The organism is Parabacteroides sp. AF14-59 (assembly GCF_003479515.1).
GTDB classification, from domain to species: Bacteria; Bacteroidota; Bacteroidia; order Bacteroidales; family Tannerellaceae; genus Parabacteroides; species Parabacteroides faecis.
Genome location: NZ_QUHH01000002.1, coordinates 173015 through 230685, shown reverse-complemented (window position 1 = coordinate 230685; position 57671 = coordinate 173015). Strand labels below are relative to the sequence as shown.

General features: G+C 42.7%; 57 protein-coding genes and 1 tRNA gene (2 of these 58 running past the window's edge). 22 read left to right on the top strand and 36 right to left on the bottom strand.

Going from position 1 to position 57671, the window contains the following annotated elements; translation table 11 throughout:
* Nucleotides 1–615 carry the 5' portion of a M48 family metallopeptidase gene (locus DWW23_RS03200; protein ID WP_122351838.1) on the bottom strand. Its footprint begins 84 nt before the window's first position, so only the first 615 of its 699 coding nucleotides appear in the window; the start codon lies at nt 613–615; its stop codon lies off the left edge, out of view.
* 193 nt (nt 616–808) lie between these two features.
* On the opposite strand from DWW23_RS03200, the gene gpmI reads away from it, so the two are divergent.
* Both gpmI and DWW23_RS03190 read left to right on the top strand, forming a co-directional pair.
* Nucleotides 809–2332, top strand: a complete 1524-nt coding sequence (gpmI, locus tag DWW23_RS03195) for a 2,3-bisphosphoglycerate-independent phosphoglycerate mutase (protein WP_122351837.1) — start codon at nt 809–811, stop codon at nt 2330–2332.
* Between the two features lie 149 nt (nt 2333–2481).
* Entirely contained in the window at nt 2482–3069 is a 588-nt protein-coding gene (locus tag DWW23_RS03190; RefSeq protein WP_122351836.1) for a DUF3109 family protein, read from the top strand.
* Nucleotides 3070–3150: 81 nt separating this feature from the next.
* Here DWW23_RS03190 and DWW23_RS03185 read toward each other — a convergent pair whose 3' ends face one another.
* Together DWW23_RS03185 and DWW23_RS03180 are read right to left on the bottom strand one after the other, a co-directional pair.
* Nucleotides 3151–4116: a GNAT family N-acetyltransferase gene (locus tag DWW23_RS03185; RefSeq protein WP_122351835.1), complete on the bottom strand. Its 966-nt coding sequence runs from the start codon at nt 4114–4116 to the stop codon at nt 3151–3153.
* 17 nt (nt 4117–4133) lie between these two features.
* Nucleotides 4134–4955: a 1-acyl-sn-glycerol-3-phosphate acyltransferase gene (locus tag DWW23_RS03180; RefSeq protein WP_122351834.1), complete on the bottom strand. Its 822-nt coding sequence runs from the start codon at nt 4953–4955 to the stop codon at nt 4134–4136.
* A 453-nt stretch (nt 4956–5408) separates the two neighbouring features.
* On the opposite strand from DWW23_RS03180, the gene DWW23_RS03175 reads away from it, so the two are divergent.
* From DWW23_RS03175 to DWW23_RS03155, 5 genes are all read left to right on the top strand, one after another.
* Complete coding sequence (locus DWW23_RS03175) at nt 5409–6965, top strand: sensor histidine kinase KdpD (RefSeq protein WP_122351833.1); 1557 nt, start codon at nt 5409–5411, stop codon at nt 6963–6965.
* 2 nt (nt 6966–6967) lie between these two features.
* Nucleotides 6968–7699, top strand: a complete 732-nt coding sequence (locus DWW23_RS03170; protein WP_005861388.1) for a response regulator transcription factor — start codon at nt 6968–6970, stop codon at nt 7697–7699.
* A 204-nt stretch (nt 7700–7903) separates the two neighbouring features.
* Nucleotides 7904–8209, top strand: coding sequence for a hypothetical protein (locus tag DWW23_RS03165; protein ID WP_122351832.1), 306 nt, complete (start codon nt 7904–7906; stop codon nt 8207–8209).
* A 1147-nt stretch (nt 8210–9356) separates the two neighbouring features.
* Complete coding sequence (locus DWW23_RS03160) at nt 9357–9686, top strand: hypothetical protein (RefSeq protein ID WP_122351831.1); 330 nt, start codon at nt 9357–9359, stop codon at nt 9684–9686.
* Between the two features lie 89 nt (nt 9687–9775).
* Nucleotides 9776–11926, top strand: a complete 2151-nt coding sequence (locus DWW23_RS03155) for a VapE domain-containing protein (protein WP_122351830.1) — start codon at nt 9776–9778, stop codon at nt 11924–11926.
* 259 nt (nt 11927–12185) lie between these two features.
* On the opposite strand, the gene DWW23_RS03150 is transcribed toward DWW23_RS03155, so the two are convergent.
* The gene (locus tag DWW23_RS03150) at nt 12186–12410 is read right to left on the bottom strand and encodes a DUF4248 domain-containing protein (RefSeq protein WP_122351829.1); all 225 of its coding nucleotides are present in this window, start codon (nt 12408–12410) and stop codon (nt 12186–12188) included.
* 192 nt (nt 12411–12602) lie between these two features.
* Between DWW23_RS03150 and DWW23_RS03145 the strand changes: the two genes are divergently transcribed.
* From DWW23_RS03145 to DWW23_RS03130, 4 genes are all read left to right on the top strand, one after another.
* Nucleotides 12603–13055: an HU family DNA-binding protein gene (locus DWW23_RS03145; protein ID WP_122351828.1), complete on the top strand. Its 453-nt coding sequence runs from the start codon at nt 12603–12605 to the stop codon at nt 13053–13055.
* Nucleotides 13056–13078: 23 nt separating this feature from the next.
* A complete protein-coding gene (locus tag DWW23_RS03140) occupies nt 13079–13594 on the top strand; it encodes a glucosaminidase domain-containing protein (RefSeq protein ID WP_122351827.1) in 516 nt (171 codons plus the stop codon).
* Nucleotides 13595–14289: 695 nt separating this feature from the next.
* Entirely contained in the window at nt 14290–15177 is an 888-nt protein-coding gene (locus tag DWW23_RS03135) for a Dam family site-specific DNA-(adenine-N6)-methyltransferase (protein ID WP_233564253.1), read from the top strand.
* A complete protein-coding gene (locus DWW23_RS03130; RefSeq protein ID WP_122351825.1) occupies nt 15174–17468 on the top strand; it encodes a DGQHR domain-containing protein in 2295 nt (764 codons plus the stop codon). The genes DWW23_RS03135 and DWW23_RS03130 overlap by 4 nt, the downstream gene beginning before the upstream one ends.
* Nucleotides 17469–17621: 153 nt before the next feature.
* Here DWW23_RS03130 and DWW23_RS03120 read toward each other — a convergent pair whose 3' ends face one another.
* The 8 genes from DWW23_RS03120 to DWW23_RS03085 all read right to left on the bottom strand — a co-directional run bounded on the left by DWW23_RS03120 (nt 17622) and on the right by DWW23_RS03085 (nt 23272).
* Nucleotides 17622–18515: a DUF5712 family protein gene (locus DWW23_RS03120; protein ID WP_122351824.1), complete on the bottom strand. Its 894-nt coding sequence runs from the start codon at nt 18513–18515 to the stop codon at nt 17622–17624.
* 4 nt (nt 18516–18519) lie between these two features.
* Complete coding sequence (locus DWW23_RS03115; protein WP_122351823.1) at nt 18520–19104, bottom strand: BfmA/BtgA family mobilization protein; 585 nt, start codon at nt 19102–19104, stop codon at nt 18520–18522.
* A 284-nt stretch (nt 19105–19388) separates the two neighbouring features.
* The gene (locus DWW23_RS03110) at nt 19389–19721 is read right to left on the bottom strand and encodes a helix-turn-helix domain-containing protein (RefSeq protein ID WP_122351822.1); all 333 of its coding nucleotides are present in this window, start codon (nt 19719–19721) and stop codon (nt 19389–19391) included.
* 162 nt (nt 19722–19883) lie between these two features.
* A complete protein-coding gene (locus DWW23_RS27010) occupies nt 19884–20312 on the bottom strand; it encodes a hypothetical protein (RefSeq protein ID WP_122351821.1) in 429 nt (142 codons plus the stop codon).
* Nucleotides 20281–20514, bottom strand: coding sequence for a hypothetical protein (locus DWW23_RS26635; RefSeq protein ID WP_122351820.1), 234 nt, complete (start codon nt 20512–20514; stop codon nt 20281–20283). Before DWW23_RS26635 ends, DWW23_RS27010 begins: the two co-directional genes overlap by 32 nt.
* Before the next feature lie 105 nt (nt 20515–20619).
* Entirely contained in the window at nt 20620–21294 is a 675-nt protein-coding gene (locus DWW23_RS03095) for a DUF2461 domain-containing protein (RefSeq protein WP_122351819.1), read from the bottom strand.
* A 3-nt stretch (nt 21295–21297) separates the two neighbouring features.
* Nucleotides 21298–22125, bottom strand: coding sequence for an endonuclease VIII (locus DWW23_RS03090; RefSeq protein WP_122351818.1), 828 nt, complete (start codon nt 22123–22125; stop codon nt 21298–21300).
* 4 nt (nt 22126–22129) lie between these two features.
* Entirely contained in the window at nt 22130–23272 is a 1143-nt protein-coding gene (locus DWW23_RS03085) for a GyrI-like domain-containing protein (RefSeq protein ID WP_122351817.1), read from the bottom strand.
* Between the two features lie 228 nt (nt 23273–23500).
* On the opposite strand from DWW23_RS03085, the gene DWW23_RS03080 reads away from it, so the two are divergent.
* The 3 genes from DWW23_RS03080 to DWW23_RS03070 all read left to right on the top strand — a co-directional run bounded on the left by DWW23_RS03080 (nt 23501) and on the right by DWW23_RS03070 (nt 24466).
* Complete coding sequence (locus DWW23_RS03080) at nt 23501–23815, top strand: helix-turn-helix domain-containing protein (RefSeq protein ID WP_122351816.1); 315 nt, start codon at nt 23501–23503, stop codon at nt 23813–23815.
* Nucleotides 23802–24095: a DUF3876 domain-containing protein gene (locus tag DWW23_RS03075; RefSeq protein ID WP_122351815.1), complete on the top strand. Its 294-nt coding sequence runs from the start codon at nt 23802–23804 to the stop codon at nt 24093–24095. The genes DWW23_RS03080 and DWW23_RS03075 overlap by 14 nt, the downstream gene beginning before the upstream one ends.
* Nucleotides 24096–24172: 77 nt before the next feature.
* Nucleotides 24173–24466, top strand: coding sequence for a helix-turn-helix domain-containing protein (locus DWW23_RS03070; protein WP_122351814.1), 294 nt, complete (start codon nt 24173–24175; stop codon nt 24464–24466).
* Nucleotides 24467–24753: 287 nt separating this feature from the next.
* Here the strand turns inward: DWW23_RS03070 and DWW23_RS03065 are convergent, their stop codons facing one another.
* From DWW23_RS03065 to DWW23_RS03055, 3 genes are all read right to left on the bottom strand, one after another.
* A complete protein-coding gene (locus DWW23_RS03065; protein ID WP_122351813.1) occupies nt 24754–25974 on the bottom strand; it encodes a site-specific integrase in 1221 nt (406 codons plus the stop codon).
* A 242-nt stretch (nt 25975–26216) separates the two neighbouring features.
* Nucleotides 26217–26289: transfer RNA gene (locus DWW23_RS03060), tRNA-Lys, on the bottom strand.
* A 109-nt stretch (nt 26290–26398) separates the two neighbouring features.
* Nucleotides 26399–27535: an AI-2E family transporter gene (locus tag DWW23_RS03055; protein ID WP_122351812.1), complete on the bottom strand. Its 1137-nt coding sequence runs from the start codon at nt 27533–27535 to the stop codon at nt 26399–26401.
* A gap of 59 nt (nt 27536–27594) precedes the next feature.
* Here DWW23_RS03055 and dacB point away from each other — a divergent pair, with 59 nt between their 5' ends.
* The gene (gene dacB, locus DWW23_RS03050; protein ID WP_122351811.1) at nt 27595–29064 is read left to right on the top strand and encodes a D-alanyl-D-alanine carboxypeptidase/D-alanyl-D-alanine-endopeptidase; all 1470 of its coding nucleotides are present in this window, start codon (nt 27595–27597) and stop codon (nt 29062–29064) included.
* Between the two features lie 114 nt (nt 29065–29178).
* On the opposite strand, the gene DWW23_RS03045 is transcribed toward dacB, so the two are convergent.
* The 10 genes from DWW23_RS03045 to queC all read right to left on the bottom strand — a co-directional run bounded on the left by DWW23_RS03045 (nt 29179) and on the right by queC (nt 38902).
* On the bottom strand, nt 29179–29949 hold the full coding sequence (locus tag DWW23_RS03045; protein WP_122351810.1) for a LytTR family DNA-binding domain-containing protein: 771 nt from the start codon (nt 29947–29949) through the stop codon (nt 29179–29181).
* Between the two features lie 113 nt (nt 29950–30062).
* Nucleotides 30063–31136 carry a sensor histidine kinase gene (locus DWW23_RS03040; RefSeq protein ID WP_122351809.1) on the bottom strand — a complete coding sequence of 358 codons (1074 nt, stop codon included), beginning with the start codon at nt 31134–31136 and terminating at the stop codon, nt 30063–30065.
* Between the two features lie 26 nt (nt 31137–31162).
* On the bottom strand, nt 31163–32383 hold the full coding sequence (locus tag DWW23_RS03035) for an ABC transporter permease (protein ID WP_122351808.1): 1221 nt from the start codon (nt 32381–32383) through the stop codon (nt 31163–31165).
* Between the two features lie 158 nt (nt 32384–32541).
* Nucleotides 32542–33282 (bottom strand): ABC transporter ATP-binding protein, encoded by a 741-nt coding sequence (locus tag DWW23_RS03030; protein WP_122351807.1) that lies wholly within the window; start codon nt 33280–33282, stop codon nt 32542–32544.
* A 49-nt stretch (nt 33283–33331) separates the two neighbouring features.
* A complete protein-coding gene (locus DWW23_RS03025; protein ID WP_122351806.1) occupies nt 33332–34552 on the bottom strand; it encodes an efflux RND transporter periplasmic adaptor subunit in 1221 nt (406 codons plus the stop codon).
* Nucleotides 34553–34578: 26 nt separating this feature from the next.
* A complete protein-coding gene (locus DWW23_RS03020) occupies nt 34579–35934 on the bottom strand; it encodes a TolC family protein (protein ID WP_122351805.1) in 1356 nt (451 codons plus the stop codon).
* A 309-nt stretch (nt 35935–36243) separates the two neighbouring features.
* Entirely contained in the window at nt 36244–36867 is a 624-nt protein-coding gene (locus DWW23_RS03015; protein ID WP_122351804.1) for a hypothetical protein, read from the bottom strand.
* A gap of 28 nt (nt 36868–36895) precedes the next feature.
* The gene (locus DWW23_RS03010; protein ID WP_122351803.1) at nt 36896–37681 is read right to left on the bottom strand and encodes a DUF1080 domain-containing protein; all 786 of its coding nucleotides are present in this window, start codon (nt 37679–37681) and stop codon (nt 36896–36898) included.
* Nucleotides 37682–37770: 89 nt separating this feature from the next.
* Nucleotides 37771–38235, bottom strand: coding sequence for a preQ(1) synthase (queF, locus tag DWW23_RS03005; RefSeq protein ID WP_122351802.1), 465 nt, complete (start codon nt 38233–38235; stop codon nt 37771–37773).
* 4 nt (nt 38236–38239) lie between these two features.
* The gene (queC, locus tag DWW23_RS03000) at nt 38240–38902 is read right to left on the bottom strand and encodes a 7-cyano-7-deazaguanine synthase QueC (RefSeq protein WP_122351801.1); all 663 of its coding nucleotides are present in this window, start codon (nt 38900–38902) and stop codon (nt 38240–38242) included.
* A gap of 261 nt (nt 38903–39163) precedes the next feature.
* On the opposite strand from queC, the gene DWW23_RS02995 reads away from it, so the two are divergent.
* Nucleotides 39164–40621 (top strand): OmpP1/FadL family transporter, encoded by a 1458-nt coding sequence (locus DWW23_RS02995; RefSeq protein ID WP_122351800.1) that lies wholly within the window; start codon nt 39164–39166, stop codon nt 40619–40621.
* Between the two features lie 218 nt (nt 40622–40839).
* Here DWW23_RS02995 and DWW23_RS02990 read toward each other — a convergent pair whose 3' ends face one another.
* From DWW23_RS02990 to DWW23_RS02970, 5 genes are all read right to left on the bottom strand, one after another.
* Entirely contained in the window at nt 40840–41169 is a 330-nt protein-coding gene (locus tag DWW23_RS02990; protein ID WP_122351799.1) for a hypothetical protein, read from the bottom strand.
* Nucleotides 41170–41255: 86 nt separating this feature from the next.
* Nucleotides 41256–42170, bottom strand: a complete 915-nt coding sequence (locus DWW23_RS02985; RefSeq protein ID WP_122351798.1) for a ribonuclease Z — start codon at nt 42168–42170, stop codon at nt 41256–41258.
* 309 nt (nt 42171–42479) lie between these two features.
* On the bottom strand, nt 42480–43634 hold the full coding sequence (locus DWW23_RS02980) for a cytochrome d ubiquinol oxidase subunit II (RefSeq protein WP_122351797.1): 1155 nt from the start codon (nt 43632–43634) through the stop codon (nt 42480–42482).
* Nucleotides 43635–43645: 11 nt separating this feature from the next.
* Nucleotides 43646–45211, bottom strand: coding sequence for a cytochrome ubiquinol oxidase subunit I (locus tag DWW23_RS02975; protein ID WP_122351796.1), 1566 nt, complete (start codon nt 45209–45211; stop codon nt 43646–43648).
* A gap of 11 nt (nt 45212–45222) precedes the next feature.
* Nucleotides 45223–45450 carry a DUF4492 domain-containing protein gene (locus tag DWW23_RS02970; RefSeq protein WP_122352010.1) on the bottom strand — a complete coding sequence of 76 codons (228 nt, stop codon included), beginning with the start codon at nt 45448–45450 and terminating at the stop codon, nt 45223–45225.
* 288 nt (nt 45451–45738) lie between these two features.
* Between DWW23_RS02970 and DWW23_RS02965 the strand changes: the two genes are divergently transcribed.
* The 5 genes from DWW23_RS02965 (at nt 45739) to DWW23_RS02945 (ending at nt 49577) form a co-directional block, all read left to right on the top strand.
* On the top strand, nt 45739–47211 hold the full coding sequence (locus DWW23_RS02965; protein WP_122351795.1) for a Gfo/Idh/MocA family protein: 1473 nt from the start codon (nt 45739–45741) through the stop codon (nt 47209–47211).
* 21 nt (nt 47212–47232) lie between these two features.
* Nucleotides 47233–48087, top strand: a complete 855-nt coding sequence (locus DWW23_RS02960; protein WP_122351794.1) for a DUF1080 domain-containing protein — start codon at nt 47233–47235, stop codon at nt 48085–48087.
* A 164-nt stretch (nt 48088–48251) separates the two neighbouring features.
* Nucleotides 48252–48623: a DUF6249 domain-containing protein gene (locus DWW23_RS02955; RefSeq protein WP_187576585.1), complete on the top strand. Its 372-nt coding sequence runs from the start codon at nt 48252–48254 to the stop codon at nt 48621–48623.
* Between the two features lie 10 nt (nt 48624–48633).
* A complete protein-coding gene (locus DWW23_RS02950) occupies nt 48634–49197 on the top strand; it encodes an RNA polymerase sigma factor (RefSeq protein WP_122351793.1) in 564 nt (187 codons plus the stop codon).
* The gene (locus DWW23_RS02945; RefSeq protein WP_122351792.1) at nt 49194–49577 is read left to right on the top strand and encodes a hypothetical protein; all 384 of its coding nucleotides are present in this window, start codon (nt 49194–49196) and stop codon (nt 49575–49577) included. The genes DWW23_RS02950 and DWW23_RS02945 overlap by 4 nt, the downstream gene beginning before the upstream one ends.
* 129 nt (nt 49578–49706) lie before the next feature.
* On the opposite strand, the gene DWW23_RS02940 is transcribed toward DWW23_RS02945, so the two are convergent.
* The 6 genes from DWW23_RS02940 to surE form a co-directional block, all read right to left on the bottom strand.
* Nucleotides 49707–50783 (bottom strand): hypothetical protein, encoded by a 1077-nt coding sequence (locus DWW23_RS02940; protein WP_122351791.1) that lies wholly within the window; start codon nt 50781–50783, stop codon nt 49707–49709.
* Nucleotides 50784–50795: 12 nt separating this feature from the next.
* Nucleotides 50796–51344 (bottom strand): hypothetical protein, encoded by a 549-nt coding sequence (locus tag DWW23_RS02935; protein ID WP_122351790.1) that lies wholly within the window; start codon nt 51342–51344, stop codon nt 50796–50798.
* A 1-nt stretch (nt 51345) separates the two neighbouring features.
* Nucleotides 51346–51915 carry an RNA polymerase sigma factor gene (locus tag DWW23_RS02930; protein ID WP_370449234.1) on the bottom strand — a complete coding sequence of 190 codons (570 nt, stop codon included), beginning with the start codon at nt 51913–51915 and terminating at the stop codon, nt 51346–51348.
* Nucleotides 51916–52009: 94 nt separating this feature from the next.
* Nucleotides 52010–52753 carry a NigD-like protein gene (locus DWW23_RS02925; protein WP_122351788.1) on the bottom strand — a complete coding sequence of 248 codons (744 nt, stop codon included), beginning with the start codon at nt 52751–52753 and terminating at the stop codon, nt 52010–52012.
* An 85-nt stretch (nt 52754–52838) separates the two neighbouring features.
* Nucleotides 52839–53972 (bottom strand): lipid-A-disaccharide synthase, encoded by a 1134-nt coding sequence (lpxB, locus tag DWW23_RS02920; RefSeq protein ID WP_122351787.1) that lies wholly within the window; start codon nt 53970–53972, stop codon nt 52839–52841.
* Between the two features lie 10 nt (nt 53973–53982).
* Nucleotides 53983–54750, bottom strand: a complete 768-nt coding sequence (surE, locus tag DWW23_RS02915) for a 5'/3'-nucleotidase SurE (RefSeq protein WP_122351786.1) — start codon at nt 54748–54750, stop codon at nt 53983–53985.
* A 1035-nt stretch (nt 54751–55785) separates the two neighbouring features.
* On the opposite strand from surE, the gene DWW23_RS02905 reads away from it, so the two are divergent.
* On the top strand, nt 55786–57671 hold the 5' portion of the coding sequence (locus DWW23_RS02905; RefSeq protein WP_122351784.1) for a DUF6383 domain-containing protein. It continues 1768 nt past the right edge of the window; the window shows 1886 of its 3654 coding nt (coding positions 1–1886); the start codon lies at nt 55786–55788; its stop codon lies off the right edge, out of view.

The following is a 57671-nucleotide window of genomic DNA, read 5'->3' as shown; positions in this document are numbered from 1 at the left end:
GTCGCTGTGGTTCATCTCCACCGTATGGCAAAGTTCATGGAGCAGGACATAATCGATCAGATGCCAGGGGAGAAGCATCAATGATAAAGACAGGTTAATGCTTTTGCGTGTGCTGCAACTTCCCCACCGGGTCTTGCTGTTCATGATCCGTACGCCTGTGCAGGTGAAACGATGGCGGGCGGCCAGCGCCATCAGCCGGTCGGGTAACAACCGCTTGGCTTCGTGGCGGAGTGCTTTCTCCAGTAAATCCTTTAAGATCTCCTGTACCCTGTCCGACTCGAAACGGGTTCCGGACGGGCAGGCGATACGGAGTATCCCTTCCTTCAGAGTCATGTAATAGTTGTTGCGGTCGGTACGGAATATTTCCACCCGGAAGGTAGTCGCCTGCAATGCGGTCGCTTCGTTCAGCAACGGGCGTGCCGGGTGTTTCTTCAGGGCGGCGAGCAGCTTTTGGCGGTTTTCTTCGATAAAAGACAACATCCGTCCTTCATCCCCTCCCTCCGGCATGGTGGCGGTGATCATTCCCTTTGATATTTTCAGCGTATAACGGGTGGCTCGCGGGGTAGTACGGAGAAGGATGGTTCCCAGATCGTTGTCGTATATCTTCTTTTCCATATTTACCACAAAAGTAATACTTTAAAGGGAAATAATATTACGTCGGAAATGCTTATCTTTGCAGCAAAGCGAAGATAAGCTGCGCCTCGGCATAAAAAATGAACGAGTTCATTTTATTCTACTCTCGACTTGCATTATCTTTGCACCCGGTATTAGATATTTAATAAGTATAAACTATATAAATAAGGCAATCATGAGCAAAAAAGCACTTTTATTGATCTGCGATGGCTGGGGAATCGGCGACCGTGGTAAAGATGATGTAATCTATAACACTCCCACTCCCTATTGGGATTATCTGTTGAAAACATATCCTAACTCTCAGTTGCAGGCTTCCGGCGAAAACGTAGGTTTACCCGACGGACAGATGGGTAACTCGGAAGTAGGACACCTGAACATCGGTGCAGGCCGTATCGTTTATCAGGACCTGGTGAAGATCAACATCGCATGTCGTCAGAATACAATCCTCGACAATCCCGAAATCAAACGTGCTTACAGCTACGCCAAAGAAAACGGCAAACAGATCCATTTCATGGGACTGGTTTCCGACGGTGGTGTGCACAGCTCATTGGAACACCTGTTCAAACTGGCTGATATCGCTAAGGAATATGGAGTGGACAAAGCATACGTTCATTGCTTTATGGACGGTCGCGACACAGACCCGAAGAGCGGTAAAGGTTTCATCGAACAACTGGAAAACCATTTGAAGACGACAGGCGGCAAGATCGCGTCTATCATCGGACGTTACTATGCTATGGACCGTGACAAACGTTGGGAACGTGTGAAAGAAGCCTACGACCTGATCGTGAACGGTACAGGCAAACCTGCCGAAGACATGGTTGTTGCGATGGAAGAATCGTATGCAGAAGGCGTAACGGACGAATTCATCAAACCGATCGTACACGTAGAAAACGGCAAGCCGGTGGCTACTATCGAAGAGGGCGACGTGGTTATCTTCTTCAACTACCGTAACGACCGTGCGAAAGAACTGACAGTCGTTCTGACTCAGCAGGATATGCCGGAAGCTGGAATGAAGACTATTCCTAACCTGCAGTATTTCTGTATGACTCCGTACGATGCCAGCTTCAAGGGTGTCCACATCCTGTTCGACAAGGACAATGTAGAAAATACACTGGGCGAATTCCTGGCATCAGTTGGCAAAACACAGTTGCACATTGCCGAAACAGAAAAATATGCTCACGTTACTTTCTTCTTCAACGGCGGACGCGAAACTCCGTTCGATGGCGAAGACCGTATCCTGGTTCCGTCGCCGAAAGTGGCTACTTACGACCTGAAACCGGAAATGAGCGCGTTTGAAGTAAAAGACAAGCTGGTAGAAGCTATCTACACCAAGAAATATGACTATATCGTTTGTAACTATGCAAATGGCGATATGGTGGGCCACACCGGTATTTACTCGGCTATCGAAAAGGCTGTCGTAACGATCGACGCTTGCCTGAACGATACGGTAGAAGCAGCGAAAGCAAACGATTACGAAGTGATCATCATCGCCGACCACGGTAATGCCGACCACGCTTTGAACGAAGACGGTACACCGAACACGGCTCACTCTTTGAATCCTGTTCCTTTCGTATATGTAACGGAAAACAAAGAAGCAAAAGTAGAGGACGGTATCCTGGCAGACGTTGCTCCTTCCATCCTTCACATCATGGGATTGAAGCAGCCGAAAGAAATGACAGGCAAATCGTTGATTAAATAACAACTCTTAGAAGTTGACAGTTGACAAGTGACAGTTGACAGTTAGCAGTTGGCAAGTAACGGTTATTGTTTTTCGTAAGAAAGAGATAACTGTCATCTGTCAACTGTCATCTGTCAACTGTCCTTGTCACTTGTCAACTATCAACCAATATGATCCAAATTGATGATACCCTGGTCAGCTTAGACCTGATCGAAGCTAATTTCATTTGCGACCTTGCCCAATGTAAAGGTATCTGCTGCGTGGAAGGCGACTCCGGTGCTCCGCTCGATAAAAGCGAGATCGCCGAACTGGAGAAAGCACTTCCGGTTATCTGGGATGACCTTTCTCCCGAGGCACAGGCAATCATTAAGAAGCAAGGTGTCGCCTACATCGACTGCGAAGGCGATATCGTCACTTCCATTGTCAATGGCAAGGATTGCGTATTTACCTGCTACGACGAAGACGGAACCTGCAAATGTGCCGTCGAGAAAGCCTACCGCGAAGGCAAACTGTCTTTCTACAAACCGGTATCCTGTCACCTGTATCCGGTGCGTGTTACCCAATACAAAGACTTCCGTGCCGTAAACTACGACCGGTGGAAAATATGTAAGGCAGCAGAAATAGTAGGGCGGAAAGAAAAACTTCCTCTGTATAAGTTCCTGAAGGAACCGCTTACCCGTAAATTCGGCCCGGAATGGTACGAGTCATTGGTGGAAGTGGCAGAAGAGTGGAGAAAACAAAAGGAAGAAGAGAAATAATATATCCATAAGAAAATGTGCCAATATGCCCATTGAGATAGTATAGATACATCTCTTATAATTGGCATATTGGCACATTCTTTATTCTGTTTTCCGTATCAGGTCTGCCGTCTGCGCCTCCTCTTTCAGATACGTTTCGATATGGCGTTTCTTCTTGTCTTCCAGAATTTCATTGATGGCGATCAGGATACCGGTTTCTTCCACATCGCCGAACTCATGGTTGATCGCCGTACCGAATACGCGCATCTTGGGTGAAAGGCTCATATAAGCATTTACCAGCGGCGGTACATTGATACCGAACTTGCGGACCTCCTGGTTCAGCACCTTGTAATTATCCTTGAAATTATCATAACGGAACAACTCTTTCATCTTCTCCATATCCATATCTGTCTCCAGCGGATATATCGGAGTGACCAGCTTGTCCGAATCCGGGAAATGCATTCCCAGGAAATAAAGGATCATATTGCGTGCTTCCGTATTATAAGTATTATACATCGTCACTTTCCCGAAATAATACTGCAGGCTCGGATCGACTACCGACAAAGCCCCCAGTCCGTCCCATAAGTTATCGAGAACAAACAAACCTTTGGCACCGGCACGTGTAGACTGATATTCCAGCGTTACAAAAGAACGGCCCAACTCGACCGTATACGGAAGGAATTCTTTATTGAACTTCTCAGAGAAGTTGAACAGATGCGAAGTCGCCAACATCGGCTTCCCGTTCTCATCGAACTTGACATCCGAACCGCACAGGAAACGGTATCCTCCCAGGATCTGTTCATCTTCCGGACTCCAGACGATCAGTTGCCGATAAGCATCCTCCATCGTGTCGAACTCGTCAATATCTACCGGAAAACCTGTTCCTCCGCCATAATAGCGGAAAGCGATTTCCCGCAAACGCCCGATCTCCTGCATCACATTGGGAGAATCGTGGGCTGTAATAATGTATATCTCATTGTTTGACTTATTCGTGCTGCGGAGCTTCTTTTCTTTTGTCAGCTCCGATTTCAGAAGTGCACGATCAATCGGCTTAATAATGTCTTGCATATAAATAGAGTCTTTGTTTACTTGAGATTATAAGCAAGTCCCTTCACCCACTCTGCCCATTCAGCCGGCTTTTTACTGTTGTCGAAAGTCTGCCACGGAACAGGTTTGCCGAAATGGATTCGGAACGTTTTATGTTTGGACCGGAACATTTCGTCCGGCAAATAAATCATTTCATAGTTCATCTTTATCCCCAACGCCTTGCGCAGATTCGCCAGCCGGTAGAAAAAATTGGAATTTCTCCCTTCGAAATACACCGGGACAATATCCCGTTTATGTTCGACCGCCTTCTGGATGAAGGACTTTTTCCATTCGGTGTCCTGTATCTTCCCGTTAATCTTGCGCGAACAAAGTCCTGCCGGGAATGTCACGATCTGATTGTCGGAAGCATAGGCTTCGTCGATCAGCCGGGCATTGTTCTTTCCCTGCGAACCATGTTTGTTGATAGGTACAAAGATCGATCTCAGATTTGACAAGTAGAGGAGGAGGTCGTTCACCAGATAACGGATCTTCCCGTTATAATGCTGTCCGATCACTGCCGAAAGGCAAATGCCGTCCAGCCCTCCCAACGGATGGTTGGAGGCAAAAATATAGCGACCTGTCGCCGGGATATTTTCTTCATTCACCAGCTCCAGGGTCAGGTCAAAATAACCGATCAGTTCCTGCATAAAATCAACCCCATCCTTGTCATGATAACGGGTGAGAATATCATTCAGTTCGTCCTGATGAATGGTACGGATCAGATAATTGACAATAAAACCGGGTATTTTTCCCGCCACTGAGGGCGCTTTTTGTTGTAATACCTGTTTTACATCAATTTGTGTAATACCTTCTTGTGCCATCTTGCATAACTCTTGTCAGCAGCAAAGATATAGCTAATAATTAAATTTGAATGCATTCGGCATAAGTTTTTAAGAAGTTTCAAGTTCTCAGGTTATATGTTGTTTGCCGTCATATAAAATAATTCGGCATCTCCATTCGTTATACATATATATTATTCTGCACCTGCATGCAAAAACAGCTCCTATGATTCTTTGTAGGAATTCATATTTTTTGCATAACTTGAAACAAAATAATCAATAATTGTGTTTTTATACACAGGAACGAATTAACAAATGTGCCTAAGGATAGGTGATTATCAATATAAACCCTTGTTTTCAAAGGGAATGAAGGTGATGTCAGATTGATGGATAAACTATTTTTAAGAAAAATGGGCTATGATTTTTACCTTTTTTGTGTGAATATTAAACTAAAATGAGCGTTATTTGTTCTGTTAAAAAGAGAAAGTATTTGGAATGAGGAAATCTACGATTTGGTTACTCGCTTGTGTAATGGCATTTGCTTTTGCCGGTTTGCTTTTCCTGCAGGTTAAGTACGTGAGCATTATACTCAAAAAAAGCAGCGAGCAATTCAATGAAACAGTCAAAAGGAGCTTGCACCAAGTCTCAAAAAACCTGGAGCTGGATGAAACGCGTGAGTATCTGGAAGAAGATCTCAGGCGTGAAGATAACAACTATCTGCGTAACAGCCAGAATCCGGAAGAGATCACGCAGGCAATCACTCAGCAGAAGCTGAATATAAAGGATGCCGATGGCAACAATATTATGCAGATAGAACAGTTGCATAGTTTCAGCCAGAAGTTTCAGCCGCTTTCGTCGCTCGACAAAAAGCAAGCGGCCAACAATATTGTCGGTACATCCCACGACTTGCAGCAATCATTGAAATACCGTCTGAAGTATCAGGGCGATCTGATGCAGCTGGTTTTACTGAATCTGTTGAACACTCCCAACCAGAAGCCGATTCAGGAACGTGTCGACTTTAAGAAGCTGAATAATTACTTAAAAACAGAATTTATTAACAATGGTTTGAACCTGCCGTTCATATTTTTTGTTATTAACAAAGACGGGAAGACAGTGTACCAGAGTGGGGAAATAAAGAAGGAACCTATTGCGTCTGATATAATTACATACGTATTGTTTCCAAATGATCCTCCCTCGAAGCAGAATTATCTGAAAGTATATTTCCCTACGAAAGGTGACTATATTTCAAGTTCTGTAACATTTATTGTACCGTCCGTGCTTTTCTCGCTGATACTTTTGGTAACGTTTATCTTTACCATTTATATTGTGTTCCGCCAGAAGAGGCTGTCAGAAATGAAAAATGATTTTATCAACAATATGACGCACGAGCTGAAGACTCCGGTTTCCACGATCTCGCTGGCGGCACAGATGTTGAAAGATTCGGATATAACGAAAAGTCCTGATGTATTCAGACATATATCAGGCGTGATAAATGATGAGACGAAGCGATTGGGCTTCCTGGTAGAGAAGGTGCTCCAGATGTCGTTGTTCGAACGGCAGAAAGCAGCTCTCAAATTGAAGGAAGTGGATGCGAACGACCTGGTGATCAGCGTGGCCAACACCTTCGCCCTGAAAGTCGAAAAGTACGACGGTACGCTCGATGTCGACTTGCAGGCTGTCGATTCGTCCATTTATGTAGATGAAATGCACATCACCAATGTATTGTTTAACCTGATGGACAACGCAGTGAAATACCGCCGTCCGGAGGTGCCCCTTACATTGATGGTAAGAACCTGGAACGACAACAACGGCAAACTGCTGATCGCCGTTGAAGACAATGGTATCGGGATCAAGAAAGAATACCTGAAAAAAGTATTCGACCGCTTCTTCCGCGTGCCGACAGGGAACGTACACGACGTAAAAGGTTTCGGTCTGGGACTTGCTTACGTCCGTAAGATTATCGAGGACCACAAGGGTACGATCCGTGCCGAGTTGGGTCCGGGAAATGTAGGAACAAAATTTATTATTACTTTACCTCTTATAAAAAGTTAGTTATGGAAGAAAAACTGAAAATCTTCTTTTGTGAAGACGACGAAAACCTGGGTATGCTATTAAGAGAATACTTACAGGCTAAAGGTTATGTAACAGATCTTTTCTCTGATGGAGAAGCAGGTTACAAAGGTTTCACCAAAGGCAAATATGATCTTTGCGTATTAGACGTAATGATGCCGAAAAAAGACGGTTTCACTCTTGCACAGGAAATCCGTTCTATAAATCCTGACATTCCAATTATTTTCCTTACTGCCAAGACAATGAAGGAAGATATTCTGGAAGGCTTCAAGATCGGTGCCGACGATTATCTGACAAAGCCGTTCAGCATGGAAGAGTTGCTGCTTCGTATCGAAGCGATCCTTCGCCGTGTGAAAGGTAAGAAGATGAAAGACATTCCTTTCTATAAGCTTGGTAATTTCTTGTTCGATACCCAGAAACAAACGCTGGCTATCGGTGACAAGGTAACGAAGCTGACAACGAAAGAATGCGAACTGCTGAGCCTGCTGTGTGCCCATGCAAATGAAATTCTGGAACGTAACTATGCACTGAAAACTATCTGGGTTGACGACAACTACTTCAATGCCCGTAGTATGGACGTGTATATTACCAAACTTCGTAAACTGTTGAAAGATGATCCGGGAATCGAAATCATCAACATCCACGGTAAGGGTTACAAACTGATCACTCCTTCAGGAGAAGAACAGGCCCGTGAAGAAGGTATCCAGGTACTTTAAGGGACAGATCCCGGAGACTGCCGCCCTATGGCTGGCACTTTCCGGAAGATGAGATAAGAAAGGCATTGCCCCGGTTGGGCGATGCCTTTTTTAGTTTGTGGCATTGGGTTTTATATTCTGGGTGAATTCCTTATAAATGCGTCCCGATGTTGTTTTTATAAACATGGATTATATTATCTTTGATGATTATATGTATTAAAGAATATGGATAAACTGGAGCGTATGCCTTTCAAGGCGCAAAAACAACTATTCGAGAAGCTGGAGAAGATAGCCGGTGTGGCTAATCTGACCAGGGAGGAACGCCAGGAATATGACGAGGCACTCAAAGTGTATCGTGACTGCAAGAATATAGTGGATTATGCGGAGGAGAAAGGTGAAATCAGAGGCGAAATCAAAGGAGAAATTAAGGGGATAAAGCGGACTGCCAAGAAAATGAAGGAAACAGGTTCTTCCCTTGAATATATCATGGAATGTACCGGGCTTTCCGAAGAAGATATCCGTAACTTGTAAACTCTTTATATAAAATAATGGATAAGGCTGTCGTTTTAAACGATGGCCTTTTTTTGTTTTTAGAACTCTGATATAAGATCATAAATGTTGACTGTGTTTTCCTTTTTCAAATACTAAAAATGAAGCTCAATGACCCTTTTAACATTTGCTCGCTAGGTTTTGGAAAATAGGTATGCTGATATACAGTATATTATGGTATTTGCGTGTATAGATATTTGTGTCTAAATATTTAAGTATAAATGTATATTAAATATCAGGTTTAAAGGGAAATACGAATTTAAAGTAGTGACAAAAATAAACGTTCCTTTTTTCTAGTCACAAATTTAAGAATTAATTTTTAATGAATTGGCATAAACTAAAAAATAATTTATTACTGTATATGCTTTCTTATCAACTGAATATGAAATCAAGTACAAAAATAAGTCTTTTTATTACAAAGTCATAAATGACCCAAAAAAATGACTAGAAAAAAGGAACGTTTTATCTAGTCATTCACTTTTGAAAGACATTCTTTTTTCAAGGCTGAAAGTATTTGAATAGCACTATTATTAATATTAAATTAGAGAATCATGAACAAGGGATTATTTATTCCGGCTGCAATGGTAAGTCTTACGGAAAGTTCTATTTTCTGTAAGTATGCGGGCAACTTCGGTCGTTTGGGTTGTAACGATGGTTACGGTTTTCCTTGCAAAGACTGCAATAAATACTGCGGAAGGAAAGGAAGAGACTCGTATTGTAGTAGCTGTTGAATACGAAGCCGCTATCAAATCAATCACAAAATAAAAATGAAAAAGAAATATAGAGACATACCCTCGTATGTCTCTATCATAATCAATAAATTTTAGTTGACTGTGTGGCATGTTTAATTATCTCTTTTGCACGCCAAGTACCCTGCGACAGGTGAATAAGCAGTCAATATTAATACTAAAGTAATAAAATAAAGTTCTTCTGTTCGATCTCTGTGAAGAGCGAAGGCAGACAAAAACAAGCCCTGGGATTCATCGTCCAGGGCTTCGTTTTTTAGAAAAGTATCAACTGGTGATTAAATATTCAAACCAGATAATTAATAGTACATCGACATGAAAAAAAAATCGAAGCCTCCCAACTGAATGGAGCAATCAGAGAGTTAAAAGAAAAATGCGAAAGAATGGAAGCCGATCTGCATGAAATAAACAAATGTGCAAGAGCTATTAACCGCTTGCTGGAACATGCCGTATTTGAAGAAGACATGGTGGAGGAAGAGAAGATCTTCTTTTACGGAGAAACAAACGAATTTATCGAACTCATCATCCCGCTGATCCGTAGCACAAAATGGCGGGTGAACGGGAATCGGATGCAGAAAAAATTTCTCCGATCTATTGATGAAGTCTTCAAAATTAAGAATGAAAAGACAAAAGACCTTCTTAAATTCGACAGTTTGTATGCTGCCTTGAAAGAGTATTTCGACAGGCATTTCCCTGACGATGCTTTTTCGTAAAAAAACGAAAAAGACAGGAAGCCAATCAATGGCTTCCTGTACCTTTATAACATACCGGATAACCGGAACAACCTCCAAATCGAAACGATATGATCGAAGCAACCGTCTTTACAAACTTCAGGTTTTGCCAGGGAAACAAACCGCTCACGGCTATTGCAGACGAAATCCTTAACGGGAAGTACGAGACAACTATCAAACTACACCGGGCCGCACTGCATGCCGGTGATCCCGCCACTGCTGAACGGATCAAGAAATCACTCGAAGCATTCACTGTCTCCGCTACCTACCGGAAGACGCGCAAGGAACCGGACATGATTGGCTATAACTCGCTCCTGATCCTCGATATTGACAAGCTCGCACCCGAAGCGATCCCTCGCCTTAGGTCGCTTATCAATGAAGCTCCCTATACCATTTACAGCTTCCTGAGTCCTGGTGGACAAGGGCTGAAAATTATTGCCTGCTCGGCAGTAGATATCGAGCAGCTCCCTCAAAACCACCGGATCATCTATAATACCGTCAAGGCGTGGTATGAAGAATTGCTCGGTGTGGAGATCGATGCTTCGGGGAGTGATGCCGGGCGACTCTGTTTTGTCTCCTACGATCCTTTGCTTTATGCCTCTCCCCGTTTTAGTGACTGGCTGCATACCGGAAAAGGGATGCCTGAAGACTTGCCATTGCTCAAGCCTTTGCTGCAAAAAACGAGAAAAACGACCAACACCCGCCATGTGGCTAAACAGCTCAGTAATACCCGGAACCGACTCGACAAACAGGAGAAGTATCAGGATGGCAACCGTAACAATTATGTCTACCACTATGCCTGCCTGTGTAACCGGATAGGCGTGCCCGAAGAAGTCCTGACCGGTTATTGTACGGAAAACTTCGGCGATCTTTCGGCAGAGGAACGTTCCAGTGCGATTACGAGTGCCTACAGTCATAGAGAGGAGCACGACACCTTTCCTCTGATAAAAAACGGGAAGAAGGTAGAGCTGATCCGGGAATATCTGTCCACACATTTCTTTCTGCGTAAAAATGTAGTTCGTAACCTGGTAGAATACCGGGATAAAAGGGCAAAAAGCCACACATACCATCCTGTGACCGATTACTGGGAGAATACCGTCTGGTGCAATCTCCAACTCGAAGGAGTCAATTGCAAGATCACTGAATTGAGGTCGGTGATCCATTCCGGATTCAGTAAAGAATTTGACCCGTTCAAGTTCTATTTCTGTAAATTGCCGTCATGGGATGGCGAAACAGATTATATCGCCCGGCTTGCTTCGACCGTCAGTACCACACGGCCTGAATACTGGCTGACCTGTCTCCGGAAATGGCTCGTTGCCACTGTGGCCTGTGCCATAGACGAAAAGACGGAGAACCATGCCGTATTGCTGTTGAGCGGCGGGCAGGGATTAGGAAAAACAACCTGGTGCCGTAATCTGGTACCACCTGAACTGCATCAATATGTCTATTCCGGCAATCTCGATCCCGCCTCGAAAGATGCTTCCCTGCTCCTGAGTGACTGTTTCCTGATCCTGCTCGACGAGCTTTCGGGACAAAGCCGCATGGAACTGAACCGCCTGAAAGCAATGATCACGAAAAACAGTGTACACGAGCGCCGCGCCTATGCGCATAATTCGGAAACATATGAGCGCCGTGCTTCATTTGCCGCTACGGTCAACGACAGCCAAGTGCTGACCGACCGTACCGGTTCGCGTCGTTTCCTTTGTTTTGAAACAGTCCGGATAGATTATCTTACTCCTGTCGACTACAGCCATATTTATTCGCAGGCACTGGCTTTGTATAAAGGCGGCTTCAAGTACTGGTTTTCTGATACTGATATTGCAGAGATCAACGATAACAACGAACCTTTTCAGCAGAGCAGCCCGGAAGAGGAATTGTTCTATACTTTTTTCCGTAAACCCTGCCGTTTCGAGGCTTATTTACAGTTATCCAGCAGTGAAATAATAGCCAAAATAGCTGAAAAGACCCGTATGCCTATTACTCAAATCAACGTGGTTAACCTCGGAAAAATGTTGAAAAGGACAGGGTTTGAACATTTTATACGTAACGGGAAACGCTTTTTCAATGTTATAGAACTTACGTTCGACGAGGTAAAAGCCGTACAGCTCGGAATCCGTTCGTATGACAATGTAGATGCTCAAGCTGTTGATAATAAAGGAGTGGTTCCTAATGATAAAACAGATGAAGGGAATGAAAAACCTCAAATTCAATTGCCCTTCTGAGGCTTTCGGGTGGAGAAGGTGGAGGTTGTTTAACGGTTGGCACACTTTCTGTATTTATGTTTATATATTACTATCAACAACAACTGAAAGGTCTCCTTATATTTATAAAAGTCGGCCGAAATGTATTTTCATCTTCACCTTCTCCACCTGCTGCTTCCTCCGGTGATCTCTTCCGATAGTTCCTGACCGAAAAAAATCCGTTCCCGACTGAAAATAAATGGGTAGGGAACGGATTTTTGCGTTGATAACTATTCCTCTTTTAAGGTTCTCCCAAATGTTCCACGATACAGATCACCTGTTTGGGGGTGAAACAGCGAATCCCCGGATGATACCCGAGGGTAACCAGTTTTTGTTTGAGGATGTCGTGATGGTTGATCCAACGCCAGAGCTGCATGACGGCGCCTCGGTGGGAGAGATGGGGATTATATAGCTGGGCGAGTTCGCCGACACCATATGCACGGATGACAAATGTTTTCTGTTCCATAGCATTTATTGTTTTACTTCTATAAATGTATATATTAATGATAAGAAAAACAAGGCTTTAGGTGGAAATAAACAAAATAAAATGCTGCTTTGTCACGTCTGCTCACATAGGGCATCGACGAGGCTATCCGGGTGTTGTATCTTTATGATGTAATTAATTGCAAAACAGTTTTATACTAAAAACAATCGGATTATGGCAGTACAGTATCACTTGGTTCTCAGAAAGAACATGAGCAAAGAAGTAGAAGAGGGGAAAGAGAAGCTCTATTATGCACAGACCCGTGCCACGCGCACCTGTGGTTTTGATGAGCTATGCGACCTGATCGCTGAAAGTTCCACGGCATCCAGCGGTGATGTCAAAGTCGTTCTCGACCGTATGAATAAGTTTGCCGCGAAAGCACTCGAACGTGGCGAAGTTGTCCAGCTGGGCGAACTCGGTAGCCTTCAGCTGATCATGGGCAGTAAAGGGAGTGCGACAACGGAGGGTTTTTCCTCGACCTTGCTGAAGAAGGCGCGTTTGTGTTTCCGTCCCGGTACGATTCTGCGAAACACGACGCAGGTGGCTAAAGGGGAACGTACGACTATCGATGTTACTCCGGTAACACCTCCTACAGGTGGCGGAGGCGACCGTCCTGAAATTGAATAGTAACACATTAACCCGACTTTCCAATGGATAAACAATCATTTGTAAAACTGTATCTTCCAGCCGCGCGTATGGCTGGAGATCTGTACCGGATCAATCCGGTCGTCATTCTGGCTCAATCGGCCATTGAAACAGGATGGGGCGAGAGCGCGCTGGCACGGCAATACAATAACTTCTTCGGATTAACCGGATATGGTGTCGTCAACACCTACTGGCATGGAGGAAAGGTTAGCCTTGAAGAGAATGGCCTGTTGTTCAGGCGTTACGACGCACCGGAAAATAGTTTTCTTGATTTTGCACGGCTGATCTCTACCGCTTATCGTCTTGCCGCCGCAGTCAGTAACTACCCCGCTGCCTATGCTCGTGAAATAGCTTACAGCCGTTATATCAGTGAAGTGAACGGCGATAACCGGGCGGCGTATGAAGAAATGCTTACAAGGATTGCGCGGAGCCTGATGCCTTTGGTGGAGGAAAGGCTGCGTCAAGAGGGGTTTTGTGAGGAAAGGACGCGCAATGCTGGCCTGTGTACAAAGAAACCGTAAGGGCGGATATTATTTAATCATTTAAAATGAATCAGTATGAGCAAATTAAAATCTGTTTTTGAGTTTATTATGGCGTTGCTGGGATTCCTTCTGGATTTCGGAAGGAAAAAAGAGAAGAAGGAATGACGGAATTGAAAGTTCCTGTTTCCTGTGCGCATGCTCTGTGATGTAGACCGTATGCGGGAGACTTTTCAAAAAACTAATGGTTTATCAACAAAGTTATCAACAGGTTAATTGATTGATAATATTTATTTTAGATGTTTTGTCAATAGGATATGAACAAAAGCGCTTAACTCTGTTGTGAATAACTTTGGCAGCCTATAAAAAGAAAACAGCCTCAGAATAAATCTGAAGCTGTTTTTCTTTGAGTGATCCGCCTGGGATTCTCCTAAGAGAGTTACCATGCTGATATTTAAAACTTTATATTTTTTGCTTCAAGCATATCCCATGAATTATCCCACTAATTTGCTACGTGCTTTTGCGGTAGTTTGCTCATGGAGAATACTGGGTACAAAGATATATCTTTTCACGAGAAAACCGAAATAGATGATAGTTTTCTGCTTATTACATTGCCACAAAGAAGTCTTAAGGCTTTTCAAGAAGATCTTTATCTAAAAGCTGTATTGTTACTTTTTGATTGAATTTGTATAGAATGTGTCCAATATACTTTTACGGGAAAATATAAATTACTAATTTTGAAGCCTAAAGAATTATTGCGATTACGATATATGCAAAATGATAACGTTTTAGAAATAGAAACAATGATAGAAAAGCCCTTCTTAAGATGGGCTGGAGGTAAAAGATGGTTAATTAAACATTTGCCAGATTTACTACCAAAACAATTTAATGATTATCATGAACCTTTCTTAGGAGGTGCATCAATATTCTTGTACTTAAAAAGTCGCAATTTAATTCAGAATCATTCTTTTCTTTCGGACTTTAACTCAGATCTAATTAATGTTTATAAGCAATTGCAGAATAATTCTAAAGAAATTATAGAGCTAATAAATAGCTATAAGAATGAAAGAGATTTTTATTATTCGATAAGGGCTGTTAATCCTAGAAATGATATAGAAAAAGCGGCAATTTTTATATATTTGAATAAGACATCTTACAATGGTATTTATAGGGTTAATAGAGATGGTTTTTACAATGTACCTTTTGGTTATCGAACAGGCAAAAAATTACTAGATTGTAGTGGTTTTCCTAGAATAAGCAAGTTATTGTCTCAAAATGTCACATTTCAGGCTAATGACTTTGAAATCATTAAAGAAAACCTTAAAGCTCATGATTTAGTGTTTTTAGATCCGCCATATACTGTGGCTCATGAAAATAATGGTTTTATACAATATAATCAGCAAATCTTTTCGTGGGATGATCAAAAAAGACTAGCTGAAATGCTGAAATTTATATCTGATTCTAATGCTTATTTTATTCTAACAAATGCTGCACATGCCTGTATTGCAGAATTGTTTGATGGTTTAGGTACTTTGCGTATTGTTCAACGACCTAGCACTATAGGGGGTAAAGGAGCAAAAAGAACTCAAGTCAATGAATATGTCTTTACAAATGTAATATTATGAATAACAAGGAAAAGCAAGATTTTATAGAAGGTTTGAGTTTTGATTTAGATACGACTGCTGAAATAAAGACAAGAAGGAATGTATATGTATACATCTCTTTCCCCAGTAAACAAATTGAGAATATAGAGAAATATATTACTGACGGCTGGGAAGTGGATAAAGAATTTAAGACAAAAATAAGGCTGAGAAAAAAGAAAGAAAGTAAGCATCTTTTGGTTGATAAGATGTGGGCATTATTTGCTTCGCTTGGCTTTGATTTACTCAATAGAAATCAAGCTATTGATATACCTTATGATAAAAAAGACAGTTCTCTTTTTGAAACATTCGATATTTTAGCAAAAGACCAAGAATCTATCGTACTTGTGAGATGCGAATCGGTAGTTAAAAATACCAAAAGTAATTTTAGGAATAATTTGGAATTGCTAAAAGAACATATTGGGGAAATAAGAAAAACTTTAAACTATATTTTTGATGGAGCAAAACTTAAATTCAAATTTATATTAGCTACAGAGAATTATGCTTTAGTGGAGCAAGACCAAATTGCTCTAGAGAAAATAGGTGGGGTACATTTTGATGAGGATATTGTAGACTATTATATCAAAATGCATAACCAGATTGGAATTGCTGCTAGATATCAACTCCTCGGTTCATTATTTTTTGATCAAGAAATTCCAGAGATGGATAATAAGATACCAGCTATTAGAGGAAAAATGGGTGGCCATGTGTATTATTCATTTTCTATTGAGCCAGAAAAATTATTGAAAATTGGTTATGTTTTGCATCGAAATAAAGCGAATACTAATATGATGCCAACATATCAGCGAATTATTCAAAAAGGTAGATTAGATGCGATAAATAAATTTTTGGAAGAAGATAAAGGATATTTTCCTAATTCAATCATTATTAGTTTGGATTCAGGTAAGAAGAAAAAACTAGAGTTTCAAGAGTCGTGTAATATTTGCTCAACGATAGCTGATGTAGGTTTTTTGTATTTACCAAAAAGATATAGATCTGCTTATATTATTGATGGTCAACATCGGCTTTATGGCTATGCAAACTCAAAATATAAAACAACAAATACAATTCCTGTAGTTGCTTTTGAAAATTTAGATAGAAATGAGCAAGTTAAATTATTTATGCAGATAAATGAGAATCAAAAAGCAGTTTCTAAGAATCTAAGAAATACATTGAATGCCGATTTACTTTGGAATTCTGAAAATTATCTAGAGCAAATGACAGCATTAAGATCACGTATAGCTATCTTCTTAGGGGAAGATCGTGCATCTGCTTTATATGGGAAAATATCTGTTGGAGAAGATAAAAAGGTGATTACTACCCAGCAAATAGATAATGCAATAAAAAAGAGTGTTTTTTTAGGAAAGGTATCAAAAGATAAGATTGAAAAGTATAGTATATTTTATAAAGGAAATTTAGATTTAGCTTTTGAAAAGCTTTCTAAATTCCTGTTGTTATCATTTGATTTTCTTAAAGATAGACTAGAAGATGAGTGGGAAAGAGCAGATGGAATTATAGTGATTAATAAAGGAATTTATGCTATAATATTGACATTAAGTGATATTATAGATCATTTAGAAAAAATAAATGAAATATCAGAACGTGATAATGTGAATAGTATTTTTGAAAAAACCGAAAAATATCTGGCTCCATTGGTCTCATTTTATCGAAGTATAGATGAAGATGTTATTGGTGCTCTGAAAACGGCTTATGGTACGGGGGGAGATGTGAAATATTGGCGTACTCTTCAAAAAACTATCAGAGAACAATATCCAGCTTTTAATCCTGAAGGGTTAGATGAATACTTGAAGAGAGAAGAAAAAATTTATAATACGAAAGCTTTTGAATATATTCGCGAAATAGAAACATATTTTAAAGTGGATTTTAAAGAAAAGCTGGAGTCATTTTATGGTAATAATTGGTTTAAAAAAGGAGTTCCCCCAAAAATCGGTGAAGCTGCCACTTTATTAATGTATCAGAAAAACCGAGAAGTTGAAGATGAAAACGATGAGTGTACAGAATGGGATTGTATTAATATTATAGCTTATAGAGAAATAGCATTGAAAAATTGGCAAAATATTTTTGAGCCATTCTGTACTCGTCCACACGAAAAGAAAATGGCTGGTGGAAAAGATGCCAAAACAAGTTGGATGGTTCGATTAGAGAAATTAAGGAACCAGAATTTTCATTCTTATTATGTTACAGAAGATGATTATTATTTTTTGGAACAATTAAACGATTGGTTAATACTAAAAAAAGATGATGTTTACGAATAAATTTCACAGTCATATTTTTATGACTGTGAAATTTATTCATTATAATTGTGGTTTAGAAAATATTATCCTTTGTCGGGAAAACAAGCGATTTGTAATACTTGAATCGCTTCATCAGGTAGCAGCCTGTATCGGTTCTTAGTTCTTCATACTCAATCATCGTCTTATCCCTTTCTTCTTTTTCTTCTTGCGTTTCTGTACCTGTAGTTCTTCTGCTAGTGTAGCATCGTAATTGTTGCCATCTCCCAGTGAAATGACAGATAAAAGAGAATCGCCATTACTGTTATATTGTTGATTGATTGTGTACTTGTTTTCCATCTTGCAATCAAGATTGCAAGAAATATTATTTTTTTTCTTTTCGCCAATAAAGTTCTGGTTTTGTAATTCAAGTTGTTCGGAGATAGAACCTTTTTTCATCATATTGTGGTAGGCAAACGATTCCGATTGTTGGCGATTATAGCCAAATAGTTCATCAAACCCCTTTTCTGTCTGTCGAAACAGGTTTACACGATCAAAGCCTCCTACTACCGTTCCTTTCTTGGTATTCTTATGATTGGTAAGTGGTGACAGCTTCTTTTTATTGGTTTGATCTTTCCGGCTCACAATCAAATGACAGTGCATATTCAGTTCATTGTCCGAACGCTTACGGTCAAAATGAATCTTACCATAAAACTTTATATCTGCTTCGGATAGTCCTTTATTAAAGTTCTTGGCATATTCAGGGATAAACACCTTGCGAATATAGCGTTTCATGGCTTTGGCTTGCTTTTGTTCGGTGTTTCCCATTGCCCGAAGTTCGCTTTCCGATGGGCTGACATGGATTGCATAAAACTTAGCATCCGTTTTCAGGAGTTGCCCAATATTAGTATCAATATCTTTTATAACCTTTGATTTGTAAATATTATCATCTGTCAAATTGAAGAAGCCTTCGGTATAGATATCTTTCTCCATTCGTTCTAAATCTTCATGCTCTAAATAATTAGCTAGCTGTCGGCTACTCCCTGCATTGTTGTATGTTCCTTTTGATGGTGGGGCAAAATCTATGTGCATGGCATTATGTATTTATCAGATTGATGATTTCTGTTTTTAGGTTCTCTTTCCGTTTGCTATCCATCACACCACAAGCGGATAGTTCCGAATAGAGTTGTATCAAATGAAGCAACTTTTTATGATCCCGTTGATGTATCTGATAGAGTGCGTTAATCTGTTTGGACTGGTTGTTTATCACATCGGCATGATTACAGAATTGTTCGCTTAACTTTTTCAGTACGGCTGTGTGTTTCTCCTGACTAGTTTCCAGTTGAGAGAGAATAAGAGTTTCCAAAGTTTTACCGATAGCATCGAAACGCAAAGCAATAGAATTTGTAGCCCGTATCATGGGATTCAGTTGTTCTTCCTCATAGTGACGGATAAAGCGGATAATATCATCCTGCCTCTTATTTATTTTCGCTAGTTCCGATTTTACGGATTCAGGTGCTTCGGATGGGTTGATATGTGCCTTATCTATATACCCGAACGCCAACTTTACAACTTCGCTCTTTTTCAGTGAATAGCGTTTGCATATCTTCTCTACCAAAGCTGCTGTTTTCTTGTCTACGGAAATGGTAGTGAATATAGTTTTTCGACTGCTGTTTGGCATGGTAATTACTTTTTTATAGAAATATGAATAGATAAATACCTGATAATAAGCATAGAAAAGAAAATGCTTATTACAGGTGTCATTACAGCGTGTTCTTGTAACACGCTAAAGCCGAAGGCTTTGCCTCGAAGAGCAAGAGGGAAGAACAGGACTTGTCCAGTTCCCTCTTGCTCAATTTACCGAAATGTGCGAAGCCGGAAGGCGTAGCTATTTCTGCTAAATTGGGGTGGTAGCATAGAGGAGTAGCCTAAACACAGACTTCTTCCCTCTGCTACCTTTTGCTTTCAGGGCTGATTCTCTAATTGGTTGGCTTTTTCAAACTGTTTGTAGGTTTGAGAGTCGGCACGTTCACGAACAAAAGTCCGAATATCGTTCGCTCGATAGTAGGTTTTCTTTCCGATGGTAAAGTAAGGTAGTTGTCCGCTTACCCTGTAACGTTGAAGCGTTCGGAAAGATACTTTCAATAGAAAGGCTAAATCCTGATTATCGAGTATCTTTTCATTATCATCCAGTACCTTGTCGGTGTTTATAAGAGATTTTAGATCTTGCCCGATTTCGGTGAGTTTCTTAGATAACTTCGCCATCCATTTCTCAAAGTCTTCATTGTCTATATACATTTTGCTTCATTTTTTAGTTGAACATTAAGATTTCCAATCGATTGATGAAGCAAAATTCGGCAGAATAAAGTAGCTTAAAAAGAGGAGTAGTTACCTACTCCCCGAAAAACTATTCGCAAACAGCTGTGAATAAACTATTTATAAAATCATCTATTCTAATCTTTATCTGTTCTTGCGTTTACGGTCTTCTTTGACAATGGCATTTCGCAAAGCATCTAATGTTTTGGTAAGATTATAGGGTTTACGGGTAAACACTTCACTCACTTTATCATAAATACTTCCGAATTTGAGATTGAAAAGCTGCTCGAACCCACGAGCTAAACGAGCTTCTGAAACAGGTTTACCATCCTTCCCAATAATCTCCCCTTGAAGAAACAAACCTAATACGATTTCAGCTATACCAATAATCCCCAAGCTTTTCGACTTAGGGACTACATATAAACCTGACTTGAATTCTAAAGGGGTTGCTACATTAAATTGTTCTGGATGATTGATTTTTAGATTAATAAGTTTTAGTTCGTAGTCAATTACGGATAATGCCTTTTGAATATGGAGAGTTTTAAACGCATTTTTCCCCCTGCCTGTCTTGATATAACTCCTTTAAGGGTGCTATCTCAATACGAGTGAGATTTAGCATCCGAAAGATATGTGAGTAATCTTCTGAATTGCTAATTTCCATTATGTACCTAACAAAATTCTCATAAGCAGTTTTCATTTCTTCATTTGTTACTTTCTTTGAGGTTTCAGCCAATAGGTTGAAAAACTCAGAATTCAATAAAACATTCATAAGCATAAATTTTAATGGTGAATATTAATAAATGGCAAAATGCTGATTTCATGCTTAATGAGTAATGCTTTCATTATTCTATTGACTCGTAATATTTTTATTAGATTCGAGTTATGTTAGGATTTTACCTGACAAGCCTGAATTTATAAAATCATTAAAAGGCTTCATTAATATTATTTTTTCAATTGCTTTATCAATGAACACATCAGGTTGCATAAAATAAGAATCCTCTATATGATAAAATATATCCCATGATTTATGCTTAACATACTCTGATACAAGATGTGTATCGGGAAATTCTTTAGGTACATTTTTTAATTTTTCGCCCTGAATCGTAAAGTTTGCAGAGAAATCAGGATTATTGATAATCTCCAGAAAATCATCGGAATTATCCATAATGTGCTTTCTAATAAGTTTTGTTGCTTCGGGGAGTTGAGAGGTATATATACCGCCTCCTAACAATATATTTCCGGGGGTGATATAGATAAAATAGCCTACTGGTATCGGACGTCTGCCTGCTGGCGAAATATGAGCCCGAAAAGTAGGATTATATGGTGATTTGTCATTGCTAAATCGTATATCTCTATTAAGCCTATAAATCATATCTTTAGCATTTAGATTTATAAACAGGGGATCGAAATTGCTAATTCGTATTATTAATGCTTGAACTATTTTCGCAAAATCGTTTTTTGCTTCTTCATAACGATTCTTATTGTTCTTCATCCATTCAGATGAATTATTTAAGTTTAAATCGTTTAAAAAATCCAGAATTACATTTGTACTCATATTTTATATTCTTTGACAGGTGGAACAGTAGTATATCGCTCCACCACCATTTGATGTATCTTTTATAATCGGGCTACCACATCTGGGACATGGGGTATTTAATGTATTCTTTGATAAAATGGTTTTATAGTTACCATGATTACCAAACAGATCCGTTTCCGTATCTCTACCACCTTGCAGAGCCATGTTATTTAAGGTCGTTTTTATTGATTGTAACAATGCTGATTTATCAATATCTGTCAATGAACCTACTGTTCTTTTGGGGTTCACTTTTGCATAGAACAATATATCTTGCAAAACCCCGTTTCCTAAACCGGGAATACGCTGCTCAGTTGCCAGGAATATTTTTGTGGATAGCTTTGGTTTCGTCCCTGCCAATAACTTTTCAAAGTATTGTTCATTGAAGTCATTACTTAGTGGAGATAAGTTTTCCGTGTTTTTCTTGTAGTATATTTCATCGTAAATTCCAGTATATGCTGCTATTACGCCAAACATTCCCACGGTGAATGCAAGATAAGTATTATCATCAAGCGTGAGCAATAGTTGATAATTATCTGGCATCTTGCCGGATATTGTACCGTATTTCAGATTCGTGCCATCCCCGAAACTAATTTTGGTGTTCTTATCTAAAAGAATATCGACATACATTCCAAAACTTACCGAAGAATTGATTTTTCTTCCGGTAAGTAGTTTGCCGTATGTGAGCGGATCGCCATAGTAGAACGTATTCTTATGATACTTCGTGGCATTGAATACTTCTGTGACAACTCTACCTTTCAGGGTTTCAGTTATCTGCTTCGCTAATGTTTGATTTTCAGGTAATTCTTTCATGATTTTACTTCTTTGTTCTTTTTTCAATAGGAATGTATATCTCAGTAAGTAAGTTATTATCGTCTTCTTCTATCGGAGTTTTAATATACAACTCAAAACTGAATGTGTTTTTCTGCCGATATTCATTCCGTGGAAGCCACATTAAATAAATGTATCGATATAAATTGGGCAATGAGGAATAGTTACCTTTGTATTTGAAAACCGCATAATAACCCTCCGGTATATCCATCATTCCGAATTTACCTTTTGGCTTTACCTTTTGATTAACCGTAATTCCAATGAAAAAACGGCAATTGCTATATAATGTAATAAGTGGATCATCCATACTCACACTCACAAATTTGTTTTCAGGACTTTTTGCAATATTGCTTTCTGTAAAAGAAAGTAGTTCTTTCCATATATCCTTATATTCTTTTGTCGTAGAACATGTATTGTCGATTGCTCTATATACGATACTTAAACCACTTATCTTTTTTATTTGAGGTAGTATTCCTTTTGAAAGCATAGACATATCAGAATAGGAGTGTTTGTTTTGTTCTTTATAATCAGTTGGAGAAAGCCCAAAATGTTTTTTAAATGCCTTTGATAAACTATGTTTAGTTTGATAATTGGTCTGTTGTATGATGTTGTTTAGTGAAAGTTCTGTTGTCAAAAACAGATGTGCAATATATTCTAATCGAATACGCTGAATATAATTCCCTACGCTTTCACCAGTGTACGCTTTAAATGTACGTAGAAAATGGAATCTTGACAATCCAGCAATTTTAGATAATAGTTCTGTATTCAGTGTGTCAAATAAATGGCTGTTAATATAAACCTTTATTCGATTCATTATTTCATAATAAACATTTTCAGTGTCATTCTTCTGTTTCCATCGTTTAAGCGTAGGCAACCTTCTATTAAGAATCGTTCGGAGTTCATCAGGAGTATATTTTGTGTGAATGTGATTATTAAAAAGATCGGTATTTTCAACCCACACATCAATGATTTTCTTCATTGAATAATCAACTGTATATTGTCCGTTCTGATAACAGTAGAAGCAAAATTCTTCGGATTTCGTTTGATCGCTGTTGGTTCCGAAAAGTTCCTCGTGATGAATGTCTAACGGCATTCCACAACTTTGGCAATATCTTTTTTCTATTTCCATAACTAATCATTCAAATTGCATATTGCAAATATAGGGAAGTTCCAAACTAAAAGGTTATCCGATGTTGCTATCTTGTATTTATATCTCTTGATAATTCTTTCAATATAGAAGCCAAGATAAGACAACATGTTCCAGTCTATGACAACTTTAAAAACGGCTCTTGATTCTTCTTTCATTTGCTGGTGAAATAGAATCAATACGTTTTATAAACCATTAAAAATTAAATGTATGGAAGTAGTAACCATCGAAAAAAGAACATTCTCGTATGTTTGCGAGAGGTTTACGGAGTTTGCCAAACGAATAGACAGTTTGTGCAGCACTCATACCCAGAAAGTAGAGAACTGGCTGGATAGTCAGGAAGTGTGCTTATTGTTAGGCTTTAGCAAACGAACGCTGCAATATTACCGAAGTAGTGGGCGACTGGCTTATTCTCAAATTGGGAGCAAGATTTATTATAAGTCTTCCGATATTGAAAGAATTATTGCGGACAGTGAAACACAAAATCAATCACCCAAACAAATCACGCCTTATGAAAAGAACTAAAGAAGATTATCCGTCCTTTAATCTGTTTTCCATTGTCGGTACATGGGAAAGTGTTAATCTGAATCCTACGGTCATTATCTACCGTAATGATAAAGAGTATCTTCTTTCTATTATATATGTATCGGAAACCACTAAACAGGCTTCACCCGCCACATATGAAATACAGAAAGAAGGTAGCCTGTATTTTATTGCTCCTGCTCCTAAACGGATTTATATAGATTATGATCCAGTGAAAGATGTGCTTAACCTTTCATCACTGGGTGACTATTTGCGTAACTAATCAACCAGCTAATCATCTAACTGATTAGCCATCTAGCAATCTTGAAATCAATATTTCAATAAAACAATCTTTCAATCATGGAATTAATAAATAAAGATACACCCCAAATCAAAGAATTTGTTTCTTCGCTTGATTCAATGCTGAACGGTATTGAATCTATTGTCAAGCACTATAAGCCCCACCTAAACGGAGAACGTTTTCTTTCCAATCATGAGATTTCAAAGAAGCTCAATGTTAGCCTGCGTACTTTACAAGAATGGCGAGATACGGGCTTAATCCCCTTTATCCAGATAAAAGGTAAAATCATCTATCGGCAAAGTGATATTGATAAACAGCTTCAAAAATACTACTTTGAAAGCTGGAAGGAATAACCTACCACCCTCGAAAACATTGTTTTTCGGAATTTAATTTGAATCATTGACTATTCTAGTGAAGTATTTAGTCTGTGCAAGTCTTTTTCTAAAAATACGCTCGGAATGTAATGGAGAGGAAGATTTTTAGAAAAACCCGTAGGGCTTGGGCTTGCACAGGCTAAATACGGAACTTACCTTTGTCAATGCTTCATATTGAGTTCTGAAAAACTTACTTTAAAAGAAATGGATTGAGAAAATGAAATTCATTCTTCCCAATCCTTTTTCTGTATTGGCTACTACCTTTATTATATAGCCAACTCTGACAAGCAGCTATTTACTTTCTGCATATCCTTTAGAATATTCTGATCCAGTACCCGTGCGTAGTGTTTCGTTACGCTGGTATCTGCATGACCTAACATCTTGGCTACGTTCTCCATACTTACGCCATTCGCTAGGCATATAGAGGTGGCGTAGGAGTGCCGGGCTGAATGTGTACACAGATTTTTCTGCAATCCGCATACATCTGCAATCTCTTTCAGGTAGCTGTTCATGCGTTGATTGCTCAATACTGGCAATAGTTTTCCGGTACATTCTGCCACATTTTTATACTTTTCAAGTATAGAAGCAGCCACAGGCAACACAGGAATATTACACATGATTTTTGTCTTTTGGCGATTTTTCCTTATCCAAAGCTCCCCTTTATTATCCCTTACCAAATGTTCAGGCGATAAATCTTTCACATCGCTGAACGCCAATCCGGTAAAAATGCAAAAAACAAAAATATCCCGTACTTGCTCTACTCGCTTAATCGTGAACTCTTTGGCGAGAATGATTTTAATCTCGTCCATCGTTAAGAATTCAGGATCAGTTTCTTCCAACTTAAAGCGATAATAAGCGAATGGATCTTTCTTAATCCAATCATTTTCTAAAGCAATGCGGATAATCTTCTTCAAGTTCTTCAATCGGGTAATAGCGGAGTTTTGCGCACAACCTTTTTCAATCTTCAAGAAAGCGTCAAACTTAGAAATGAAGTTCGCTTCTAAATTATTCAAGGCAATATCTGAAAGCTGATATTCCTTCTTGATAAATTCCTCCAAATATCGGGTAGTGGTTTCATACCGTTGTACTGTCTTACTAACAAAGTCTTTGCCAATCAGCTTGCGGCTTTGTTCGTTATGCTCCCTGAATACCTGCAATAGCGTTTTGTTATCTTCGTCCACACCATAAAACAACTTTCTTACCAGATCGACATTGATAACTTTGTCGGAAGTTTCCAGTTCCCTATAAATTTGGTGTATGCGTGAACGTGTGATTTCTAAGTAGTGGTTCAGTTCCACCGACATACGGTCTTTGCCTTTTGAATTTTCTTTTGCCTGATTCCACAAGTTTACAGGGCAGCTTCTTTTGATAGAAATATCTATCATACAGCCGTTTACGGTAATTCTCATGCACACAGGTGCTTCACCGTTCTTTAATAATTTGCCTTTCTTGATGAAGTACAAAACAGAAAATGATTTTCTAGCCATTTTTACATCGTTTTTAGAGTTACAAAACTATGTATTCTCTTCCAAAGTAGTGCTACGCAAAATGCTATGAATCAGCGAGAAAGATGCAAATTCGTGGGACTTTTTTCGATTACATTTTAGTCCCACGATTTATCCACCGATAATTTGCTTGAAACGGCTATTTTCTGCTACTTGCCAGAAAAAAGAAATCCCCGATAATGCTTGATTATCAGGGATTTGCTTGACTTTTCTTTTGTTTTCAGTGATCCGCCTGGGGTTCGAACCCAGGACCCCATCCTTAAAAGGGATGTGCTCTACCTGCTGAGCTAGCGAATCATCCTGTGCATACTCTGTATTGCGGTGTGCTTTACTTCTGTATTGCGGGTGCAAAGGTAGGGTTTATTTTTTAATTTGCAATAGCAGGAGGATCTTTTTTTGAAAAAAGTTACTTTTTTTCTTCCTCCTTCGGTTGAATATCGGCTGGCGGGGGAGGTAGAATGTCCCCTTCCAGTAAGATAAAACGCTTATAATAAGACAGGCAGAGTGTTGTGAGCGGCAGGGCGATGATCAAGCCGATGAAACCGAGCAAAGTTCCCCAGATAGACAAAGAAAGAAGGATGATGGCAGGATTCAGGCCCATCGCTTTCCCCATGATGCGGGGAGTGAGGTATAAATCCTGGATACATTGGACGATTCCGAGTATCAGTAGTCCGGAGCCCAAAATAAGCCAGAAATTATCTCCCGTCTCTGCCGATTTCAGCAAACTGAGGATGACCATCGGGATCAGTCCGATCGTTTGCAGGTAAGGGATCAGATTGAGTACGCCGATAAATAGTCCGAGTGTGACCCCCAGCGGGAAACCTACGATCTTGAATCCGATAGCCAGCAGGACGCCGACACACAACGCGATCAGCGACTGGCCGCGGAAGTAACGGTTCATGCTCTGTTCCACGTCGTCGGCCAGCCCTTTGGCGAAAGGACGGATATGCGCCGGGATCAGGTTGATCCACCCGTTGGCTATCTTCTCGTAATCCAGCAGGATGAAAATGAAATATAACAGGATCACAAAGATGATCGTTATGCTGAAAAGGATCGAAAAGGTGTTCGACAGAATATTCCATACTTTGGGCGCCAGCTGCTTGATGGCATTCTGGATGTTTTCGCGGCTGAGAAGTTCCATCAACTGGTTGATATCCACATTATTCTCCAGATATGTGATCCACGATTCGGGGATAAGCGGGATATGCCCTTCACCCGGATTGTGCGTACGCATCAGGTTCAGGGTTCGTTCGGCTTCCTGGGCGATGGAGGGGACAACCAGTGCAGCTGCCGCACCGATGATCAGCGAGGCGCAGATAATTACGGCTATGATAGCCAGGATGCGGCTTTTCAGCTTCAGCTTGTATTGGAAAAATTTCACGAAGGGTTGCATCATATAGGCCAGCAGCCACGCGATCAGGAAGGGGAGCAGGGCAGTCCGCAGTATGGTGATCAGATAGAGCAATGCGCCGATGATGACGATACTGAATACGATACGTGTGACACGGTCGAATGTAAATGGCCTTTCGAATAATGAGTTCATATTTTAATTTTTATCTTTGCCTGTGACAAAGATAAAATAAACTGGAATAGGATAATAAGATGATAAAGAAAATATTATGTACTGCTTTGCTGTTAGGCTGCCTTTCACAGCCGCAGGCACAGACTCCCCAACCTGTAAAACAATTGCTGAATGCCCCTTATATGAAAGGGGCGACTTTCTCCATTGTGGTAAAAGATGTACAGGACGGAAAGATGGTTTACAGCTATGACGAGGATCGTGAGGTTTCTCCGGCTTCTGTCCTGAAAACGGTCGCGACGGCGACGGCTCTCGAAATATTGGGAGACGATTATCGGTACGCTACGTCGCTGGAGCATGACGGGAGTATCAAAGAGGGTGTCCTGAACGGAAATCTGTATATCAGGGGAGGCGGTGACCCGTCGCTGGGGTCGTCGCATTTCGCTCCCGACAGGAATCGTTATACGCCCGCACAGAATACCTTTATTCCCGAATGGATAGCGGCGCTGAAGAAGGCGGGTATCCGGAAGATCACCGGGGCGGTGGTGGCCGACGAACGTATTTTCGATACGGAGGGTGCTTCTATCAAATGGCTGCGGGAAGATATGGGAAATTATTATGCACCGGGAAGCTATGGGCTTTCGGTGTTCGACAATATGTATAAGTTGTCCCTGAAGACGGGGGCTGCCGGAACTCGTCCGGAGGTCGTTGGGACTGATCCGGCAATTCCTTCCCTGCGGTTTATCAATTATCTGAAAGCGTCGTTGTCGGATAGTGCTTATATAATCGGTGCCCCGTTGTCCGGCGAGCGTTATTTACAGGGTGTCGTTCCTGCTAACCGCGAGAATTATGTGTTGAAAGGCGATATTCCCGATCCGGCTTTGTTTCTGGCGGAATATCTGACCGGTTGCCTTGAGCGCGAAGGTATTGTGGTAGGAAAGGAGCCGACTTGTTACCGGATCGAATCGGAAGCCGGGCGGTGGAAAACGGTTGAGAGGAAGCCGGTTGTAACGACTTATTCGCCGGCATTGAAAGAGATTGCGAGCGTGACGAATCATGTCAGTCATAATTTGTTTGCGGATGCGCTGGTGAAAACGGTCGGTCTGCAATATGTTCCCCGGAAAAACGAGGTGATCTCTTCTTTCGGACGGGGCGTGCAGGTGGTACTCGATCATTGGAGGAAGAAGGGGCTGGATGTGTATCCGTTGCGGATGTATGACGGCAGCGGACTGGCTCCGGCCGATAAGGTATCGGCTGAGTTTATTGCTGATCTGCTGGTGTATATGGCGACGAAATCGGAGGTTTCCGAAGCATTCTTCGAGTCATTGCCGCAGGCGGGTGTGGAAGGCTCGGTCCGCAACCTGTTGAAAGGAAGCAAGCTGCAAGGGAAAGCTCGTTTGAAGAGTGGCGGGATAACGGGAGTACGTAGTTATGCCGGGTATATAGACAAAAACGGTAAACGTTATGCTGTTGCCGTTTTCTCCAATAATTATTCCTGTAGCATGGGGCAGATGACGAAGGGGCTGGAAAAGTTGCTGTTGCAACTTTTCTAGTTGACAGTTGACAGTTGACAGTTGACAGTTGACAGTTGACAGTTGACAGTTGACAGTTGACAGGTTATTGATAGAGTCTCAAACTGTCAACTGTCACTTGTCAACTGTCAACTGCTAAGGCAGTAGCGACCTCTGTGCCAGAAACTCCATGAACTTCTGTTTGTAGTTGTCGGAGATGGGGATATATTCTTTGCCGAAGACGATGCGGTTGCGTTCGATCACTTTGATCTTTTCCGGCTGGACGATGAAGGAACGGTGTACGCGGATGAAACGGTTGGTCGGCAGCATGTCTTCCAGGCTTTTCATGCTCATCAGCGAGAGGATCGGATGCGGTTCGCCTTCGATGAATATTTTGACATAATCTTTCAGTCCTTCGATGTATAATATCTTGCGGAGTTCGACCTGCACCAGTTTGTATTCTGTCTTGATAAAAATGCTTTCGATCGATGACTGGGGTTGTGCTGCCGGGGCGGTCGGCTGGCCGTCTTTCCCGGGATCGGCTTTCCCCTCTTTTCCTTCCCGCAAAAGTTCGTACCATTGCAGCGCCTTGTTGGCCGATTTCAGGAAGTCGGCATAACTGATCGGTTTCAGCAGGTAATCGAGAGCGTTTACCTTGTAACTGTCGAGTGCATATTGGCTGAAAGCCGTTGTGAAGATGATCCGTGTCTCGGCTTCCAGTATGCGGGAAAATTCCATGCCGTTGAGTTCGGGCATCTGAATGTCCAGGAACAGGAGGTCGACAGGCTCTTTGGTGAGCATGGGCAGGGCATTGACCGCACTGTTGTATTTCCCGGCAAGTTCCAGGAACGGGGTCTTGTTGACATAACTTTCCAGCAGGCTGATTGCCAAAGGCTCGTCGTCGATGATTGCACAAGTCAGTTTCATAAATAATACTTATTTAGTTGACAGTTGACAGTTGACGGTTGACAGTTATTTCGGCTTTTACCGATTTGTTTACCGGATGCGAAGCCTAACTGTCAACTGTCACTTGTCAACTGTCAATTGATTTGTATTTCCAGCATGCTATGATAACTGTCACCGTCTACACCGCATGAGAAAATATGTTTGTTCGGATAAATTAATTCAAGCCGTTTGCGCAGGTTCTTGATGCCGATTCCCGAACCGCTCTTGTCCTGTTCCGCATCTTTGGGGAAATAACTGTTTTTCAGGATGCAGACAACCAGGTCGCCGTTCTGGTGTATATCCAGATGGATGAACGAGGGCTGGCTGTTGCTGACGCCATGTTTGAAGGCATTCTCGATCAGGGAGATGAACAACAAGGGGGCGATCATGGCATCCGGTTTGGCGGCAGATATCTCCGTTTTCAGTTCCACATGCTCCGGCAGGCGGATGCGCATCAGTTCCACATAGTTGCGGATAAAGTCCAGTTCGCTTTCCAGCAAGACGTGCGGCTGGCTACTGTCGTAAAGGACGTAACGCAGCAAGCGACTTAGGTCGTGGACTGCTTCTTGTGCTCGTTCGGGACTGAAAGCGATCAGGCTGTAGATATTGTTGAGCGTGTTGAACAGGAAATGCGGGTTCAGCTGGCTTTTCAGGTTCTGAAGTTCGGCTTCCGCCCGGCTCTTCTCCAGTTCGCGGCGCATGGATTCTACCTGATACCAGCCGCTTGTCATCTTGATGGCGACACTCAGTCCTGCCACCAGTGCATACAGCATGGCATTGACGAGGAAGAAGCCGATAATCTCCTGCAACTCCCTTTCCGGACGGTGCGGGCGGTGTATCTCCGGCGGCGGAAGCAGTTGCATCAACAGATGTACCGCCAGCATCGCAAAGGCGATCAGCAGGACGTTGCTGAGGAAGAACTTCCATCCGTGGCGTGAAAACAGATAACGGTTTACCAGCAGGAAATAGTTCACATAGAAAACCATCATGAACGAAAGCGGAACGATGACGGAGCGCAGATAGCTGATCACCGTCAGTTCCTGTGATTCCCTGCCCGTAAAGAAGAACGGCAGGCCGAACAAAATCCCCCAGGCAGCAATATGGATAATGCTGCCCATTCCCTTGAAAGGAGGAGATATATGCGTATGTGTTGTCGTTTCTGTTTTCATCTTTTACAAAGATATTAAATAATTTCTTATTCGTAACGGATTGCTTCGATCGGATCGAGCTGGGCGGCTTTCTTGGCCGGATACCATCCGAAGAAGACACCGGTGACGGTACAGACAGCGAATGAAAGCATAACGCTCCACGGTTGGATATAGATCGGGAAGTGGGCGACGCCGTTCACCACCAGGGCGGCTCCTACACCCAATACGACACCGATCAGTCCGCCGGTCACACTGATCAGGATGGATTCGATCAGGAACTGGGCGAGGATGTCGATCCCTTTTGCCCCGATACTCATACGCAAGCCGATCTCGCGGGTACGCTCCGTGACGCTGACATACATGATGTTCATAATACCGATGCCACCAACGAGCAACGAAATACCCGCCACAGCCGCCAACAGCACGGTCATCATGTCCGTAGTGCTTGTCAACATCGTGCTCAACTCCTGCTGACTACGGATGGTAAAATCATCATCGTCACTTTCCTTCAACTTATGGTTGCGGCGCAGTATTTCCGTTATCTCGTCAATGGCCTGGTCGGTGTATTCCTCTTTGAGGGCCGAACAGGTGATGCCTTGCAGATGGGTGATGGCCAGAACTTTTTTCTGAATAGTTGTGTATGGAGCTAAGATTAGGTCGTCCTGGTCCATTCCCATGCTGTTGTATCCTTTGCTTTCCAGCACACCTACGATGCGGAAAGGTAATTTCTGAAAGCGTATGACTTTGCCGACGGGGCTTTCGCCGTTGGTAAAGAGGTTGTCGACTACGGTTTTACCGACTACACAGACCTTTGCTGCTGTCTGGATGTCCTGTTCGGTGAACATATCGCCGTCTTCCACCTTGTAACGGCGGATTTCGAGATAGTCGGGACTGATACCGTAGACGGTGGTCGGGGCGTTGTTGGCTCCGAAGATGGCTTGTCCGCTGCTGTTGACCGAAGGGGAGACGGCAGAGACATAACGGGTTTCGTCGACGATGTTCTGATAGTCTTCCAGCTTCAGTGTCTCCATAGCGGAAGCATCCTGACGGACACCTCCCCGGACATCGGCACCGGGATGTATCATGATCATATTCGAGCCCATCTCGCTGATCTGTTCCTGTATGCTCCGCTTCGATCCTTGTCCGATGGCAAGCATCGTGATCACGGAGGCAACGCCGATGATGATACCGAGCATCGTCAGGAATCCGCGTAGCTTGTTGTTGGCAAGGGCACGGAGGGCTATTTTTATGAGGTTTGTTCCGTTCATTGTTTTGTATAATTTATCGTACAGTAAAGATAATATTAGGGGACGCAGATGACGCAGAATACGCAGATTGACGCAGACTTTTTATTTTCTTATTTAACACAAATCTGCGTTCATCTGTGTTCTCTGCGTCATCTGCGTCCCCTAATAGTTTATTTGTCTCAGTCTTCATTCTTTGGTAATTTGGATAAAGCCTCTGCTGCATCCAGGATGTTTGTATTGACCGTGTCGGCCGTTACATGTCCGTCACGCAGGGTGATGTTACGGCTGCTGTACTGGGCAATTTCCGGGTTGTGCGTTACGAAGATGATGGTACGTCCTTCGGCATGCAGCTTCTGGAAGAGTACCAGGATCTCGAATGACGTACGTGTATCCAGGTTTCCCGTTGCTTCGTCGGCAAGGATCACTGCCGGGTCGTTCACCAGGGCGCGGGCGATGGCTACACGCTGCATCTGTCCGCCGGACATCTGGTTGCTCTTGTGCATCAGGCGGTCGCCCAGGCCGACGGCGACCAATGCCTGCACGGCTTTCTCATGGCGGGCGGAGGCACTGAAGTTGGGGTTGTACATCAGAGGTAGTTCTACATTTTCTACGGCTGTCGTTTTGGGCAACAGGTTGTAACTCTGAAAGACAAATCCGATCTTTCGGTTGCGCAGGGTCGCACGGGCATTCTTTCCCATCGTGCGGACGGAGACGCCGTCGAGATAATATTCGCCCTTGGTCGGTGTGTCGAGACATCCCAACGTGTTCAGCAGCGTACTTTTTCCCGAGCCGGAGGTTCCCATGATGGTGACGAACTCTCCTTCGTGTATCGTGAAGGAGACGCCACGCAGGGCATGGACGATCTCGTCTCCGACTTTGAAGTCACGCCTGATGTTATCTAATTTGATTATCTCTTTCATTGCTGTTGTTTTTAACTGTCAACTATCACTTGTCAACTGTCAACTATTTTTATTTCTTCTTCTTATCGCTTCCCGGAGGGCCAGGCATGAACGGACTCTTTTCCGTTGGGGCAGCGGCCTGTGCCGGTGCGTCCGAAGTAAGGTCGACAGCGATTTCTTCGCCTTCGTTCAGTCCGTCGATCACTTCGATCATATTGCCGCTTGTCGATCCGACAGTAACGGCTTTCGGGTGCAACTGCTGTCCTTCTTTAACCCAAACCAGACGTTTGCCGGCAGGTGCTTCCTGGGCACTGTTCTCGGCGATCAGGCCGGTGCCGACGAGTAGTTCTTCTTCCGGAACGAAACGTAACGATTTGGTCGGAATGGTCAGGACGTTATCGCGTTCGAGCGTGTAGATCGTCACGTTGGCTGTCAGACGGGGTTTCAGTTTCAGGTCCGGATTGTCGGCGGTAATCACTACTTCATAGGTTACGACCGTAGAGGATGAGCTGGTAGAACTGCTTGAACTGCTGCTACTGCTGTCGCCCAGGCGGATCTGCCAGACGGTTCCTTCGAATACATCGTTCGGATAGGCATCGACGGTAAAGCTGACACGCTGTCCGTCGTGTACGTTGCCTATATCGGCTTCATCGACATCGGCGATCACCTGCATCTTGGTCAGGTCGGCGGCGATGGTGAACAGGGTCGGCGTTTCGAATCCGGCGGCAACGGTCTGCCCTTCTTCGACGGCACGGTTGATAACGACACCGTCGATCGGGCTGGTGATCGTGGCGTATTCGAGGTTACGGTTCACTTTGACCATCGCTGCCTGATTCTGTTCGTAGGAGGCTTTCGACTTTTCATAATTGTAAGTCGCTGTCTCATAATCGGAGTCGCTGATCAGTTTCTTTTCGTAAAGCACCTTGTTACGTGCGTAATTCTTCTGCTGGTATTCGTATTCGCTCTTGCTGCTTGCCAGCTGGGCCTGGGCGGATGCCAGTTCGGCCTTCAGGTTTACTTTATCCATTTCTGCGATCAATTGTCCGGCTTTCACTACGTCGTTGTAGTCTGCGTACAATTTATCGATGATGCCGGATACCTGCGTACCGACTTCCACTTCCGTCACCGGTTCTACTGTTCCGGTAGCTGTCACTGTGTTTGAGATGGAGCTGCGGTTCACTTTGGCGGTTTCGAGGCTGATGCCGCCTTTCGACGATTTACCTGTAAAGAACCAGATTCCTCCGGCTACGACCAGCACGCCTGCTATACCGATAATAAGTTTCTTGTTCATATCTTTTTCTGTTTTTATTTTTTTACTTAGAACATCACGATTTCTTCACCTTGGTAGAAGCGCAGCAAACCAGCGTTGAGGATGGCCGTATATTTGGCCTGTAGCGTTTCCTGCTGGGCACTCAGGAGATTGTTTTTCTCGGTGAGCAGTTCTACCGTATTTTTCATGCCGACGTTGAACTGTTCGCTGACAAGGGCGTAGCTGGCTTCTGTGCTTTTCAGCTTCTGTGCTGCGGCTACATATTGCTGTTGGGCGCTGTTGGCTGTCAGCCAGAGGCTTTCAATCGTTTTGTAGAGTGTCTTCTGGTTGTCCATCAGGTCGAGCTCGCTGGTTTGCTTTTGCAGCTTCGCTTTGTTGACAGCTGTCTTTGCCTGTCGTTTGTCGAAGATGGGGATACTCAGGGTCAGGCCCAGGGAGTTGTTCCAGTTCTGTTTGACCTGTTCGCTGAAGCTGAAATCGTTGCCGTTGGCATTGGTCGTTCCGATCCCGGCGCTGAGGCTCAGTGTCGGGATATATCCGGCACGTGCCATCTTGATACTCAGGTCGGAAGACTGGATATTCAGTTTCCCGGATTCTATTTCAGGGCGCAGGTTGAGGGCGGTCTGGTAGACATCGTCTTTGCCGGGCAGCGGTATCAATACGCTGCTGTCGTCGAGTTGCGGCATGTAAAGATCCATTTCGAAATCGCCGTCCAGTTCGAGCAGCTGTTTCAGTTGCAGCTTGTAATCCTGCAAAGTTGTTTGCGAGGTGACCAGTTGGTAGTTATTGCTGCTTACCTGTGCTTCGAGTTGGGCGAGGTCGCTGGAGGCGATGCTGCCGGCGTTGAACAGTTCCTGTGCACGTTCGTATTCTTTCTGACTGACTTCCAGGGTCGATTCGTTCACTTTAACTGCTTCGGCGGAATAGAGTATCTGTACGTACAGCTGGGTGATGTTTTCCTCGATGGTGTTTTCGCTTTCATCGACGGAGAGTTCGGCGATGCGGCTGTTCAGTTGTTGCTGTTTGACAGTGTTTACCCGTTTGCTGCCGTTGTAAACCGTCCAGTTGGCATCGATGCCGTAGCTACCGTTATAAGAGGTTTTACTTTCGCTGGTGGTGATGTTGTCGCCACTGATGATCGTACCGCTGGCACTGTTCGGGCGGTTCACGATGCGCTGGCTGATATTTCCACTCAGGGAAGGAAGGAAATCCGCCTTTGCCAACTTTACATCTTCTTGCGTACTCTCGACGCTGATGCGGTTACGGCGGATGGTGATGTTATGCTCCAGGGCATAATCAATGCAATCACGAAGCGTCCACTGCTTCGGCATGTCGTCCTCTGCTTTCATTCCGGCAGGCAGAAGAAGCAGGCAGGATAGGATTATTAGAGAGATCTGTTTCATAATGCTTTCGTTTTGCGACCTAAACAATCTTTTTACCTTTATTTTCTGAAGCAAAACTACTTTGTATTAAATTCCTCTACAATTAGAATAGAAATAGGAGGTTGGTTCATAGACGAAAACGGGGATTTTGCCGATAAACGGAATAGAGGGGAATGAAAAGGTTTGGTAATTAGATTTGTAATTAGAAAGGGGACGCAGAAGACGCAGAGTAACGCAGATATTATAAATAAGTCTGCGAAATCTGCGTCTTCTGCGTCCCCTTTCTATGATTACGAGCTATGTGAGCGGAACTTAAAAATTCCGGATCATTTATCGTTTGAAAGAAACGGTTGTTTTTCCTCCGGTTTTTTGGATGAATACTTTTTTGTCGTGTTCATCGTCATCCGAATAGATATGTGTGCCGTTATATTTCCAGGATGATATCTTGGCGTAATATTTACCGCCGATAACGTTTTTGTCTGTGTATTTATAGGTGATTTCCAGTTGGTCGGTATCACCGTTTACATAGATAGGAAACGTATAGGTACTGTATCTTGAATCTCCGTATGCGCTCAATGTGCAGTAATACAGATTTTCCTCTTTGTCGAAATAAATCCAGTTATGGTTGCCATTGTAACGTATGATAGTGTCGTCGACGTCTGTCTGCCGGTCCTTGGTACGTTCGATCGGATTCTCCAGTTTCTCGCTCCATGATACGGGATACGTGTTCGGGTCATTCGGATGGATCAAGCTGTTCCCTTTCTCGTCGATATAGTAAAGACGTAAAGTGTTCGCCCTTCCGAAAAAATTACCGTCCGGTATGCTGTTCATCCATTCTTCCCCTTCTTCTTCCGGGTCCTCGGCATTGGGATTCAGGAGATGATCGTTACAGTTGGTAAGACCGACCGTACACAATAAAAGTAACAAGATACCGAATAAATGATTTGTTTTCATGATGTATAAACACTTTACCTGTTGTCTCTTATAATTCTCTTAACCAGATATTACGGAAGCTGATCGGTTCGCTGGGATCACCGTGGCTCTGCAGGATGATCGGGCCGGCTCCGTGAGGGATCACTTTCGGGAAGCCGATGTATTCGGTTGTTCCGAGGATCGTCGTGTTGTTCTGCAAAACGATGCCATTCTGAATAACGGTGATACGGGGCGGCACGCGATAGGTTCCGTCTTCTTTGAAAACAGGAGCGGAGTAAATGATATCGTATACATTCCATTCACCCGGTTTACGCATGGCGTTTGCCAACGGCGGTGTCTGTTTGTAGATACTTCCGGTCTGTCCGTTCACGTATGTTTCGTTGTTGTAGCAATCGAGCACCTGAACTTCATACATTCCTTGCATGAAGATGCCGCTATTGCCACGTCCCTGGCTTGTTCCCGTGATGTTTTCAGGAACGCACCATTCGATATGCAGCTGGTAGCTGTCGAATTTCTGTTTGGTCTGGATATCTCCGGCTTTCTTATTCACGGTGAAAACGCCATCGTGTACAATCCATTGAGCCGGTTCGCCTTTGGTGTTTTCCCAAGCGGAAAGGTCTTTGCCGTCGAACAGGACGATGGCGTCAGACGGAGCCGAGTTTGTTTTAATATCTCCCGGAGTAACGATTTTGGGTTGAGGAGTCCAGTATTCCGACATGCCCGGAGTCATTGGCTCCTGTTTCGGATACTCCTTCTGCTGTGCGCTGATGCTTACACAAGCCGTACAGGCAATGGCTGCCAGCACGGCTTTGTTGGTGAAGTCTCTTTTCTTCATGGTCTAAATTATTTTATATTTACATATTAAATGTTGCAAATCTACATAATAATTTGCCATGTTGTAACAGCTTTTACAGGAAAATGCGTTTAAGCGTTATGATTGAAAAGACGTTGTTTCGCCAGTTTCTCATATTTGGTCCCCGGACGGCCGTAGTTGCAATAGGGATAAATGCTGATTCCGCCGCGTGGGGTGAAGATTCCTGTCACTTCAATATATTTCGGGTCCATCAGCTTGACAAGGTCTTTCATGATGATGTTGACACAGTCTTCATGAAAGGCGCCGTGGCTGCGGAAACTGAAGAGGTATAGTTTCAGGCTCTTGCTTTCCACCATCTTCACATCGGGGATATAGTCGATATGGATGGTCGCAAAATCCGGTTGTCCGGTGATCGGGCAGAGGCTGGTAAATTCCGGGCAGTTGAAACGTACCCAGTAATCGTTGCCCTGGTGTTTGTTGGTGAATGCTTCCAGCACTTCCGGGGCATAATCCTGTTTATATTCGGTAGAGCTGCCTAAAAGGTGCAGTTCGTTTTCTTCTTTTCTTGTATCCATAATCTTATTTCTTCTTCCTGTTTAGGTATTTCTCCAATCCTTCTCTGCGCAATTTGCAGGCGGGGCAATGACCGCAACCGTCGGCAGGAACGCCGTTGTAGCAGGTCAGTGTCTGTGTACGAATCAGGTCGAATACGCCCAGTTCGTCGGACAACTCCCATACTTCACTCTTGTCACGGTCCATCAGCGGGGTGTGGATGACGAACTGTTCGTCCATAGCTAGATTCAGCGTGACGTTCAGTGAGCGGACAAAGGTGTCGCGACAGTCGGGATATCCGCTGAAATCAGCTTCCGATACGCCGGTTACTAGGTGAAAAATCCCTTTGCTTCGTGCCATGATAGCGGCGAAAGTCAGGAAAACCATGTTTCTTCCGGGAACGAATGTGTTGGGATAGCTGTCTGCCGGTTTGTCCTCGTCCATGACGATCGAGGTATCCGTCAGCGAATTTGGAGCCAACTGACTGATCAACGATACGTCTAGCAATTGGAACGGAACATGCGCATCGGCTGCAATCTTTCTTGCAATTTCAATCTCCTGGGAATGTTTTTGGCCGTAGGTAAAACATACGGCTTCTACGCGTTTAAAGTGCTTCTTAGCCCAGAAAAGGCAGGTCGTGGAATCTTGTCCACCGGAGAAGCATACCAAAGCGGCTTCTTGATGTTTCATATTTTTCTTGTTTTATACGTGGTTCAGCAAGCACACGGAAAAGGAGACGTTCCTTTTCGCTGCAAAGATACTTTTTTAATTGAAAATTGAGAATTGAAAATTGAAAATAGAGGGACACAGCTGGAGCTATTGCACAAAAATGATGTAATTGTGCCGCACATTTCTGTTAAAAGTGTGCAATATTAAAGAAAAGTCTTTATCTTTGCCGCCGTTTGCATCTGAGAGGATGTTATAAAAGAGGTATTAATTAATGAATATTTTATGAAGAAAATTATCGCTTTAGCATGTCTTTCCATGCTTCCGTTGTCGTACGCTGCGGCAGAAGGTTATCAGGTGAACGCCCAGAGTACCAAGCAGGCAGGTATGGGACACGTTGGTGCTGCCATGAAGTTGGGTGCAGAAAGCATGCATTTTAACCCGGCAGGTCTGGTGTTTATGGATAAGAGTGTGGACTTGTCGGCAGGTATAACCGGTGTGTTTGCCAACGGTAAGTTTACAGGAGATAATGGATACGTTCAAAAAACGGATAATAAGGCAAGTACGCCTTTGTATGTATATGCCGGTTTCAAGATTTATGATTTCCTAGCTGCCGGTATCAGTGTAAATACCCCTTATGGGAGTGCCATCAACTGGGGACGCGACTGGAAGGGTGCTCACCTGGTACAGGATATTTCTTTAAAAGCTTTCAATATTCAACCAACCGTTTCCTGGAAGATTATGGATAACCTGAGTATCGGTGCCGGTCTGATGATGGAATTCGGTAATATCGAACTGAACCGTGCCCTGATCGCGCCGCGTGCAATGACAGGGTTGGCTGAAAGTATGATGGGACAACTCGGTCCGATATTGGAAGCCATGCCACAATATAAGCCGATCGTCGATCAACTCGTATCGGAAATGTCCAAATATGATGAAACGTCTGCTGTTTCTGCTTCTTTGAAAGGGGATGCCGGTATTCGTCTGGGATTCAATGTCGGTGCGATGTACGATATTAACGATAAATTTACGGTCGGTGTATCTTATCGTTCAAAAGTAAAAGCCCGTGTGAAAGAAGGTGATGTTCGTTTGAGTTATGCCAATGAATTAGGTTTCAAAGGATTGCTGGGACAAGTGAATGGTTTGGTTAATCAACTGGAAGGAATGGGGATTGCTATCCCGGGTATTCCCAAAGACGGTATTCAGATTCCCCCGTTGGATCAGGCTACTTTTTCTGCGGAATTGCCTCTGCCGGATAACTGGAATGTCGGTTTGACTTACAAGCCTACAGACCGTTGGGTCGTATCGGGAGAAGTTCAGTTCGTCGGTTGGGGTGCTTACAACTCGTTGGTTGTGAATTTCTATCCGGCTTCGGAATTGAGCCAATATGATATCGATGCTCCGAAGAAATACAAAAACTCACGTATTTATCGTCTAGGAACTCAGTTTGCGGCAACCAATCGTCTCGATCTTCGTTTAGGTGCTTACTTTGACGAAACTCCGGTAGAAGATAATTACTTGAATCCGGAAACTCCGAGTATGAATAAGTTGGGTATCACCGCCGGTCTGAGCTTCCGTCCGCTGGAATCTTTGTCTGTTGATTTTGCATTTTCTTATGTGACCGGATTCGGACGCGACGGTTCTTATACGGATCTCGATTTGTTAGGAAAACCTCGTACATTCGGTGGACATTACAATGTATATGCTTTGATGCCGTCAATCGGTCTTTCTTACGCTTTTTAACCTATACATATATATAATAAATCAGAAGAAAAGGGCTTGTCCGGGGTGGCAAGTCCTTTTTTCTTTATCAATGAATGAACAAGGTTTTTATTTGCGGGTGAAAAAAGTTTCATCCTAGTGGGGAAAGTTTCCCATTATACCGGGGCTTTTCCCCCACTTGTGTGGGGATTTTTCCCCATAGTTATGAAAATTGTGGGGAAATGGAAACGATGCTTCCCTTAGCGGATCGCTACTTTGCGGACAGTTTCGCCGATGCGGACGATGTAATACCCCTTGGCGATATCGACAGTGTATTCACCATCCGGTTGCTTCATTTTGATTTCTTTGACACGGATGCCTACCACGCTGTATATTTCCAGTTTGCTACCGATAGGAGCATTCTTTACAACTATCTTGTTGTCGTAGGCACTGATTTCAATAGAGTCGGGTTCTGCTATCTCAGCCTGTTTTACGGCATGCGTAGTTGTTGCCACCTGCTGTGCATTGACAGTGAGTGGATTACCAACGTAAGCGCTGATCAACAGGATTATGGCAAATAATGATCTCATATTCAAAACCCTAAATTCGTACAAATGTATGAATAATTTTGAATATGGTGGATATTTGGCAGTTATTATTTAAGAAAAGGACCTTATTATATGGGTAAGACCATGCCTTCGCTTCCTAAAATTGTTCCGGGAAATATCTCCTTTGCTTCTTTATGTAATTCTGTGAGTTCTTCGTAACGGGCAGAATAATGACCGATGACAAGCTGTTTTACTCCTGCCTTTAATGCAATATCTGCTGCTTGGCGGGCAGTTGAATGAAACGTCTCTTTGGCACGTGCTTTGTCACATTCGGCAAAAGTAGCTTCATGGTAAAGGAGGTCTACGCCTTCAATAATCGGAATGACAGACGGATTGTAGGCGGTGTCCGAGCAATAGGCATAGCGTTTGGGCGGTGCTGCCGGGCGCGTCAGCCGGGAACAGGGGATCACTTCTCCTTCCGGGGTGATATAATCTTTTCCCTGTTTGATATCTTTCATGCAGCGTATGGGTACCTGATAGAAATCAGTCATTTCGCGGATGATATGCGCTTCTTTGGGCTTTTCGGCAAACAAGAAACCACAAGTCGGAATCCGGTGCTTCAGGGGAATGGAATAAACAGACAGAGAACGGTCTTCCATGATCAGCGAATGACTGTAAGTATCTATATGGTTGAAACGGACTTTGTAAGGCATTCCTTTGCAGAATGTATCCAATACAGGACGCATGTAGTTTTCGATCTCTTTGGGGGCATGTATCACCAGTTCGCCGGTACGTCCCAGCATACCCAGTGTGGAAATAAGACCCGGCAGTCCGAAGCAATGGTCTCCATGTAGATGGGAAATGAAAATATGGTTTAAGCGGCTGAATTTGATACGCATATGACGCATCTGTACCTGCGTGCCTTCACCACAGTCTATCATATATAATTTATCACGTAAATCTACTACCTGAGAAGTTGCCAGATGCCGTGTTGTGGGTAAGGCTGAACCGCATCCTAAAATATTTAAATTGAAATCTGCCATAAAGGAATCCCTTGGATAATTGTTTGCAAAGATAATACAAAAGCATCTGCGTTCTGTGAAAAATAACAAAAAAAGCGGTCCGATTGTTCCGAAGATGGCCCGGATTACATATATTTGTTTGCTGTCCTTCGGGAAGCAATGTTTAGTAAGTAAAAAAGACTTAAGATATTTTATTCTAAGCCTTAACTAACTTTTTCTTTTTGTTTAAAACGGTTAAATGTAGAAACGGCCAAGCGTGAGCTTCGCCGTTTCCTTTGTTTTATAGGGTATGTATCTCGCAAGGGCGGTTTTTTTTGACCGCCCCGTACATTAATAAGTGTGACTGTCTTTCTCTTCCATTTCTTCCGCATCGATCTTATGAAGATCAAGTGCCCGCCATGCATAGAATATGTAGGCAAGGACGAAAGGTACCAGGATGGATACGTAACTCATCACTTTCAAAGTAAATGGACTGGAACAACTGTTCTGTATGGTCAATGAACTTTGCAGGTCGGTCAGTGACGGATAGTAAGCCGTGTTGTTCCATCCGGCACAGAGCAATAATGCCAATACGGTGAGAACAGTTCCTGTTCCGGCAAACCAAATCCCTTTTCGCCATGTTTGCGACACGATCGTTTTGATGATTCCATACAGAACGAGTACCACACCGGCAAGCAGTACAGCCAGCACGGCAGGCATTTCTATCAGATTGATGAAATATTTATAAGGCTGCATGAATACTTCCTGTGTTTCCGGATTTACGGCAAATCCGCTTACCAGCATTAAACGTATGAGGAATACCAGGAAGAACACCAGGAATAAAGCTGTTTCCGGGATCAACCGTTTCCGGCAGCGACTGACTATATCCTTATTGTCGATGTTGTTGATAAAATAGAGGAGTGCCTGTACACGTGCCAGGAAGAATACCGCCAGTCCGAGACATACGTTCCAGAATACAAAGGCAGCTTCCAGCCCATGCAATGAATTGTTCCAGGTTGAAATAACCGGCATGGCTATATCCGTCATCTGTCCTTTGTTCACCGAAAATTCGGCTCCATTGAAGAAGGTGGCAACTGCCGTACCCAGTAAGATCGGGCCGAGTACGCCGTTTATGATCAGGAATACCTGATATGTCTTTTTGCCTAACAAATTACCTTTCTTTGCCTGATATTCGTAGGATACGGCCTGGATAACGAAGCAAAGCAGGATGAGCATCCATACCCAGTATGCCCCACCGAAGCTGGTCGAATAGAACAGGGGAAATGATGCAAAGAACGCACCACCGAAAGTCACCAGTGTCGTAAAGGTAAACTCCCATTTACGCCCGGTGGAGTTTATTAACATCTTTTGTTCCAACTCAGTCTTTCCGATCGAGAAGAGTAACGACTGACCTCCCTGGACAAAGAGCAGGAATACTAACAGTGCTCCCAGCAGGGATACAAGGAACCACCAGTAATGTTGTAATAATATATATGTACTATCCATGGTGTATATTTTTAGTTTTCATTGTTAGTAGATACGGCGGGACCTTTCTTGATGGCTTTCACCATAATACCTATCTCTGCGATCAACAGGATCGTGAAGAGGATCAGGAACAGGAAGAAAGTGGTCTGCACGGACGATGTGGCGAGTTTGGAAATAGAAGCACTTGTCGGAAGGATATCCTGTATCGCCCAAGGTTGACGTCCCACCTCGGCTACAATCCATCCGGCCTGTCCGGCGATATATCCCAGCGGGATAGACCACAGGCATACTTTTTGTAGCCAGCGTGCATCCTGGAATTTATCTTTCTTATTCCATACCAAGGCAATGATAAAGAGCAGGATGAAATATCCCCCTAGAATAACCATGATGCGGAACGAATAGAATGTCATGCCGACATGAGGAACCAGGTCGCCCGGATCTTTGATATAGCCGTAACCGAAATAGGGGAAGTTTTCTTCCAGCGTAGCCCGGTATTGCTTGGCGGCTGTTTCGTCTTTATCTTTCTTTGCCTGGCGGTAATTGGCCAATGCCTGGATAGCCTGTTGGCCTTTCTCGATCTTTTCGGCAGCAGAGAGGGCAGGGGTGCCTTCTTTCGTTGTGTAACCTCCTTCGATCAGGTTGTTGATGCCCGGAACGTAGCCGTTCAGGTCGCGTTCTGCCAGGAAAGATAACATTCCCGGTATTTTTATATCGAAAATAAAAGGATCGGCATTGTCTTTATAACTGGTTTTGTCCGGATTCAGCACACCTATGCCGACCAGTCCGACTTTGTTTCCTCCTTCATAGAGACCTTCCATAGCCGCCAGTTTCATCGGCTGTTTCTGTGCTACCTGGTAAGCAGAACCGTCACCCGTCCAAACGATCAGGATAGATGCGACCAGACCGAATATGGCGCTGATTTTAATGCTCTCCAGGGCAAAGCGTGTGTTCCGTTTCTTCAATAGGTACCAGCTGCTGATGCCGATAACGAACAAGGCCCCCACGATCCAGCCGGATAATACAGTATGGAAGAATTTATTGATGGCAACCGGCGACAGAGCTACCGCCCAGAAGTCGAACATTTCATTGCGGACCGTATCCGGGTTGAAATGCATGCCTGCCGGATGCTGCATCCATGCGTTGGCGATCAGAATCCATAAGGCTGATAAAGTCGCACCGATAATAGTTAGCCAGGTGGAAGCCAGGTGGAAACGTTTGCTCACCTTGTCCCAGCCAAAGAACATTACGGCAATGAATGTAGCTTCCATGAAGAAAGCAAGGATACCTTCGATGGCTAGTGGCGCTCCGAAAATATCTCCGACGAACCAGCTGTAGTTCGACCAGTTCGTTCCGAATTCAAATTCGAGAATCAGACCGGTGGCAACACCGATCGCGAAGTTAATACCAAACAGCTTCATCCAGAACTGCGCTGTCTTTTTCCAGAATTCGTCACCTGTTTTGTAATAAATGGTTTCCAGGATAGCCTGGATCACACCAAGCCCTAAAGTCAGGGGTACAAAAAGCCAGTGATACATGGCCGTAAGAGCGAACTGCGCCCTAGACCAGTCAATCAAAGAAGTGTCAATGCTTTCGATCATAACTATATTAATTAAGGAGTAATTGCTCGATTGATCAATTCACCCGATACGTGTTCTTCTTTCTCGGAATTGCTGTCAAACTGTCCCAGGTAATTAGGAAAGAAAAACAGTTTTAATATAAAAAACATAATGAAGAGTTTGACCAATATAATCAGCCATAGGGTTTTACCTAGCTTCATCTCACGAAAACCTTCTAGGTAAAATTGGTATATTCGAACAAGTATTGGTTTCTTTTTCATGTTCATCTCTTCATTTATATAACAGAAATCAGGTGAATATGTTTTGTGTTAGACAAATATAAAAGAAACAACGACTTTTCATACACCTAGTTTCATAGATAATATTTATGAAAAAATAGACATTGTCTATAAGGTCTGTTAAAAAAAACTATTTTAAAAAAGAAAGCCGGAGGTTCAGGCTTGTTGTTATTTTCGCATTGGCTATATTTGCGTCAGTTTGTGTTTTTAAGCTGTGAATTTTGAATTAGAATATTATTATTAAGTGCTAATCTATAAAAAGTTATTACTATGTCAAACATCACTAGAAGATCATTTCTTCAAAGAGGAGCAGCTGCTGCAGCTGCATTGACCATTGTACCGGGTTCTGTTTTAGGAAAAAGTCATGGATATGTGGCTCCTACAGATAAATTGAATATTGCCGCTGTCGGTATCGGTGGTATGGGCCATGCCAATATTAATAATGTAAAAGGAACTGAAAACATCGTTGCGCTTTGTGACGTGGATTGGAAATATGCGAAAGGCGTATTTGGGGAACATCCGAATGCAAAAAAATATTGGGACTATCGTAAGATGTACGATGAGATGGGTAAATCTATCGATGCCGTCATTATTGCTACAGCCGACCATACACACGCTATGATTACAGGAGATGCGATGACATTGGGCAAGCATGTTTATTGTCAGAAACCGTTGACACACTCTGTGTACGAATCTCGTTTGTTAACTAAGCTGGCTGCTTCTACAAATGTGGCAACTCAGATGGGTAACCAAGGTTCTTCTTCTGAAGATACTGATTTGGTTTGCGAATGGATTTGGAATGGCGAAATCGGTGATATCACAAAGGTAGAATGTGCAACTGACCGTCCTATCTGGCCGCAAGGTTTGAATACTCCGGATAAAGCAGATAAGATTCCTTCTACATTGAACTGGGATCTGTTTACCGGTCCTGCAGAATTGAAACCTTTCAATAACATTTATCATCCTTGGAACTGGCGCGGATGGTGGGCTTATGGTACAGGTGCCTTGGGCGATATGGCTTGTCATATTATGCACACTCCGTTTAAGGCTTTGAAATTAGGATATCCAACAAGCGTTGAAGCATCTTCTACTCTGTTGCTCCGCGATTGTGCTCCTAATGCACAGCATGTGAAATTTATTTTCCCTGCTCGTGAAAATATGCCGAAATTGGCTCTGCCGGAAGTTGAAATTCATTGGTATGACGGTGGTATGATGCCGAACCGTCCGGAAGGTTTCCCGGAAGGAAAAGAATTAATGGGTCCTGGTGGCGGTCTGACTATTTTCCACGGTACGAAAGATACATTGATTTGTGGTTGCTACGGACAGCAGCCGTTCTTGTTGTCAGGTCGCGTTCCTAATGCTCCTAAAGTATGTCGTCGTGTAAACGGACATGAAATGGACTGGGTACGTGCTTGTAAAGAAAATCCATCCAGCCGTGTACAAACAAAGTCTAATTTCTCGGAAGCCGGTCCGTTCAACGAAATGATCGTGATGGGCGTATTGGCTGTTCGTTTACAGAGTCTGAACAGAACATTGAAATGGGATGGCAATAATATGCAATTCACGAACATTGGTGATAATGAGATGATAAAGACTTGTATCAAAGATGGTTTCACTATCAAGGATGGTCATCCTTCATTTGCAAAAGACTGGACAGATCCTGTTAATGCAAAACAGTTTGCAGCAGAACTGATCAAGCATAACTATCGCGATGGATGGAAATTGCCTGATATGCCTAGATAACAGTTTTAAACTACATAAAAAATGAAGAAGTCAGTATTATTTGCCAGTGCCGCGCTGATGATGTGTTATTTCACCTCTTGTGGCGGCGGAAAGAAAACAGAAGAAGCTGCTGCGGATGCAACAGTCGAAACAAAAACAGAAGCAGCCGTGCCTGAATACAAATTATTGGATTTACCGACAGTAGACCTGTCTACATTCCCGAAAGATGCCGATGGTTGGATTACTATGTTTGACGGTAAGACACTGAATGGCTGGAGAGGTTATGATCGTACAGATGTTCCTAATGCATGGGAAGTGAATGATGGCGCAATCCATATCAAAGGTTCCGGAGCCGGTGAAGCTGGTGCTAAAGACGGTGGTGACCTGGTTTTTGCTCATAAGTTCAAAAACTTCGAATTGGAATGGGAATGGAAAGTGGCTAAAGGTGCCAACTCTGGTGTGTTTATCCTGATTCAGGAAGTAGAAGGACAACCTTCTTACATCTCTTCTCCTGAATATCAGATATTGGACAATGCAAACCACCCGGATGCTAAATTAGGTAAGGATGGTAACCGTATGTCTGCTTCCCTGTATGACATGATTCCGGCTAAACCGCAGAACTCTAAACCGTTCGGCGAATGGAATAAGTCAAAGATTATGTGTTACAAAGGTACAGTTGTTCATTATCAGAACGACGAACCGGTTGTTGAATATCATTTGTGGACTCAGCAGTGGAAAGAAATGCTGGATGCAAGTAAGTTCAGCAAAGATAAATGGCCGTTGGCTTACGAACTGCTGTTGAACTGTGGTGGACCTAACAAAGAAGGTTTCATCGGTCTGCAGGATCATGGCGACGACGTTTGGTATCGTAACATCAAGATTAAAGTATTGGATTAATTTAATCGATTTGCGCATAATTAATAGTAATACCCGGAATCGGCGGTTTGTCCGATTTCCGGGTATTTTTTTGAAAAAAAGTTTCATATTCCTGTAACCTTCCCGCCGAAGTGTTAGTCTTATCTGTAAACAAAACAATTAGAAACATTTTAAATATTGAAATTATGGATGGTGGAGAGATGTTAATAGCTTTGACTGCGATTATTTGTGCAGTTGGTTTGCCCGTATTATTGCTTATTGTATTGGTCGTAAGGACTACCCGGACAAAACATGAGGAGCGTATGGCAATGATCGAAAAGGGTATTGTTTTGGAGGAACCGGAAAAGAAGACGAATAAATTCAATGCTTTACGTAATGGATTACTGATGATCGGGCTGGCGTTGGGGGCCATGTCTGGAGTTTACCTGGACGCTACGATGCCAAGTGACTGGACTGGTTTTCCGGTTGTTATCTTTACAGTTCTGGGCGGAGGTATCGCTTATTTAATCTATTTCTTTATCGTTCTCAAAATGATGGAGAAGGAGAAAGAGCAATAAAACAGGATTGATGGACGAACAGAAGTGGATAAAAAGTATTCTGGCAGGAGATACCAAGAGTTTCTCCTGCTTCGTCACGAAGTACCAGCAGATGGCTTTTACGATTGCTTTCCGCATATTGGAGAATCGTGAGGAGGCAGAAGAAGTCGTGCAGGACGCTTTTGTGAAGATGTATCGTGCGCTTCCGTCTTTCCAGTTTGGCAGTAAGTTCTCTACCTGGTTCTATAAGATTGTTTACAATACAGCGATAACGGCGCAAAGGAAACAGTCTGTTTTTGAAAGTTATGATGATGCTATTGCAACCGATCTGACAACGAGTGAAGTGGATAGTGCAACTGCTATCCTGGAACGGGAAGACCGGAAAGAAATAATTACCCGCGTACTGAAAAAGTTACCGGCTGACGAGAGCCTGGTGCTTAATCTCTTTTATCTGGAAGAGTGTTCCATTGCCGATATCGCTCAGATCACGGAAATGACTCCTTCCAATATTAAAATAAAATTGTTTCGGGGACGTAAACACTTCTACGAAACATTACAGTTAATGATGCAGAACGAAACAGCGAATGTGTTATGAATACATCGGATAAAGATATAAATCGGTTGACCAAAAAGATCCTGAAAGAGAGTATGGTCGAGCCGTCTCCAGAGTTGAGTATGAAGATTATGGATCTGATCATGCAGGAGGAACCATTGAAAGTACCGGAAGTGAAAAAGGTAAAGTTGGAATCCGGAATGCCGCCTTTTATGATTGTTGGTATAATTATTGTATATCTGGTGGCATTTGCCGGATTATTGATGCTTATCGGTCAGCTTCCCGCAGGAAACGTTAGCCATATACTGAGCGGCCTAAAAGAGAAGTTACCGTATATTCTAACGGTGGCAGCGATTGCCGGATCGTTGATATTTTATTCGGCATTGGATAAAATATTGGCATTGCGGTATTTTGGTAGATGACAGTTGACAGTTGACAAGTGACAGTTGACAGTTATTTCCTCTTTCAGTCGATTTATTTACTGAGTGCGAAGCCTAATTGTCAACTGTCAACTGTCACTTGTCAACTGAAAAATGTTTCACATTTTTCCTTTATAACGCTTTCACCCGTATATTGCTATAATTATTCCCGTCGAAATAAATTCGTCCTTTGTTTCCACCATTAATCTCATAATAATGGTTTGTCTTGTCCTCTGTTGAAGTTTTCGTGACATTGAAGCCTTTGACATCCTGGTTGCCATATTTCATGCTTTCGGCAGCCACCTTGAAAGATGCATTCGACGAAATATTCACATTCAGGTTACCGTAACGAGCCTCAACATTCAGACTCTTGAAATTTGCAGAAAGTTCTTTTATGTTCAATGTACTGTAGGCTAGTTCGCTGATATCCAGTGATTCCTTAACGGAGCCGATTGTCGCCTCACTGTATTTGATCTCCAGACTACCTTTGTCAAGTCCTTGTATCTTTACATTCCCATATTTATTTTCCAGATTGATCTGTGTACATTCTTTGACTTCCATATTGGAATACTTATTATCGGCATTCAGCAGATCCGCATTACCGACTGAAACTTTGCCACAGTAACCCAGATCCAGATTAGCCTTTGTTACATTATTAATATCCACATTCCCGTATTTCGCTTCCAGGTTAAGAGGCTCTGTGAAACTTCCGGCATTCAGGTTTCCGTATTTTACCTGTATGGTGCTCTTTCCTTCGTTTTTATCCGGGAGATTGATATTTCCGTATTTCTGTGTCAGGTTGATCGCCAGTTTGGACGGTATGCTGATGAAATAGTTGATCGTGAAACGTTCGTTCCTGTTTCCATTCCAGTTCTGCTGTTTGAGTGAGGTAACGGCAGAAACAATACTTCCGGTTTTCTTTATATCGATCTGTACACGATCGATCGTAGCTTGTGCGGCTTCTGCACTTTCCGCTTTCGCCTCAATCTCGACGCGAATTGAAACCTCGTTCTTGTTCCAATGGGTGATTGTGGTATTACCGTAACGATTATCTGTCTGTAACAGGTCGCTCAGACTTACGTTGAATGAACGGCTGATCTCTTTCTTTTTAATACTTTCGGGTTTTGCGGCCCAACCGAGAGCTGTACTTGCAATAAGTAATACAGCCAGAAGTAATAATGAACGGCTTCTTGTTTGTTTTGTATTCATGATATATATTTTTTATTTGTTGTCATTCTCGTTTTCATTTGTAACCCGTTCCATCTGCTTCAGCATGATGTTCAGGCTTTCCACACTGGCACTGTAATGCTGGTTCATAGCAAACAAGCCGTCGTTGGAACAGGGGAGTGTCGGAAGGATCGTCTTTTCAAACATGTAATTGTCTTTCAGTATTCTTTTGCTTTCTTGCAACAGATCTGCACTTCCCGTAGTTTTGTCCTGTTTGTATAAGGTCTCCATTTGTGCCATGATGTCATTGATCTGCATCTTGTAATACATCTGCAGCTCGTTGAATTCCTTTTGCTCACTACACTGTTTCTGTATGGATGCTTTCTGATTGTTCGTCGGAACAGGCGTCCCGCCCGGCATCCGTAACAAGAGGAGCAGAGCAATGGATGCTGCTGCAGCAAAAGCGCATAAGCTGTATAGCTTGAAATGTTTCCTGCGTGCAGGCGGCAGTTTCTTTTCGAAGCGATCGAAGTGACCTTCCGGCAGAAGGTCATCTTCAAAAGCTTCTCTGTTGGTGTCTATGAATTTCTTTAATTTGTCCATGTCAATTAGCTGCTATAATATCTAACAATTTGCGCTTCGCCCGCAGATACTGGCTGCGTACGCTTGGCGGCTGAATGTGCAGGATAGAGGCAATCTCTTCCATATCATATCCCTCAAAGAGGTAGAGTGAGAGAATCACGCGGTAACCGGTCGGCAGTTTATTGGTCGCTTCTTTGACCTGTTTCACGGAATATTGTATTTCTTCCTCGTCGGGTCCGTCTGACTCCGGTGCGGCATAGTTGTCGGATAACTCTTCCCATTCCGGGCTTTGGCGGCGAACATAGTCGATGGCCGTATGAACGGCTATCCGGTGGATCCAGGCTTCGAAACACTGATCGTCTTTATATTGGTCGATGCGGGTGAAGATTTTCAGGAATGCGTCCTGCATGGCTTCTTCCGCTTCACCGCTGTTACCGACAATACGCAGGCAAGCTATGTACAATCGCCGGGCGAATTGTTTGTACAAGGCCAGTTGCGCATTTCGTTTCCCTTTGCGGCAACCCTCTATCAGTTGTACTGTTGTTTCGTTCATTTGTTTATATAAACGAGAGCAAGCGGCCGACCGTTGCATCTGCGCTACGAATTTATACAAAAAAAAGAAAGGCATCATCACGATGCCTCTCTCCCTGAACTAAATGATAAAAATAAAAGTTATGTGGGAAGGTTTAATTTGTCGAATGAAAATTCTCTTCTCCCATCATCGGTGCTTTACCGGCGGGGGAGCCAGATTTATAGTTGAGTTCAAACGTCTTGTCACCTTCATACGATTTGTATTTGATCTTCATCGTCACTATCTCACCATTTGTATCCGGCAGGCTGTTCAGTCTGAATGAGGCCAACCCCCATCCCTGTCCGCCTGACAGGTTATCGTATGCATTATGACGGAACTCCAGTTCATAAGTACCCGTATTGTTCATCTTCACCAGGTTGAGGAAATGTTTGGTATGTCCGTCGAAATAAGATTCGAACTGGAAATTGATGTAACCGTCCTCAATCCATACAGACTTCATCCATATGGGATCATTGCCATAATATTCATCATTCTTTTCACCCAGATCGGCAACGATCGATTTAGTCAATACGCTATCTATTTTATTGACACGGATTATATAATCGTATCCTGGAATGCCACTACTGATAGAATCGCCTAATAAGGTAAAGTTTATAAATGCACGTCTTTCTTTGTCTACTCCGAAATCAGGAGTAACGCCGGAAGCCGGCCATAAAGTAGTGGAATCATCCCATTGCAAGTAATAGTTGTTATTACCTAGCGGCTTGATCGTCGCTATTCCAAAACTATATTTATCAGGCGAATATCCGTCATCATCCAAACAAGAATACATGGTAGAGGTAGCTAAAATAGTCCCCAGGACCAGTATAAAAGTTCTCAACGTCTTCATCACATTCATATCACTAAAAATTGCTTATTTCCCATTCTATAAATGTAGATGGAGAAAAAACGGAAAATGCTGCAAAAGAAGATGATAAAAGATGTTAATGCCTTAGTGACTGATAAATAAGTTCGGCGGTACGTTGTGAAGCCCCTGGTTTTCCGAGTAGCTGGATGATCTCGTCGTAACCCTCGAGCATTTGTTGGCGATAGGCGGCATCGTGAAGTATTTTGCCTAGCTCATCGTGTATCTGCTGATAAGAGAATCGGGCGCCGAACAATTCCTGTACGACTTCGCGTCCGGCAATCAGGTTCACCAACGAGATATATTTGGTATGGAAGAAATTGCGGAAGATAAAACTGGCCAACGGTCCGGCCACGACATAATAACAGACTACCTGCGGAACGCGGAAGAGCGATGTTTCAAGCGTTGCCGTACCCGAAGTAACCAGGGCGGCCCGGCTGTGTTGCAACAGGTCGTATGTCTTGCCGAAGACGATTTTGGCAGGATGGTTTCCTATATATTGTTTGTAATATTCCGGTTCCAGTCCGGGAGCTCCGGCTATAACCGGCTGATAGTCGGGATAGGCGGCTGCGACCTCCAGCATGGTTGGAAGATTATCTTTGATTTCCTGCCGACGGCTTCCGGCCAGGAGGGCCAGGATAGGTTTATCCGGCAGCCCTTCATCAGCCATAAATGTATCGGGACGGCTGGCTTGTTTTTCTTTATATTGGGCAACCGAGTCGACAGAAGGATTTCCTACGTAATCGACTGAGTAATCGAGCTTGCGGAAAAACTCAGTTTCAAAAGGCAGAATGCAGAACATCCGGTCTACATAACGGCGGAAATCCTTGATGCGATATTGTTTCCATGCCCATATTTTGGGTGAGATATAATAGTAGACGGGTAAATGAAGTACGGTCTTTACGAATTTGGCTATTTTCAGATTGAAACCGGGATAATCGATCAGGATTACCACGTCCGGCCGGTATTGTCGGATATCTTCCTGGCAGGTCTTCATATTATTCAGGATCGTACGCAGATTGAGCAGTACCGGGATAAAACCCATAAAGGCCATTTCCCTGTAATGTTTCACCAAGGTGCCCCCTACAGCCTGCATCAAATCTCCTCCGAAGAAACGGAAGTCTGCCTCCGGATCTTTTTCTTTTAATGCCGCCATCAGGTTCGACGCATGTAAATCGCCCGAAGCTTCACCTGCTATCAGAAAATATTTCATAAAGAGTAATTTATTTTACTTCCCATTCCTTACATTTATCCATCCACTCGTAATCTGTTACATCGAGTTTACAGGGAACCAGCGAAGCATATCCGCTATCGAGTGCCAGCATATCGTTATCTGAATGGATCGGTTTGGCATTCTCAAAAGAACCTGTCAACCAAAATACCGGTTTGCCTGCTCCGTCCTCCGAACGCTTATACTCCTTAACCCACTTTCCGACAGCCTGACGGCATATCTTCATACCTTTTACTGTCTCTACTTTCGGCACATTCAGATTCAGATAAGTCCCGGCAGGCAATCCTTCTTTTAGTACACGGCGGGCTACCATACGTCCCAAGCGACAGCATTCTGTGAAATCTGCATCCGGATGATGGTCGAGCAGTGAGACACCCATCGAAGGTACACCGAATACACAGCCTTCGGCGGCAGCCCCCATGGTTCCTGAATAAAGAACGGCTATTGCCATATTTCCTCCGTGATTAATACCGGAAACAAGCAGATCCGGTTTGCGGTCGAGTACTTCATTAATGGACAGTTTTACACAATCCACCGGTGTTCCCGTACATTTATATATTGTCAGTCCTTTTTCTTTTTTCACCAGACTGTATTTGATCGGATTCTCAGATGTAATCGCACTACTCATACCCGAACGTGGGCCGTCAGGAGCAAATACAACCAGATCTCCCAGGTCTCTTAGGCATTCTGTCAACTCTTTGATACCTTTGGCATCTACGCCATCGTCATTTGTAATCAGGATAAGCGGTCTATCGTTCATTGCAACTTATTTTTGTAATACCACTACAAATGTAACGATAATCTTTTGACGGAGGATGCTTTTAATTTTTTCTTAACGTTCTTCCGGGTTGTTTGTCTTTTATGTCTTTTCATGCAGAGAAGTCTGGTTGTTTCAGGAATTATGTAGGGGGCCGTTTATCTTCTCTTGTTTGACTTATGGGAGGAGTAAGTTCTCCTTTCGGAGACTCAAGGGGAGAGCTTTGCTAATCTAAACAATTAACTCTAATATATTATATCTGTAATATATTCCTTTCTAAAAAGTAAGCTATATATTACATATTAGAATACTATACCTTACTTTTGAGTAAGGTATGCCTTACATATATATAACATAGGAAAAATATATTAAATTCTTGGTTTTGATGGATTATTTCTCTTAGAGAAATTTCTTGGTGTATTGGATGTTGTTGAAACAGATTTCCCTGTGTAGACAATTATGGAAAAATAACTTGATGAAGTTGTTTTATATAGTTGGTTTTGTCATTAATGGGTTGATTAATAAGTTATAATGCTGTTGCTTGAAAAAAGATGCTACTGATTTGCGTTATCTTTTGATTATAATTGGATGTTTTTGAAGGAAGTATAAAATAAAAGTAGGAGCTTCTGGTGGCGGAGGTGGTTGAAATCCAGGGATATACAGTTTATTTATATTAATGTACGCACGTACATTAATATATTTGATCGATATTGTTCTTTAATTGAGTGAGTAAATTATAGCTTAAATAAAGTGAAATGTATGACTAGCTAAAACGATCGTTTTTTCTCGTCATGACTTGGAGGGTTCGTCCCTTAAAACGGGAGATTCATACAAACGATGCTATTCAATTGATAAGAAAGAACATAAGGTTGAAAAAAATAATCAAAAAAGAATTGCCGAAATCAAACAAATGCTTACTTTTGTTGACGAGAAAAAACGATCGATTAATTTAGTCATAGGACAAGAAGTGTTTTTTGATAGCGATCGTGTTGAATAAGAACTTATTACACTTTAGTATTAATATTAAATTTTAGAATTATGAACAAAAAGTTTTCTACTCTGGTAGGATGCTTGGCTTTGGGAACGTTGTTTTCGGCAAATGCAACAGTACAAGATGCTTATCGTACATTTGCAACAACTTCCGTATCCAAAACATCTACAGGTAATGCTGGTCTATCTGCTTTGACTGGTGGTGCAACATTCAATGGGGCTGCTTGGTCGCAGGATGTTTACCATATCCAAGACAATCTTCTTTATCAATTACAGGTAACTGCCGGTGACAATATTCAGGATGATGGTACAGACCCTTATGTATTGATTCAGGAAAGAAATTACGAAACAGGTAAGATCTATCTGAAAGCAGTTAAATCGAGTAAAGCTCCTCTGAATGCTTCTTTGTGGACAATCAAGTATGACAAACAAGACGGTGTAAGCGGTGGTAAGTTTACTTATGTAAATAAAGAAACCGGTTTCGCTTTGACGTTTGATCATGATCGTGCTGCAAAAACTGTTGGTACAGCTGCAAATGCTAAAGCAACAGCTGCTGTAGAAATGAATGGTTGTACTGACAACTGGTCATGGTATACAGTAAATAGCAATGTAAATCCTTTTGATTATTCTCCTGTATTCTCTTATCTTCACAATCAGGCAAACAATCAGGTGATGTGTTTGGTAGTTGCTGATGATGCTACTGTAACAGGCGATTTGGCGACTAATGGTATGAGTAAGGCAGGTGTACTGTTGACTTCTGCTGTTTACGATTCAAATGTAGCAGGTCCGTCAGTGGGTAACATTCCTACTATTGCAGTAAATCTTAAGCCGGTAGTTGCTAATCCGATCATCATGACTGCTGACGATTTGAATGCTCGTATGGATGCTGATTTCCATGCAACTAACTTCGAATTTTTGATTAATCCGAATACTTTGGAAGGAACAACCCCTTTCACTGGATCATTCGTTGCTGAAGAAAATGCTTTAAGCTTGCCGACAGCGATGGGTATCGATAAGAAATTTAATTTGAACTTCAAGCTTGGAAATGGTTATCTGTTGGCAGATACAGCTCGTTACCAGGAAGATAACTATGCTCCTTCGGTTTCTCCTTCTGTTAAGTTTGCCGTAAAGACTCCGGTTGCTGCAGATAATGATTATATGAAGGCTCGTTACTACTTCAAAGCGACTTATTTCCCGACAAACGACAGCTTGCTGATTGAACCGTTGAATGCTGCTGTACAGGAAGATGCTGAGTTCAATGCTCATACGGATTGGAAAGCTTCAAAAGCTTGTACACAATATTTCGAAAACGATTATACTGTAGCAAATACGTTTACTAATACTAAAACATATGCTGCTACAGGTTCTAATACTGTTTCTTTAACTGCTGCTACAATCCCGGGTCAAACGAATCCGGTGCTGACAGTTGCCAGAGACAACCGTGATGAATTTAAGGTAAAGACATCTGTTGTACGTCCGTTCGATTATCTGACTCGTGGTACAGTTGCTGATGGCTTGTATTTCATCAATCTGTATACAACTAAATCTTCTGTAGAACGTGCTAACGGTATGTATATCGTTGAGAACATGGAAGGTAACATGATGTATGACAACCAGGCTATGGATCAGGACTTCTCTTTGATGCCTGCTACACAGTGGGTTGTTGAACAGTTGGATTGCAACGATGCTTCAAGCGTAGCACGTCGTGTTAAGATTCACAATCGTGAATATGCTGATCAGGTATTTGAAGGTCAGTTATATAATATGGGTACTACTGCTGCTGGTCAAACAATCTACCGCTTTATCGACCGTACTTATGTAGGTGGAAATGATAACAAGGGAATGTTTAATAACCAGTATCTGGGTGTTCAGGATTCTATCATCTTTACTGCAGTAACTTCTCCGATCGCTAAAACAGCTTACCACGGATACAA

Excerpts from the sequence above, each read along its gene's own strand:
- gpmI (WP_122351837.1), top strand. The coding sequence starts at position 809 with ATGAGCAAAAAAGCACTTTTATTGATCTGCGATGGCTGGGGAATCGGC.
- DWW23_RS03190 (WP_122351836.1), top strand. The coding sequence starts at position 2,482 with ATGATCCAAATTGATGATACCCTGGTCAGCTTAGACCTGATCGAAGCT.
- DWW23_RS03185 (WP_122351835.1), bottom strand. The coding sequence starts at position 4,116 with ATGCAAGACATTATTAAGCCGATTGATCGTGCACTTCTGAAATCGGAG.
- DWW23_RS03180 (WP_122351834.1), bottom strand. The coding sequence starts at position 4,955 with ATGGCACAAGAAGGTATTACACAAATTGATGTAAAACAGGTATTACAA.
- DWW23_RS03175 (WP_122351833.1), top strand. The coding sequence starts at position 5,409 with ATGAGGAAATCTACGATTTGGTTACTCGCTTGTGTAATGGCATTTGCT.
- DWW23_RS03170 (WP_005861388.1), top strand. The coding sequence starts at position 6,968 with ATGGAAGAAAAACTGAAAATCTTCTTTTGTGAAGACGACGAAAACCTG.
- DWW23_RS03165 (WP_122351832.1), top strand. The coding sequence starts at position 7,904 with ATGGATAAACTGGAGCGTATGCCTTTCAAGGCGCAAAAACAACTATTC.
- DWW23_RS03160 (WP_122351831.1), top strand. The coding sequence starts at position 9,357 with ATGGAAGCCGATCTGCATGAAATAAACAAATGTGCAAGAGCTATTAAC.
- DWW23_RS03155 (WP_122351830.1), top strand. The coding sequence starts at position 9,776 with ATGATCGAAGCAACCGTCTTTACAAACTTCAGGTTTTGCCAGGGAAAC.
- DWW23_RS03150 (WP_122351829.1), bottom strand. The coding sequence starts at position 12,410 with ATGGAACAGAAAACATTTGTCATCCGTGCATATGGTGTCGGCGAACTC.
- DWW23_RS03145 (WP_122351828.1), top strand. The coding sequence starts at position 12,603 with ATGGCAGTACAGTATCACTTGGTTCTCAGAAAGAACATGAGCAAAGAA.
- DWW23_RS03140 (WP_122351827.1), top strand. The coding sequence starts at position 13,079 with ATGGATAAACAATCATTTGTAAAACTGTATCTTCCAGCCGCGCGTATG.
- DWW23_RS03130 (WP_122351825.1), top strand. The coding sequence starts at position 15,174 with ATGAATAACAAGGAAAAGCAAGATTTTATAGAAGGTTTGAGTTTTGAT.
- DWW23_RS03120 (WP_122351824.1), bottom strand. The coding sequence starts at position 18,515 with ATGCACATAGATTTTGCCCCACCATCAAAAGGAACATACAACAATGCA.
- DWW23_RS03115 (WP_122351823.1), bottom strand. The coding sequence starts at position 19,104 with ATGCCAAACAGCAGTCGAAAAACTATATTCACTACCATTTCCGTAGAC.
- DWW23_RS03110 (WP_122351822.1), bottom strand. The coding sequence starts at position 19,721 with ATGTATATAGACAATGAAGACTTTGAGAAATGGATGGCGAAGTTATCT.
- DWW23_RS26635 (WP_122351820.1), bottom strand. The coding sequence starts at position 20,514 with ATGCTTATGAATGTTTTATTGAATTCTGAGTTTTTCAACCTATTGGCT.
- DWW23_RS03095 (WP_122351819.1), bottom strand. The coding sequence starts at position 21,294 with ATGAGTACAAATGTAATTCTGGATTTTTTAAACGATTTAAACTTAAAT.
- DWW23_RS03090 (WP_122351818.1), bottom strand. The coding sequence starts at position 22,125 with ATGAAAGAATTACCTGAAAATCAAACATTAGCGAAGCAGATAACTGAA.
- DWW23_RS03085 (WP_122351817.1), bottom strand. The coding sequence starts at position 23,272 with ATGGAAATAGAAAAAAGATATTGCCAAAGTTGTGGAATGCCGTTAGAC.
- DWW23_RS03080 (WP_122351816.1), top strand. The coding sequence starts at position 23,501 with ATGGAAGTAGTAACCATCGAAAAAAGAACATTCTCGTATGTTTGCGAG.
- DWW23_RS03075 (WP_122351815.1), top strand. The coding sequence starts at position 23,802 with ATGAAAAGAACTAAAGAAGATTATCCGTCCTTTAATCTGTTTTCCATT.
- DWW23_RS03070 (WP_122351814.1), top strand. The coding sequence starts at position 24,173 with ATGGAATTAATAAATAAAGATACACCCCAAATCAAAGAATTTGTTTCT.
- DWW23_RS03065 (WP_122351813.1), bottom strand. The coding sequence starts at position 25,974 with ATGGCTAGAAAATCATTTTCTGTTTTGTACTTCATCAAGAAAGGCAAA.
- DWW23_RS03055 (WP_122351812.1), bottom strand. The coding sequence starts at position 27,535 with ATGAACTCATTATTCGAAAGGCCATTTACATTCGACCGTGTCACACGT.
- dacB (WP_122351811.1), top strand. The coding sequence starts at position 27,595 with ATGATAAAGAAAATATTATGTACTGCTTTGCTGTTAGGCTGCCTTTCA.
- DWW23_RS03045 (WP_122351810.1), bottom strand. The coding sequence starts at position 29,949 with ATGAAACTGACTTGTGCAATCATCGACGACGAGCCTTTGGCAATCAGC.
- DWW23_RS03040 (WP_122351809.1), bottom strand. The coding sequence starts at position 31,136 with ATGAAAACAGAAACGACAACACATACGCATATATCTCCTCCTTTCAAG.
- DWW23_RS03035 (WP_122351808.1), bottom strand. The coding sequence starts at position 32,383 with ATGAACGGAACAAACCTCATAAAAATAGCCCTCCGTGCCCTTGCCAAC.
- DWW23_RS03030 (WP_122351807.1), bottom strand. The coding sequence starts at position 33,282 with ATGAAAGAGATAATCAAATTAGATAACATCAGGCGTGACTTCAAAGTC.
- DWW23_RS03025 (WP_122351806.1), bottom strand. The coding sequence starts at position 34,552 with ATGAACAAGAAACTTATTATCGGTATAGCAGGCGTGCTGGTCGTAGCC.
- DWW23_RS03020 (WP_122351805.1), bottom strand. The coding sequence starts at position 35,934 with ATGAAACAGATCTCTCTAATAATCCTATCCTGCCTGCTTCTTCTGCCT.
- DWW23_RS03015 (WP_122351804.1), bottom strand. The coding sequence starts at position 36,867 with ATGAAAACAAATCATTTATTCGGTATCTTGTTACTTTTATTGTGTACG.
- DWW23_RS03010 (WP_122351803.1), bottom strand. The coding sequence starts at position 37,681 with ATGAAGAAAAGAGACTTCACCAACAAAGCCGTGCTGGCAGCCATTGCC.
- queF (WP_122351802.1), bottom strand. The coding sequence starts at position 38,235 with ATGGATACAAGAAAAGAAGAAAACGAACTGCACCTTTTAGGCAGCTCT.
- queC (WP_122351801.1), bottom strand. The coding sequence starts at position 38,902 with ATGAAACATCAAGAAGCCGCTTTGGTATGCTTCTCCGGTGGACAAGAT.
- DWW23_RS02995 (WP_122351800.1), top strand. The coding sequence starts at position 39,164 with ATGAAGAAAATTATCGCTTTAGCATGTCTTTCCATGCTTCCGTTGTCG.
- DWW23_RS02990 (WP_122351799.1), bottom strand. The coding sequence starts at position 41,169 with ATGAGATCATTATTTGCCATAATCCTGTTGATCAGCGCTTACGTTGGT.
- DWW23_RS02985 (WP_122351798.1), bottom strand. The coding sequence starts at position 42,170 with ATGGCAGATTTCAATTTAAATATTTTAGGATGCGGTTCAGCCTTACCC.
- DWW23_RS02980 (WP_122351797.1), bottom strand. The coding sequence starts at position 43,634 with ATGGATAGTACATATATATTATTACAACATTACTGGTGGTTCCTTGTA.
- DWW23_RS02975 (WP_122351796.1), bottom strand. The coding sequence starts at position 45,211 with ATGATCGAAAGCATTGACACTTCTTTGATTGACTGGTCTAGGGCGCAG.
- DWW23_RS02970 (WP_122352010.1), bottom strand. The coding sequence starts at position 45,450 with ATGAAAAAGAAACCAATACTTGTTCGAATATACCAATTTTACCTAGAA.
- DWW23_RS02965 (WP_122351795.1), top strand. The coding sequence starts at position 45,739 with ATGTCAAACATCACTAGAAGATCATTTCTTCAAAGAGGAGCAGCTGCT.
- DWW23_RS02960 (WP_122351794.1), top strand. The coding sequence starts at position 47,233 with ATGAAGAAGTCAGTATTATTTGCCAGTGCCGCGCTGATGATGTGTTAT.
- DWW23_RS02955 (WP_187576585.1), top strand. The coding sequence starts at position 48,252 with ATGGATGGTGGAGAGATGTTAATAGCTTTGACTGCGATTATTTGTGCA.
- DWW23_RS02950 (WP_122351793.1), top strand. The coding sequence starts at position 48,634 with ATGGACGAACAGAAGTGGATAAAAAGTATTCTGGCAGGAGATACCAAG.
- DWW23_RS02945 (WP_122351792.1), top strand. The coding sequence starts at position 49,194 with ATGAATACATCGGATAAAGATATAAATCGGTTGACCAAAAAGATCCTG.
- DWW23_RS02940 (WP_122351791.1), bottom strand. The coding sequence starts at position 50,783 with ATGAATACAAAACAAACAAGAAGCCGTTCATTATTACTTCTGGCTGTA.
- DWW23_RS02935 (WP_122351790.1), bottom strand. The coding sequence starts at position 51,344 with ATGGACAAATTAAAGAAATTCATAGACACCAACAGAGAAGCTTTTGAA.
- DWW23_RS02930 (WP_370449234.1), bottom strand. The coding sequence starts at position 51,915 with ATGCAACGGTCGGCCGCTTGCTCTCGTTTATATAAACAAATGAACGAA.
- DWW23_RS02925 (WP_122351788.1), bottom strand. The coding sequence starts at position 52,753 with ATGAATGTGATGAAGACGTTGAGAACTTTTATACTGGTCCTGGGGACT.
- lpxB (WP_122351787.1), bottom strand. The coding sequence starts at position 53,972 with ATGAAATATTTTCTGATAGCAGGTGAAGCTTCGGGCGATTTACATGCG.
- surE (WP_122351786.1), bottom strand. The coding sequence starts at position 54,750 with ATGAACGATAGACCGCTTATCCTGATTACAAATGACGATGGCGTAGAT.